Genomic DNA, 57,671 nt, shown 5'->3' with positions numbered 1-57,671 from the left:
AGGTGCGGACAGCTACCCGGATTGCCTATAATGCGGTGTCGGTCAGCTATGCCGCCGTCGAACTGGCCAAGAAGGTGCTGGGGGACTTGTCAGCCTCTAATGTATTAGTGCTTGGGGCGGGTGAGATGAGTGAATTGACGGCTCGCCATTTGGTCGCGAGCGGTGTTAAAACTGTGTTTGTATCCAACCGCAATTTTGAACGGGCGTTGGCATTGGCCGATAAATTTCGCGGTGTCGCCGTGCCCTTTGAGGACTTCTTAAAATGTGCGGTTGATGCGGATATTGTTATTACTTCCACAGGTGCGCCGCACTACATTATTCAAACCTGGGACGTAGCTCACCTCATGCCCAAACGGCAGGGGCGGCCGATCTTTTTTATTGATATCGCCGTACCGCGGGATATCGAACCCGAGGTTGGCGCCATTGCGGGCGTAACCCTGTATAATATTGACGATTTAGAAGCTGTTGTTGAATCCAATATGCGGGAACGGCAGCAGGAGGCCGCTGAAGCCGAACGGCTGGTGGATGAAGAAATGGCCGGAATTATCGAACGGTTCCGCTATTTATCTTACCGGCCGACACTGGCCAGGCTGACAGACAAAGCGGAACGGATTCGCCAGCGGGAAATCAAGCGGGCTTTAACCAAACTGCCGGATATTACGCCTGATGAACGGCGGATTTTAGAGAACATGTCCAAGATGATTATCAGAAAACTGCTGCGTGATCCGATTATCCGCCTGCACGAAGCTGCAGGGACGGACAAGGAGTATTACTACCAGGACGCTATTCGTAAATTATTCAAACTGGACATTGCGTTGGAAGTGGACCGGGAAGATCAGCGAGGAGAGGAACGAGACCGTGAAACAAAAACTTGTCATCGGTACGCGCGGCAGTAAGCTGGCTTTGTGGCAGGCCAATCACGTGGCTGCCCGCCTGCGGGAGCACTGCCCTGAGGTAACGATAGAACTCAAGCATATGGTAACAACCGGCGATAAAATTCTGGATGTGCCGCTGGCTAAAATCGGCGGCAAAGGACTGTTTACCAAGGAATTGGAAGTCTCCATGCTACAGGGGGATATTGATCTGGCTGTACATAGTTTAAAGGATATGCCTACCGAATTGCCAAGCGGCCTGATACTGGCTGCGGTGACGGAACGGGTTGATCCGGGCGATGCGCTAATAAGTCCCGCGTATAAAACACTGGCAAATTTACCGCGTAACGCCAGAGTAGGCACGTCCAGCCTCCGGCGCAAGGCGCAGCTGCTGAATGCCCGTCCTGATCTTACCATTGTTGATTTGCGCGGCAATTTGGATACCAGACTGAAAAAGCTGACAACGGAAAAATTAGATGCCATTCTTTTGGCGGTTGCCGGCCTAAAACGGTTAGGCTGGGATCAACAGATTACCGAAATATTGCCGCACACCGTCTGTCTGCCCGCTGTCGGACAAGGGGCTTTAGCCATTGAGGCAAGGGAAAATGACAAAGAGACGCTGGCTATGCTGGCGTTTTTAAACCACGAGGCAACCCGCCAGGCTACACTGGCAGAACGTGCTTTTCTGGCGGAAGTGGAAGGCGGTTGTCAAATCCCGATAGGTGTTTATGGTCAGTTTGAGGCCAAGAATGAACTTACCTTAAACGCTGTTATTATGTCTCCTGACGGCAAAGAGGCTGTCCGGGACAGGATTGGGGGAAATCCTGTCGAAGCGGCGAGCCTGGGCCACACCCTGGCTGTACGTATGCTGGATAAGGGTGGACGCGAGATCCTGGCAAAGTTGTTTGCCGACTGACTTGCGGACAGGCTGCCCACCGGCAGCTAAACCTACTTTTATTATGCATAGTTTTGTTAAACAAGGGAGGATTCTATGAAGCAGGGAATTGTCTACTTAGTTGGCGCCGGTCCTGGCGATTACGGGCTAATTAGTCTAAAAGCGATAGAGTGTATTAGAGAGGCGGATACCATTGTGTATGACCGGTTGGCTGATGACCGGCTATTAGATCATGCCCGGCCGGATGTGGAACTTGTTTATGTAGGGAAAGCTGCCAGTGCTCACACGATGCGCCAGGAGGATATTAACCAGTTGCTGGTGGATAAGGCACTAGCCAATAAGGTGGTTGTCCGGCTTAAGGGCGGCGATCCGTTTGTATTCGGGCGCGGCGGCGAAGAAGCGTTAAAACTGCTGGAACATGGTATTCCATTCGAGGTTGTCCCCGGGATTACCTCGGCCATAGCTGTGCCGGCTTATGCCGGTATTCCGGTAACCCACCGGGGCATTGCGACTTCTTTTGCCGTGATAACCGGACATGAGGACCCTGCCAAGGCAGAATCTACCATTCAATGGGATAAGCTGGCCACGGCCGTGGATACCCTGGTATTTCTCATGGGGGTAGAGAATCTTTCCCATATTACCGGCAAGTTACTGGAAAACGGACGCCCGGGAGATACGCCGGCAGCCGTTATTCGCTGGGGAACCAAGCCGGAACAGGAAGTGCTGGTGACAACGGTTGCCCGGGCGGCCCAGGCGGCCAGAGGATTAAAGCCGCCCGCGATTTTTATTGTCGGCCAGGTTGTCGCGCTGCGTAAGCAACTGGCATGGTTTGATAATAGGTTGCTTTTTGGCAAAAAAGTACTGGTTACACGGGCACGGGAACAGGCCAGCGTGCTTACGGACGGCCTGGCAAGATTAGGTGCCGATTGTATCGAGGCGCCGGCGATCAAAATTGTGCCGCCCGCAAGCTATGAGGAACTGGACAAGGCCATCACCAGGCTGGATGATTACCAATGGTTGATCTTTACCAGTGTCAATGGTGTAGAGCATTTCTTTTCCCGGATGAGGGCCGCGGGGCTTGATACCAGAGCCATTGCCGCGAAGGTGGCCGCCATTGGTTCGCCGACAGCAGCCAGACTGAAAAACTATGGTATTGTTGCCGACATTATTCCTGCTGAGTTCCGGGCCGAAGGGGTTGCGGAGGCACTGGAACCACATCTCCAGCCGGGCATGAAGGTATTAATCCCCCGGGCTTTGGTGGCCCGCGATGTTTTGCCGGAAAAATTGGCGGCATTGGGAGCAGACGTGAAAGTTGTACCCGCATACCGTACGGTTGCCGCTGATACCAACGGGAGAGAACTGGCGGAAAAATTAGCGCAAGGCACGATTGAGCTTGTTACTTTTACCAGTTCGTCAACCGTGACGAATTTGTTGCAGTTATTAGGAGAAAATGGCGCACGGCTTATTGCCAAAGCCAAGGTTGCCTGTATTGGACCGATTACGGCCGAAACCTGTTTGGCCCATGGCATTCAGCCGGATGTTATTGCCGAAGAATATACCATAAAGGGATTAATTGAAGCTATTACCGCATTGTATAAGGGGGAATAACCATGTCGATGATTTATCGCCCGCGACGGCTTAGAGTTAGTGAGGGCATACGCAGTTTGGTAAGGGAGACCCGGCTGACAGCCAGCGACTTGGTCTATCCTATATTTGTCGTGCCTGGAACAAATATAAAAAAAGAAATTGCCGCCTTGCCGGGAAACTTCCATTTATCGCCTGATAAGGCGGTTGAACTGGCACGGGAAACATACGCCGCAGGCATCCCGGCAGTGCTGGTGTTTGGCTTGCCTGAGTACAAGGATGAATGCGGCAGTAGTGCCTGGGACATGAAGAGTCCGGTGCAACTGGCGATTGCCGCTATTAAGCAGGCTGTGCCGGAACTGGTTGTCATTAGTGATGTCTGTCTCTGTGAGTATACCAGCCATGGTCATTGTGGCCTTATCCACGACCAAAAAGTGGATAATGATGCTACATTGCCGCTTATTGCTAAAGTTGCGCTAAGCCATGCGCAAGCCGGAGCGGATATGGTGGCTCCGTCCGATATGATGGACGGCAGAGTGGCCGCTATCCGGTCATTGTTGGACGATTCGGGTTACAGTGATATCAGTATTATGGCTTACTCAGCCAAATATGCTTCCGCTTATTATGGCCCTTTCCGCGAAGCGGCTGATTCGACTCCGCAATTTGGTGATCGAAAGTCTTATCAGATGGATCCGGCCAATGCCCGGGAAGCACTTAAAGAGGTTGCATTTGATATTGAAGAAGGGGCGGACATTGTCATGGTTAAGCCGGCTTTGGCGTATTTGGATATTGTCCGTCAGGTCAAGGATGAGTTTATGCTGCCATTAGCCGTGTATAATGTGAGCGGGGAATACGCTATGGTTAAGGCGGCTGCTGCGCAGGGGCTGATTGATGAGCCGCGCTTGGTTATTGAAACATTGACAGGCATGAAACGTGCCGGTGCTGACATTATTATTACCTATCATGCACTTGATGCGGTAAAATGGTTATAGGGTAAACGTTCCAGAAAGGAGAATACAATGGCATTTTCACTAAATAAGTCAGCGACAGCTTTTAAAGAGGCAAAGCAATATATTCCCGGCGGGGTTAACAGTCCTGTCCGTTCCTTTCGGGGAGTTGGCGGTACGCCGCCGTTTATTGCCAAGGCAAGCGGCAGTCGGGTTTATGATATTGACGGTAATGAATATATTGACTATGTGGGTTCATGGGGCCCGATGATTCTGGGACATGCCCATCCGGAGGTAACCGCTGAGCTTCGTGAAGCCATAGAACGCGGTACCAGTTACGGGGCTCCCACTCTCATTGAGACAGAACTTGCCAGGTTGATTACCGAAGTTGTTCCTTCCATTGAGCTTGTTCGTTTTGTTAATTCCGGTACAGAAGCCACAATGAGTGTTCTCAGACTGGCAAGAGCCTATACAAAACGCAATAAAATTGTCAAATTTGCCGGCTGTTATCATGGTCATCATGACAGTCTGCTGGTTAAGGCCGGATCAGGGGCAACCACGCTGGGAGTTCCCGATAGTCCGGGTGTTCCGGAGGCGATTGCCAGTAATACCCTGACGGTTGACTATAATGACGCGGAAGGACTAAGCCACCTGTTCGCAAAGCAGGGAGAGGAAATCGCCGCTGTCATTATCGAACCGGTTCCCGGTAATATGGGATTGGTTTTACCGAAACCCGGTTATTTGGAAAAAGTACGGGCGATTACCGAACACTATGGCGCACTACTGATTTTTGACGAGGTCATGTCCGGTTTCCGGGTTGCTTTTGGCGGCGCGCAGGAGGTCTATAATATTTCACCGGATCTTACTTGTCTGGGTAAGGTTATTGGCGGGGGACTGCCTGTCGGCGCTTACGGCGGACGGAAAGATATTATGGAACTGATTGCGCCGGCCGGACCGGTTTATCAGGCAGGTACGCTGAGTGGTAACCCCTTGGCGATGACGGCTGGACTGGCAACATTGCGGTTACTGGCACATACCGATGGCTTCTATGAAAAGATCACGGCCAATACGTCAGCGCTGTGTGCCGGCATGCGGGCCAAAGCTAAGGAATGCGGCTTTAATTTCCGGTTCCACCAAGCCGGTTCATTGTTTGGTCTCTTTTTTAATGAACAGGCTGTTTATGATTATAACAGTGCTAAACGTTCAGACGTAACTGCTTTCAATATTTACTTCCATGCGATGTTAGAGCAGGGAATATATTTTGCACCGTCGCAATTTGAGGCAGCATTCATGTCCGGTGCTCATACTCAGGAAGATATTGAAGCCACGATTGCCGCCAGCGGCAATGCCTTTAAGAAAGTTGCGGAGTATTACGCAAAAAGATAACAGCGGATGTAAAATAATCCCCCTGTGTACGTATATGTCGTATACAGGGGGATTCTCTATGTGACGTAAATCCAGAGCCAGAAAAATGGATGTAATTTACTGAATTGTTAAATAACGGTACTTTACTTTTTGCTCCAAAACGAGGATAATAAAAGATATATAGAATTGGTACATGCTCCTAAAGTGACCCAATAACAGAACGTTTTTTTAGAGTCAAGGGTTTCAAAAAGGCTCGGCGCAAGCTTAAGGAGTTTGAGAAAAAATGAGTGCAACCAAACACGAGTATGCGGTGTGGGGTGACCCCGCTTTACAACTGCAAATTTTTATTCGCAAAGTAAGTGGTATTTCGGTTTTGTTTTCCTTGGCGGTTGCCGTATTCAATCAAGAATCGCACTGGTGGATGATAACCGGACTGGCTATTGTGTATATATTTTATAACGCAAGCTTGTGTTTGCGGCAGGTTAAACCACACTTGCAGGAATTTTTCGTTAATTTGGCATTGTGTGCCGGCTTTACAGTAAGCGGTGCAATGTACAGCAGTGTTTTATATCATTTGTTGTTAGTGCGGATGGTGCTGAAAGTGGGGGGCCGGCGGGCTGTGCGCATGATGCTAGTCATTGCGCTTGTTTATGTCACTGCTCAGGTTTTCGCCAGCAGCCGCTTGTCTACAGGCTTATGGTTTGAGATAATCTATAATACGATAGGATTTGTCATGTTAACCTTGACGGCCGTTTATATGCGCAATGTGGTAGAAGTTCAATCAAAAAATGAAGGACAAATTGCCGAACTTATGCGGGAGAATGCCCATCACTATGAGTTGGCACATACGGACCAATTAACAGGTTTGTTAAATCATCGGGCTTATTTGGAGAAAACTGCCGATTTGCAGCAGTATATATTAGTGATTATTGACATTGACTACTTTAAAAAATTGAATGATACGCATGGGCATTTATTCGGCGATCAGGTGCTGGAGACAATCGGCAGAATGATAAAGCAGAGTATCCGGAGCAAGGATATGGCTTTTCGCTATGGGGGCGAAGAGTTTGCGTTAGTACTGCCGGGGACCTCGCTTGACCTAGGGCTTAAGATTGCCGAAAGGCTACGCTTTCAGGTAGCCAACTCAGATTTTATTCATCATGGGGAGCGCGTTAACATTACGATTAGTATTGGCGTGGCGCGCAAGAGCCCCAGCGTGGCTTGCCAGGATGCCTTCCGCGAGGCCGATAGTGCCTTATACCGGGCAAAACGGCAAGGCCGCAATCAATGTGCGGTATTTTAACAGGACCGGCTACATACAGCATCGGCTTGCGCGAGCCTTTTGGCAAAGCGCAAGCCGATGTGTTGTTTTTAACCTAATATTGCTTTTAAATCTTCATCCGGTGTTGTAATTGGCTGAAGACCAAAGTTATCACTAAGCACCTTGAATACTCCCGGTGTTACAAAGGCCGGAGCCGATGGGCCAAGGCGAATGTTTTTCACGCCAAGATGCAGCAGGGTGAGCAGGATAGCAACCGCCTTTTGCTCAAACCAGGATAAGATAAAGGAGAGCGGCAGGTCGTTTACACCGCAGTTAAATACTTTGGCCAGGGCAATGGCGACCTGGATACCCGAGTAGGCATTATTGCATTGACCAAGATCGATCAGGCGGGGAATACCGTCAATTGTGCCGAAGTCAAGATGATTGAAACGGTATTTACCGCAGGCCACTGTTAGAATTACGCAATCCTGGGGTATCTTTTCGGCTAATTCTGTATAGTAATTACGGCCAGGTTTGGCTCCGTCGCAGCCGCCGATCAGGAAGAAGCGCTTAATTTTACCGTTTTTGACGGCTTCCACAATTTTGTCGGCCAGACCAAGAATGGCATTGTGATGGAACCCGGTTGTCAGGGTATAGGCACCGGCTTTAGCCGGCAAAGACGGCAGGCTTTGGGCTTTGGCAATCAGGTCGGAGAAGTTGCGATCAGCAATATGGTTGCCGCCCTGGAGGCCGGTTACACTGCGGGTAAAGATGCGGTCACCATAGGTTTGGTTGGCCGTTAACGGCATTACGCAGTTCGTCGTTACCAGTATGGCGCCAGGAAAGGCTTCGAATTCTGTGCGCTGGTTCTGCCAGGCGGTACCGTAATTGCCGACAAGGTGTTTGTATTTTTTGAGCTCAGGATAGGCGTGGGCCGGCAGCATTTCACCGTGCGTATAGATATTGATGCCGGTACCTTCGGTTTGTTTGAGGAGTTCTTCCAGGTCTAACAGATCATGGCCGGTAACCAGAATGCCAAACCCCTCTTTAAAGCCGGTAAATACCTCGGTAGGTACGGGTGAGCCAAAGTGCGCGACATGGGCTTTGTCTAATAACTCCATGACTTTGAGATTGATCTCGCCACATTTGAGCACCATTTCGATATGTTTTTCCAGACTGAAGTTTACGTTCGTCAGGGTGAAGAAGAGGGCATCGTGAACGAAAGCGTCAACTTCCTCGCTACGGGCACCCAACTCCCGCGCGTGATGGGCATAGGCGGCAATTCCTTTAAGACCGAAAAGCAGCGTGTCCTGCAAGCTGGCAATATCCTCGTTTTTGCCGCAGACACCAACCTTGGTGCAGCCGATACCGCCTGCGGTCTGCTCACATTGGTAGCAAAACATACTCATTTTTATATCCCCCTTGTTGTTGAACTTATGGTCTTATTATAGGGGATAAAAAGTCGTGAGAATGTGATATGCATCACGTCCTTACGACAAATTTTTCAGCCTATTAAGCTTATTGCGACCGGATAGGGAACTCTCTTATATATCCGCATTCAAGAAGTTTGCGGACACAGGCGTTATATAGAAGCATAATATAAACCAAGTTTCCTATTTGGTTTCAATTTTAATTTCAACGCTGTCGCCGTTTTTAACAATCGCAGTGTATTCTGTGGGCATGCCGTTCAGCAGGATATTTACCCTGGCAGTAATCGGCAGGCTGCGGGGATCAAAATCAGCAGCCAGCAGTACATCGCTGATTAGGGGTTGCAGTTCGGGCGAGGTGGTAAAATCAATATGACTGCCGGAAGCAGCCGGCTGATTGATGTCGGCCGGTTTTCCGTTTACCAAAATCGTATGACGCTGGAGGGGGATAATGCAGGGAGAACCATTAAACGAAACTGTGATGGAAGAATCGACTTCACTGTCAATTCCCAGCATTTCCGCCAATGTAGGCGGTGGTGGTTTCAGAATTTCAATTACGCTGCCAGCAGTTAAGGGCGTGTCAGGCGATGCCTGGGTGCCGTCAATAGAAAATTGAGGCCAAATCTTATAAGAGCGTTCCGTGTTGTTTATTTGATACGTATATTCGGCGGGAACAGGCTCATGCGCCAGCTGACCAAGGGCGTCTTTTAGCGTGAGCGTAGGTTTGGCACAAATTTGATCACGGTCATGCAGTACGGTATCCGGCGTGGCTAATACTCCGTTTATGGTAACTTGTCGCGCTAATTGATATTCTTTTCCGTCAAGCGTAATCATTAACGGCTCGGTGGCCGGGGCAATATCTTGTAAGAGTGGTGCCGGTGTTGCTCCATCCGTACCAAGAGTTACGACAAGGCTATCCCGGTCCTCTAGTATATCAGTCAATTTGGCCGGTTGACCGTTCCTTGCAATTTCACCGGGACTGCCATGGCCACCGGCAATAAACATGGTTTCATCATTAACGGTAATGGTCAGGCCCATGCCGGGGCGTCCGCGCAAAGCCCGAATGTCAATACCGGCAGCCAATAAAGCATCGGCTATTGTCAGCCGGCTTAGGTTGAATAAACGGATGGCCCGTTCATTAACGGTAATGTTAATAAAGTTTAAAGTGCGCCCGCCGGCCAGTTTCAGGATACCTAGCGGTGTTACGGAATCAGGTGTGCATAGTTTAGCCGGTATACCGGTAATTCCTTCAATGGAATCAGGCCGGCGAATCGCTACCCGGGTGGCCGGAATATCCAGTGCTTCGGCCAAAACTTCCGGCAAGAGCGGTGTCAGTGCACCACCGCCGACTAATAGCACGGCCTGCGGACGTTCGTTGTTAAGCGCGATAATTTCTGCGGCAATGGCCTGCGCGAGTTCGCCTACCTTCGGCGCCATGGCTTCAATAATTTCCTTGGCGGCAACTTTTTGGGCCATGCCGAGCACATCGGTGAAGGAAATCTTTTTATTTTTACCATTCAATTGACGTTTGACTGTTTCGGCGACATTGAAATCAAGCAAATATTTTTGGGAGATAGCTTCGGTTATTTCATCGCCGGCGAAAGGAACCATACCGTAGGCAATGACCGAACCGTCACGGGTAATGGCTACGTCGGAGGTACCGGCGCCAACGTCAATCAGTACTAAATTGAGGTGGCGCATGGTAGTGGGAATCAGTACGTTAATGGCGGCAATCGGCTCGAGGGTAAGGGTGGCCATTTCCAGCCCGACAGTTTCAATGGCTGATTGCAGGGAGTCAATAACCTGGCGCGGCAAAAAGGTGGCAATAGCCTCAATGGCCGAATGTTTGCCCCGCTGGCCGACAAGGCTTTTAATCCGGGTACCGTCTAAGCTGAAGTTCACCACACTATAGCCGACACAATAATAATCGGCAGGTTCGGGGACGGTTCTTGAAGTAGCCAGCTCAGCCTGGGCTGTCTGAATAGCAGCCAGCTCAAGCGAACGTTCGTCCTCCGGGGTCAGAGTTCCCCGGGTGCTGACATCAAGTTCGGCTGAAATCCTCAGGGTACACAGTGCCCGGCCGGCAGCCGCTACAGCGACTCTGGTCAGTTTGCCGGTTTTGGCTTCCAGCCGTGTTTTGACAGAGTTTAGTACTTCAGCTACCTCCCGGACATCGTGAATCTGTCCGTCAAGCATGGCGCGGGTATGGTGTTCTTCCCGGTCCGACGCAATTAATTTTACTGTGCCGTTTTCGTCTTCCCCGACAAGGCCGATAACGCTGCGGGTTCCAATATCCAAGGCAAAGAGGAGTTGTTTGTCCATGAGGTTACTCCTTATTCAGTGTTATATACTTAAAATAAGTAAATACGTTTAAGCCGTTTGTAGATAATTTCTCCGGGCAATATCCTATTTCCTGTCAACCTTAATAAGATTTAGGGATTTGTTTAGGATTTTTGTCGGGAAATCATAACAATATATTTGTGTATTTGCCGGCGATTATTTGGTAAAATATAGTTTAAGGGATTAGGAGAGGGGACTATTTGCATTGTTACCTATACATATTGTAATTGACAGTACAGCGAATGTACCTGGAAAGATGCTCAGCGAGCATCCCAATCTTCATGTGGTACCACTTAAGCTTATTCTTGGGGAAGACGAATGGAGTGAACCCGAATTAACTACGGCAGAACTGTTCCGGCTGACCAGGGAAAAGGGAGTGCATCCCCGGACCTCGCAGCCCTCACCGGGCGAATTCATTCAGGCTTTTGCACCGGCAGCGGCAGGTGAGCCGGTTATTATGATTTGTCTGACTGCCGGGTTAAGCGGCACTTTTAATGGGGCCAGGACGGCCGCCAGAGATTTTAAGGAGCGGGAGATTTATGTAATTGATTCCTGTACCGGCGCTCTTGGCAGTTTAAAAATGGCGGAACAGGCCCTGGCAATGGCGTCCGCGGGTAACCCGGCGCAGGTAATTGCCGGACATTTGCGGCAGATGGCTGCTGCTACCCGCACGCTATTTATTGTTGATTCTCTGGATTATTTGCATAAAGGCGGCCGCATCGGCGGGGCAGCGGCTCTATTTGGCTCGATTTTGCAAATTAAGCCGATTCTTACCTTGCGCGCAGCGAGCATCCAGGTTTTGGATAAAGTTCGCACCAGATCACGGGCTATTGCCCGTATGCTGGAAGAGCTTGACAGTGTGGATACTTTGGAGTATATTGGCGTAGTATACGGGGATGCACCTGCTGCCATTGAAGATATGGTTGCTGCCATTCGTCAGCGTTACCCCGGTGTGCCGGTCTCAACGGCGGCACTTGGTTCAGTAATCGCTGCCCACTTGGGGCCAGGCGTGATTGGACTTATTTTTCAAAGCAGGGTTTAGAGATACTGTGGCAGAGGGGGAAACTTTATGAAGCCGAGTATTGATGTCATTAACGGTAAGGATTTTCGCCGCATGATTGCCGGAGCTTATGGTGCTTTTATGCGGGAGCACGAATATATCAACAGTTTAAATGTTTTTCCCGTTCCCGACGGTGATACCGGAACCAACATGCTGTTGACGCTGGGAGCGGTAGCCAAGGCTGTAGCTGAGGCTCCTGATGAGGGAATCGGTTCTCTGGCCCGCCGGGGGGCCGATAGTGCGATCATGGGCGCCAGAGGTAACTCCGGTGTTATTCTGTCTCAGTTTTTCCGCGGTATCGCCAGAGGCCTGTCGGGAAAGGATACGGCGACTTCCGCTGAGGTTGGCAAAGCCTTTCAATACGGGATTCTGTATGCGTATCGGGCTGTCGCCAGGCCGGTAGAAGGCACTATACTAACGGTGGCGAAAGCGACGGCCAAAGGGACTCACCGGGCGGTGCGGGAGCATGCCGCTTTTGCCGATATTTTGAAAGAAGCCATTGCCACCGGCCAGGCGGAATTGCGTAAGACCCCGGACATGCTGCCGGCCCTTAAGGCTGCCGGTGTTGTCGATGCGGGCGGCCAGGGGCTGATTTGTTTTCTGAATGGCTGTCTGGAAGGGCTGGAAGGCAGGGATTGCGGGCCGGAGGCTAACTTTGGCCATACATTGACCGTGCCGGGGATAACAGCCGATACAACGATTGCCCATCCTTATTGCACCGAGTTTATTGTAAAAAGGTTTGCCGTCGGCTTGGCTGAGGTTAAACGGCAATTAGAACAATTAGGCGAATCTTTGGTACTTGCGCCCGGTGAAAGTATGTTGAAAGTACATATTCACACGGCGCATCCGGGGGACGTCTTAGAATCGGCCATTGCCTGGGGAACGCTTCATGATATCAAGATTGACAATATGGCGGATCAACACCGGAAAATCATGGAGGCCGAAGAGGTGCCGGCGGCACCGGTCGTAAAGAATCACGCCAAGGCCAAGCTGGCTGTCATCAGCGTGGCCGCGGGAGCCGGCTTAACTGCCATTATGCAGCAAATAGGCGCTGACATGATTATTTCCGGCGGGCAGACCATGAATCCGCCGGTAGAAGAATTTGTAGCGGCTGTGCACAATGGGGCGGCCGAGCAATACATTATTTTGCCAAACAATAAAAATATTGTGCTGGCGGCGGCACAGGTCAAAAAGTTATTGGGAGACAGGGTAGCTATTTTGCCGACAACAAATGTGCCGCAGGGGCTGGCTGCTATCCTGGCTTTTAACCCTGAGAACAATTTGGAAGATAATCTACAACGGATGACAGCGGCTCAGGCAGCCGTTAAGGCAGGCAGTCTGACAATGGCTGTCCGTGATTCGACGGTAGAAGGCCGGAATGTACCGGAAGGTTCCTATATCGGCGTAGTTAACGGCAGTGTGGCAGTGTGGTCCGGGCAACTGGATATTGCCTTGAAAAAACTTATTTTGTATTTGGCGGGAACAGACAGCAGCATGGTCAGCTTGTATTATGGGGCTGAGCTCAGCGACCGGGAAGCAGCGGAACTGGTTAAAGAAGTTGGCAAAGAACTGCAAGGTTTGGAAGTAGAACTGTATTTTGGCGGACAGCCGCACTATCAGTTTCTTGTCAGTGTGGATTGAAAAACAGGCAATAGTCAGGCCTGAACGACGATAAGCCGCAAGAGAAAGGGAGTATCCATGATGTTGAGTTCATTAAGTATCAGTGACTTTGCTGCCAAACTGGCTTCTGACGAGGTACCGCCGGGCGGGGGAAGCACGGCAGCCATATACGGGCTTATGGCGGCGGCACTCTTAGAAATGGCGATAGCCTATTCCCTAAAAGATCGAAAGCCTGCGGAAGGTAATGAAATCCTTGTCGCTAAGCAGGCTGATCTGGCCAGGCTGCATATCGAGCTGACCATACTAATTGACCGCGATGCCCTGGCATTGCGGGGGTTACTGGCTGCCGCCGGTTTACCGGCAACAACGGTGGAGAAACAACAGGTACGGAACCTGGCTCTGCAAAAAGCCCTTAAGCAAGCGGCTGAAATACCGGTGGAAACGGCCCGTTCCTGTCTGGAGGTAATGGAGATTGGCAAAACAATTGTCGGTATGGTCGATAAGCTGGTAGTCAGTGATCTGATGGCAGGTGTGGCGGCCGCACATGCCGGTATTACGGCCAGTCTTTTAAGCACAGCTATAAACTTAAATGAGATTCAGGAAGATTCTCTTGTCAGTGCACTTAAAGGCCAGATTTATTTATTGCGAACGACCGGCGATGAGTTGAGAGCCGCTATTGAAAAAATAGTTTACCGCAACGCTCCGTTTGACGTACTGCAGGGCGGTGAGTAGCCAAGAAGCCTTGTATCCCTAATAACATCGCGGGATACAAGGCTTCTTTTTATCCTGAGATTTAGCTTCAGATGGGGCTGAAACCCTACCTGAAGCTAAGTCTACTTTATTACGACTCTTTGGGCACTTGCTTGAGACTGAGTCCGATCCGTTTTCGCTCTTCGTCAACGCTGATAACAACGACGTCAATGATATCGCCTACCGCTACGATGTCGGTTGGATGCCGGAAACGTTTATAGCTGAGCTCTGAACGGTGGATAAGACCGTTGATTTTTATACCAATGTCAACGAACACGCCGAAATCGGTTACATTGTGGACAGTGCCTTTTACCAGGGTGCCAGGAGTAATATCCGATAATTTTACAATATTTTTCCGGGTTTGGGGCGGTGGCACGTCTTCACGTGGGTCACGGCCCGGTTTGGCTAAGGCGGCAAGAATGTCCCGGACTGTCGGCTCGCCGGCTTTAAGTTCATCTGCCAGCTTGGCGGCGTCGGCAGCTGGAGCTGCTTGTTGGAGGGCGGCTAATCTGGTCTTGTCGGACAAATCATGTAACGTAAATCCGAGTTTATCCAAAATGGACTCCGCCAATTCATAGGATTCCGGATGGACCGGAGTGTTGTCAAGGGGATTGCCTGCCTGGGCAATTCGTAAGAAACCGGCGCATTGGGTGAAGGCTGCTTTACCCAGCCGGGTGACTTTTAGCAGTTCTTTACGGCTTTTAAACTGACCGTTTTCCGTGCGGTAGGCCACAATATTTTTAGCGACGCCGGCATTAATGCCGGCTACATAGGTGAGCAGCGCGGGGGAAGCGGTATTAAGCTCTACACCAACATGGTTAACACAGGATTCGACGACATTGGTCAGGGTCTCACTTAATTCCTTTTGGTTTACATCATGTTGATACTGGCCAACACCAATCGATTTAGGGTCAATTTTGACCAGCTCTGCGAGCGGGTCCTGAATGCGGCGGGCAATAGAGACCGCGCCACGGATGGACACATCTAAATCAGGTAATTCTTCTTTTGCCAGTTTTGAGGCGGAGTAAACCGATGCGCCGGCCTCATTGGTGATAATATAGTGAACATCCAGGTTGTTGGTACTAATAAGATTAGCGGCAAATTCTTCGGTTTCATAGGAGGCGGTGCCATTGCCGATAGAAATGAGCGTAACACCATGCGTACGGATGAGTGCAAGTGCTTTGGTTTCCGCTTCCTGACGCTGACGGTCACTCATCGTGAGATAAAGAGTAGTGGTTGCCAAAACGGCACCGGTTGGGCCGACTACTGCCAATTTACAGCCGGTGCGGTAACCGGGATCAAGTCCCATAACCGTGTGGCCGGCGAGCGGGGCTTGCAATAATAAGGGACGTAAATTAAGGCCAAATACCCGAATGGCCTGTTTTTCGGCATTTTCCGTCAGCAAGGCGCGAATTTCCCGCTCCAGTGCCGGAAACAACAGTCGCTTATAGCCGTCGGCAATAGCGTCGGTAATGGCTTGTTTGCAGATAGAGTCGGCCGTAATAATTTTGCCCGCAATCAAACGAATATTAGCCTCATGGTCAATGGCAAGTTCTACTTTCAGTGCTCCCTTGGTTTCGCCGCGGTTTACGGCCAGGATCCGGTGGGACGGCATATGTCTGACCGGTTCGCGGTATTCCTTATAGGTCAGGAATTCCTTAGCTTCCGCCTCGTCTACGCTTAATTGGGTGGCGATTTCCGCCTTTTGCCACAATTCTTTGCGAAGCAACGCACGAATAGCGGCCTCTTCGCTGACCGTTTCGGCAATAATATCCTGAGCACCGCTTAGTGCCAGTTCCGCAGTTGTTATTTCTTGTTCTTCGCTGATATATTCGGCCGCAATCACCAGTAAGTCGCCTGTGGTGAGCTGCTGGGACAGCATAATTTCCGCCAAAGGTTCCAAGCCTTTTTCCCTGGCGATTTGTGCCCGGGTTCGTTTTTTCGGCCGGTAAGGCAGATAAAGGTCTTCCAATTCCTGCAATTTAGTGGCAGACTGAATAGCCTGTGTTAATTCCGGGGTTAATTTGTCCTGGGCTTCAATACTTGCGAGAATTTCTTCCTGACGCTTAATAAAATTCCTGAGATATTGGGTACGCTCTTCAATCGTACGGATATGTTCCTCGTTGAGCTCGCCTGTGGCTTCTTTGCGGTAACGGGCAATAAACGGTACGGTATTGCCGTCATCCAAAAGATTTATGGTGGCCGTTACCTGCTGGGGTTTAACGGCCAGCTCATGAGCAATAATGACAGGGATATCGGTAATTTGCATCTGTTCACCATCTTTACTTAGTTTAGCTTTTCTTATTATAATCAGTTTGTACGGTTAGTACAATATAAGAAAACCGGATATTCCATAAAATTCCTTGTAGGGGGAAGCTTCCATAGTGATTGTTTCGATAAAAGCATATATGCGGCGGCAAATTATAAAGCTTGCCTGGCCGGTGATTTTTGAAGGGGTGGCCGTTATGGCGGTTAATGCGCTGGTCACTGCCATGGTAGGCAGATTGGGGGCCGTGCCTTTGGCTGCCGTTGGCCTGGCCACCATGATGCAATTTTCGGCGGCAATGGTATTTGCCGCGGCCGGTACGGGGGCAGCGGCCATTGTGGCCCGCGAAACGGGAGCAGGCAACTGGCGGGAAGTACGGAATATTGTGGGTCAAGCCATTATGCTTGGGGCAATGTTAGGCATAGTATTGGCTGTTGTTGGCTGGTTTTTAGCTGCGCCTGCACTGGGGTTAACAGCGGCAGAGCCCGCAGTGACCGAATTGGCCGCCGGCTTAGTTAGAGTAACGCTGCTGTTTACACCTTGGTTTTTAGTCATGTCGATCGGCAATGCCGCTTTGCGCGGCATGGGCAAAACAGAGACGGCCTTTTATATTACTTTTTTCAGTAATAGTTCCGCCATACTGATTTCCTACATACTGATTTTCGGGCACGGCCTGCCGGCCATGGGCCCGTATGGTGCCGCCTGGGGTCTTGGGTTATCTCAAATGGCAGGCGCCCTGGCAGTTTTGGCTGTGCTTAACAGACTTAAAAATATCCGGTTAGCCTGGCGGCATATTCTGGTTATCCGTAATAAGGTGATTGAACGCATTGTCGAGATTAGTGCACCGGCTGCTTTAGAACAATTAGCGATGCAAAGCGGCCGGATGGCATTTGCGTTTATGCTGGCCGGCGTAGGCGCCTTACAATTTGCCGCCCATCAGATTGCTATTCAGATTGAGTCCATGTCATTTATGCCGGGTTTTGGCTTTTCGGTAGCGTCGATGACGCTTGTCGGCCAGTATTTGGGTAAAGGCATGCCTCACCGGGCCGTACAATTTGCCAGACTCACCAATCGAATTGCCTGCCTGGGAATGTCGGTGGTCGGAGTGGTCATTTTTGTATTGGCTAAACCGTTGACTGGTTTATTTATCGCCGATCCGCATGTTATTTATTGGGGTACCTTATGTGTTATGATTTCCGTTCTGGAGCAGCCTACTTTGGCCGTCTGCTTTGTTCTTGCCGGAGCTCTTAGAGGGGCGGGGGATACACGCTGGCCCATGTATATTACTACTTTTGGGGTATGGCTGATACGCCTGCCGCTGGTGTATTTATTTATTCGTGTCTGGGGCTATGACGTAACAGCCGCCTGGTATATTACCGCCGGCGACTATTTGATTCGGAGTGCTATGTTGTGGTGGCGTTTTAATGCAAAAAAGTGGGGTAAATAATGATCGTCACGCAGCCAGCGTGACGATCATTATTTACTCGGCAATTACATTTATAATAAAAAGCTGGGGTTTTATAGCCAAATCGACGATTTGGTTAATAGCCGGACAGTCTCTGCGCGGGCCTTTTGTGGTAACGTGTACAGTCGGGGTTGCTGCAAAATGAACTCTGTTTTTTATGACATAAGCTTTTTGGTTGGTATTTAGCCTGACAAAGCAGCCAACAGAATAGAGCGGTGTTGTATGAAAAAAAGCCCGCAGCAAATACATATCAAACATAGTATTGCCATTGGCCAGCATAGTTTCCATAACCGTATTGCGGGAACCGCCACTTTTGGATATACAAGCAATGTTGTTGTCAAAGTAGTTGGCAATAGTCACTAAACGGGACAAAGGATGAATTTCTCTGCCGGCCAAGCCGGCAGGATAGCCTTCGCCATCATAACGTTCATGATGCTCAGCGGCAATCCGGGCCACGAGGGTACCCAACTTATTCTTAAGTAAAAGTTGCTGTCCGTAAATTGGGTGCAAGTGCTCCGGATAAGCTGCCGGTCCGTCGGGAGCCGGTAAAACCAGTTTACCCAGGTCAGGAAAAAGAGCCCCCTGCGCTAAATCCATAAGTACCGGTCGTGGCAGTCGCATATAAAGCCCTGTCGCTACCACCATAAGGCAGACGTTAACAGCGTGAGCGACTTCGTCTTGACCTGGTTGGCGTACCTGAATATTCACAATTTCTCCCAGGTTCTTTTCCGTCTCATCAATAACCTGTCCAATGGTGTAGCGGATTTTTTGGATCGCTAAGGAATGCAGGCCGGCATGTATTATACTTTGGGTTTTTTTATCATACAGTGACCGAAAGCAGTTGGTTAAATCACTGCGAAGTTCCGGCATAATAACTGTGTGGTTTTTTAAGCTGACTGCGCAAGAATCAAAAACAGGAATATTGGTTATTCCCAGTTGCTTAAGGCGGCTTATGTATTGTTCAGTAAGGGCAATCCCCTGTTCCAGGAGCAAATTGCCATTGTCATCAACAATATCCTGTGTCAGTACCATACCGGCAGTTATCTCGCTGATAAGCATAAAATGGCCTCCTTTTTTGTGCCTACCATTATTATACAAAACTGATAATAGAAAAGGAATGCATCTTAGTCCTAGTTATCTAGGACTTTCGTCTGACATTTTATGTTAGGAACACCCAACTTAGTTGCGGCATATTATGTTAGTAGCATAGGTATTATGTGTGCTCTTCTTGGGAGGGGGGATAAAGGTGTCGCTGTTGGTGAATCACATGCGCTCTAGTGTCCAGTTAGCAGTTCTTGCTTCCGTATTATGTGGTATCCTGGGGCTATTTTCCTGGGTGCCTAAAGTTTTTTATATTGTTTATGTCAATGAGAATTATCTGATTTTCCATTCTGCTTGTGAGATTATTTGTATAAGCATAGCACTCGCTATGTTTATTGTTGTTTGGTATGGTTGGCCGCAAACCAAAAACAGCCGCGATTTGGTGATAGCTATGTTTTTTTTGGCGGTAGGCCTGCTGGATTTGGCACATTTGTTGTCCTATAAAGGCATGCCCGATTTTATAACCGCAAATAATGGAAATAAGGCGGCGCTGTTTTGGATTATCAGCCGGCTTTTGGCCGGTGCCGGCCTGCTGGCAGCTGTTTATATCCCACGCCGCAGCAAGAATCCGGCTTTTCACCGGTTGTATCTTCTATCAGTAACATTGGTAACGGCGTTTGTCTCCATAGCCTTGGTCATAGCATTTGAACAATCCCTGCCACCAATGTTTATACCAGGACAAGGAATAACCTTGGGAAAAGTTGTCCTGGAATATCTGACCGTGCTGCTGAATCTTCTGGCTGTATATCTGTACGGCCACCGGAATTCTGCCCATAAAGCAGTATATTTGCTGCGGGTCGGCCTGATTTTCAGTATGGTGGCCGGAGTGGCCTTTACTTTATATAGCGATGTTTATGACAGTATCAACTTGCTGGGACATATCTACAAAATTGCAGCCTATTATTGTGTACTAAGAGCTTTACTGCAAACATCTTTCTTATGTCCCTATATTCGAATTGCGCGCCTTAATCGCGCGCTTAGGGCCATGGTTTCTAAGAATATGACGTTATACAAAGACACCAAAGACAGTGAACGCATCCTAAAGCAAGCCTTCATCCAGTTAGGGGCTACGCTAGCGAGTAAACACGATCTGGATGGGATGTTGCAGCAGGTCGTTTCGGCAACGGGAACAGTATTTCAGTGTGAGCATGTATATCTGGCGCTGGTCAAAGATAAAATACTGGAAATTGTAGCCTATATCAGCAGTTTTAAACCTCCGGATAAAATCAGTCCGGAAAATAGTTTTATGGGGAAAGTATATCTTGAGAAAAAGCCGCTTGTGGTTGACCGGCTTAGTCTTTATCCGGACTGGATGATCGACGCTGTGAGGCGGGCCGGGTTAAAATCCATGGTTGGCGCACCGATCAGGCATAACGGTGATGTAATTGGCGTGCTGGAGATTTTTTCCCGTAAAGAAAAAAATTTTACTACTCATGACGCCCAATTTTTAAGTGTCTTTTCCCATCAAGCGGGTGAAGCCATTAAAAATGCCAGGGCCTATGAAACTACGGTTGAAAGCTTTGAAGAACTTAGCTTACTGTATGACATTGTTAAGGAACTGGCGATGCAGAAATCACCGGCAGCCATTTTGACCGGCATAGCGGATAAATTGTATAATCTGTTTGCTGCAAATGGTGTTGTAGCATTTATCATGCACCACCGGGACGACGGCATCCATACTGAACCGGTGTTTGCCAACGGTTTAGAACAAAAGGAAATTAACCATTTGCAGCATATTTTTTCTGATAGCAAGATGACCTGGCCCTGGAGCGGGCTTAGTAATATCGATGCAGATACCGCCTATGAGAGTGAGCGGGGACTGATTACCATGTCGGTGCTTTTATCGCGGCGCCTGAATATTCTGCCGCTCCTGGCGAGCGGTAAACTGCAGGGGCTGATCGTTCTTGCCTGGAATGACCCGCTGCAAGAAATTCCACCAGGAAAAGAACTTGTGCTAATCACCATTGCCAGCCAGACGGCAATTGGACTTGAACGGGCTTATTTATACGATCATTTCCAGGCTATGGCGCTTACCGATCCCTTAACCCGGCTGGCCAATCGCCGTCAATTTGAAATTGTCCTTGGACGCGAGATTAGCCGTACCATCAATTATCATCGGCCGTTAAGCCTGGTCATGTTTGATATCGACTTTTTCAAGAAAGTGAATGATACCTGGGGCCATCTGGCAGGTGATGCGATTTTACAGAGGATGGGAGTATTAATAAAAGAAAATTTCCGTCAGACCGATATGACTGCCCGCTACGGCGGCGAAGAATTTGCGGCAGTCCTGCCGGAGACCTGCCTGGCTGAGGCGGTGCAATTGGCTGAAACCTTTAGGAAGATTATTGAAAATGCCAAGTTTGAAGTGGATCAGACAGTTATCGAAATTACGATTAGTTTAGGGGTAGCCACCTTTGAGAGTTCCAGTACCTGGAGTGATCCAAAAACAGAATTGATTGATGCTGCCGATCAGGCACTTTACCATGCAAAACAACAAGGACGCAACCGCGTGGAATGTCATAAGCCACAGGATGGTAAAATAGGGTAAAACTGAATAGAAACTGCGTTTACTACACATGCTATTTCCAATAAATCGCAAAGGAGGGAATACATGTGTTATCATCCAAAGAATTGATGCATCTTGAAGATTTTTTGGGCATGGAGCAAAATTGTGCCAAAACGATGAGTTACTTTGCCAGCAATGTGCAAGATGCTCAGGCTAAGCAACTTTTCCAACAGCTCGGTCAAAAGAGTCAGCAGCATGTTCAAACCATGAGCAAACATCTAAATGCAGGTCAGAATTTACAATAATTGAGGTGATAACGTGGCACAAATGGGTCAACAATCCGGGCAGCAAATGCAAAGCGGCATGAGTGGCCAAGGCAGTAATCTTTCCGAACGTGAACTTTTGCAGCTTGCGCTCAACGAAGCCAAGTATACAGCGGCGGCTGTTAATACTTTTGCACTGGAGTCCACCAACGATACACTTCGCCGGGACTATCTGACCATTCTGGGGGATGTTCACAGTCAGGAAAAACAAATTTTCGACTTAATGCAGCAAAAAGGTTACTATAATGTGAAAAACGCCAGCCCGCAGGAAATTTCCCAGGTTCAATCTAAATTTAGCCAAGGGCAGTAGCCATATAGGCAGATAATGAGACAACAAGCCGGGAATTTTGCATACTAATGCAGAATTCCCGGCTTATTTTTGCATAAAAATTCTTTGCGTAAAATTCCTTGACATTGCCAATTAGTAAGATGTAAAATAGAAAAAGAACTATTCAATAACAATTTTCCGGTGGTAATTTGTAGTAAGGGTAGGGGAGATCTGTGGATATTTGTGTAACGTCATTGTTACGAGACAAAGGGTTCAAAGTTACGCCGCAGCGATTGGCGATCTATAATGCTTTAGTTGCCACGAAAGCGCATCCCAGTGCGGAAATGATTTACAACGAGCTTCAGCCGGTATATCCGACCATGAGTTTGGCGACCGTGTATAAAACAATTGAGATTTTAAAAACCTTGAAGCTGGTACAGGTGCTTAACGTTGGCGAAGATAGTTTTCGCTATGACGCTGACACCACAAATCATCCGCATATTCGTTGCATGTGCTGCGGCCGGGTTGATGACTTGCATGGGGTGGATTCTACTGAGTTTACCGATCAGGTTGCTGCAACGACTAAGTATACCATCCAGGGCCAACAATTTTATTTTTATGGTGTGTGTCCCAAATGTCAGGCGGCCGCTTCGGCAGCAAGTTAGCCGTCCAGTGAAAATAACGAAAAGATTGCCGCATGTCGGCAGTCTTTTCGTTATTTCATTGTCTTAACCAGAATCAGAAACCTTAAAACGGCTGCGCAGACAAAAAAAGGCGGATTAGCCGGAAATGTGCCACAGCCTGGTTTTTTGCACTAAGGGAGGTTATGAATAATGAATTTGGCAGGCTACATTGATCATACCCTGCTTAAGCCGGAAGCTAGGGTAGAGGATATTATCAAACTATGTGAGGAAGCGGAACAGTTTAAGTTTGCCGCTGTTTGTGTTCAGCCTATTTATGTTGATTTGGCTGCTCATTGTTTGGCCGGTACGGGAGTAAAAACCGCCACTGTTATTGGCTTTCCCTTTGGGGTAACCTTTACCGGCAGCAAGGTAGCGGAGGCGAAAGAAGCCGTATTCCGTAAGGCCGGTGAACTGGACATGGTTATGAATATTGGGGCCGCCAAGGCGGGGCGTTGGGAAGTCGTGACGGATGACATTAAGCAAGTGGTTGAGATTGCGGATGGCGTTCTTGTTAAGGTTATTATTGAAACCTGTTTATTAACCGAGGAAGAAAAGCGCCGCGCCTGTCACGCCGTGATAGAAGCAGGCACCCAGTTTGTTAAGACCTCCACAGGCTTTGGCACAGGCGGTGCGACTGTGGCTGATATTCAACTAATCAAACGGGTCGTTGGCGATAAAATTGGCATTAAGGCTTCAGGTGGGATTCGTACTTTGGAACAGGCCAAGGAACTGATTGCCGCCGGCGCCACGCGCCTGGGGACAAGTAGCGGAGTTGCTATTGTTGGCGGTACGGTTCCAAAAGGTTAGCAGGATGTTATTCTATTCGATACTTTATATTTACATAAAAAACCTGTAGAAGTAAACTTGTACGCATGATATAATGTCCTTTACTTGCTCGAAAGGAGGGCAGCAAATCATGCGTACTTTTATGCAAACAATTCCCGGCGGTGTGCCGTTAATCATTGGTTTGGCGCTGATCTGTCTCATTGTCAGCATGGTGCCGATCCGGCCGCAAATGTGGCTGTACCCTCTGGTACGGCAGGCAGTTGTTCTAAAGATTAATTTTCAGACAAGAGATATGCTGGCCAGGGAGACGCCGCATTTTTTTATTCGTTATACGGAGCGTGACGCTGACAGCGTCGATATGGTGGCAACCGCCGCCGAGGCGGCTTATGAGCCGGTGACGGCAACGCTTAACTATGCTCCGGAGAAAAAGACTTTGATCTTGATCTATCCTGACCGTCAAGCCATGAAAGGGGCTTATGGCTGGGTAGGGGAATCAAATGCCATGGGATTTTACTGGGGTGGAGTCATTCAGATTTTGTCGCCTAAGGCCTGGATGAAAAACAGCCAATCGGTCGAGGAGTTTATTACTACCGGCCCGCTGGCTCATGAATATACCCATCTGGTATTGGACCATCTGGCCAGGGGCAATTATACCCGCTGGTTTACCGAAGGGTTGGCTCAATATGTTGAATATAAGGTTAACGGCTATGAATGGTTAACCGCAGAGAATGGCTTGTCAGGCGGGGGATATTCGTTTAAGGAACTTGACCACGATTTTGACGGGTTGCCCAATCAAGCACTGGCCTATCGTCAGTCACTGGCAGCCGTTCGCTATATTGCGGAAGTCCAAGGGGATGCGAAATTGACGCAGGTCCTTGCATTTCTAAAATCGGGTGTACCGGTAAATAAGGCAATTGAAAGATCACTGGGTATGGATTATGCCAGCTATGAGACAATGGTGAATCTGTGGGCCCAAAACAATATGAAGCAATATAGTAAAATTGCAAATTAAGGGATACGCTTGCCGGCGTGCCCTTTTTTACATAGATTGACCAATCTTGGGAAAATTAACATTGCGGTAATATTGCCTATAAGGGGGGAGTCAATGCTCACCCGGCGAGAATTTCTCAAACTATGTACTGCCACAATAGCGAGCGTTAGTTTAACCGACTGCCTCATACCCATAATGCGTGAGGTTTTTGCTGAAGGCAAACTGACTAAACCGCCGGTTATTTGGCTGGAGCTTGGATCTTGCACCGGCAATTCCATTTCTTTTGAAAATGCGGTGAATCCCAACTTTCATCAGGTGCTTACCGATATGATCGATATGCGGTATAACTGGCTGCTTAATGTTGCACAAGGTTCGGAAGCTGTGCAGGCGTTAATGGATACTGTGGAAAAGGAAGCCGGCAAGTTCTGGCTGGTTATTGAGGGGTCTGTTATGACTGCCGATAACGGACGCTATAATCATATTTTTGAGCGGGACAATCAAATGGTGACAGGACTGGCAGCGCTGCAGGAGTTTGCTCCTAAAGCCAAACAGATTATTGCTGTCGGAACCTGTGCCTGCTTTGGCGGTCCCGCGGCGGCCTATCCCAACCCGGGAGGAGCCAAGGGAGTATGGGAAGTGATCAAACAGCCTGTCATTAATATTCCCGGTTGTCCTGCCAACCCGGACTGGATGACAGGTACATTCAGTCATCTCATTATGTACGGCTTACCGGAGCTTGATAGTTATAACCGGCCTAAAATGTTCTTTGGTCAAACCATCCATGATTTATGCCAGCGCCGCCAGCAGTTTGAAGATGGAATTTTTGCCTCGTTTCCCGGTGAAAGCGGTTGCTTGTTTCGGGTTGGCTGTAAAGGACCAATTACCCATGCCGATTGCCCTAAACGACAGTGGAATCATTATGTTAACTGGCCGGTAAGAGCCGGCGCGCCGTGTATCGGCTGTGCCAATCCGGGGTTCCCTGATAATACGATGCCGTTTTATCAGCATTTACCTGATCTGCAAACGCCATTGGGCGCCGTCAATATTAAAAAATTCGGTGCGGCTGCGGCTGGTTTGGGAACGGCGGCAGTCGGCGCGTATCTTGCTACCAGTGTTGTTGCCAAGCGGGTGGGGAAACACTGGCTCGACGGTACGAAGCCCACTGAGCCTGATCCCCCGGAAAATCTGGAACAGCTTAAACAGGAACTGGATGACCTTATTCGGCAGCAAAATGCACTGATTAGCGAAAGTAAAAGCCTGGAACGCAGTAAGGTTAAACGCAGGCTGCCCAGAACACTGCGCCAGAAAGTCGTTGACTTTTTTCGCCCGGGGCAAAAACACAGGAGGTGATCAGCATGGCCAGGCAGACCGTTTTTCCCGTAACACGTGTCCATGAGCCGCTTAAAGTTGAGGTTGAGGTGCAAAACGGCAGGATTGTAGATGCTTGGCTGGGCGGGCATTTGTTCCGGGGATTTGAAAATATGTTAGTCGGTCGCGACCCGAAAGATGCTGCGCTGTTTACTCAGCGGATCTGCGGAATTTGCTCAGGTGCTCATGCCGTCGCCGCCGCTATGGCGCAGCAGCAAGCCTTTGGTGTTGCACCAACTCCAACCGGCCAGCAGTTAACGAACTTAATCTTTGCCGCGGATATCATTCAAAATCATTTGCGGCATTTTTATCTGCTTGTATTGTATGACTATGTCAAAGGGCCGGACATGCCTCCTTACTTGCCCGGAATGCAGGCGGATTTCCGCCTGCCGCCTAAACTAAACGCCGAACTTTTGCAGCATGCCAAGGAAGGTACAGTAATGGCTATGCGGGCGCATGAGGCTATGGCTGTATTTGGCGCCAAGGCGCCGCATCAGCAGACTATTATGCCTACCGGCGTTACCGAGCAGGCGTCAAGCGAGCGGCTAATGGCCTATAGCGCCATTCTGCAGGAATTGGCGGAGTGGGTAGAAAACTTTTTTCTATATGATATCCGGGTTATTGCTGATTACTATAAAGATTACTACTCCATAGGGGGCGGCTACGGCAATTTTATGTCCTATGGCATGTTTCCCGCACCGGTAACAGGCGAACGCGCTTTCAAAGCCGGCTTGATCATGAAGCAGGGATTGGAGGCACTTGACGCCAATTTGATTACGGAGGAAATTCGCTATAGCTGGTATACTGATGATCAGGAAAGCCGAATCCCCCAGGAAGGACGCACTATCCCCGACCGGGACAAGGCGGAGGCTTATTCGTGGGTCAAGGCGCCTAGGTATCATGATATGCCGGTGGAGAGCGGGCCGTTGGCGCGGGGGTTTATTAATGGCGGTTATCGCCGGGGAATTTCGGTTATGGACCGTCTGGCTGCCAGGGCAGAAGAAACATTAAAGATATGCCGCCTGACTCAAGGCTGGCTGAATGAAATTGTGCCCAATTCACCCACCTGCCAGCCGTTTACACCGCTTGACAGCGGAAGTGGCGTGGGCTTGACTGACGCTATGCGGGGGGCATTGGGGCACTGGTTGGAATACCGGCATAATAAAGTGACTCATTACCAGATTATTACGCCGACAACCTGGAATTTTTCGCCGCGTGACAGCAAGGGAATGCGCGGGCCGGTCGAACAGGCGCTTATCGGCACGCCGGTAGCGGATGGCGCCAATTTGGTTGAAGCCGGACGGGTGATCCGGTCTTTTGACCCCTGCTTTACCTGCGCTGTGCACCTGGTGGAGTGTCCGGTAATACAATAGCCATAAAATGAATTATTATTTTTCGCGGCGAACAGAGAACGGTTGAAGCCGGCCTACGGGAGTGATACAATAATGACTAGTACTAAAAGACTTGGCTATAGCCAAGTCTTTTAGTTAGTCAAACAGAACTTATTATTGACTTCTGTTAACATAAGTGCAACCGTCGGCTGGCACTGTGCTAAAGGTTCAGCGGGTAGCCGGGTTTTCTAAGCCAGAGAGGAGAAAGGCATGAGCATTTTCAAAGCGTGTGATATTCGCGGTGTGGCAGGCAGGGACTTAACCGACGATTTGGTCAGGCGAATTGCGTTGGCCATCGGGGTTATCCTTACCGGACAACAGGTCGTGGTAGGCGGGGATGTACGCTTATCTACGCCGGCCTTGCAAAAAATGATGATTGACGGGCTAGTGGAGTCCGGCTGCCAGGTACTTGATATCGGGACAGTAGCTACTCCCGTATTTTACTATGCGTTACAGACTGCCGGTGCAACCGGCGGAGTTATGGTAACCGCTTCGCATAATCCTGCCCAGTATAACGGTTTTAAGCTTGTGCTTGGTTCTAAACCGGTCAGCGAAGAACAAATTGCTCATATTGGGCTATTGGTTGAACAAAATGCCCGGACTCACGGTGACGGCAAGCTCACGCAGTTGCCGGTTATCGAGAAGTATCTGGAGTATACGGCCGGCAAAGCCAATACAGGGAATTTGAAAATTGTGCTTGATGCCGGCAGCGGTGCAACCGCCACCATTGCGCCCCCATTGTTCAAGCGGCTGGGTTATGAAGTTGTCGAACTGAATTGTACGCCGGATGGACGTTTTCCGCAGCGGCCCCCCAATCCTGCTTTGCCGGAAAACCTCGCTGCGCTCGGTGCTGTGGTGCGGGCAGAAGGGGCGGCGCTGGGAATTGGCTTTGACGGTGACGGTGACAGGGTGGGCGTTGTTGACGAAGCAGGGCGTCCACTTGATAACGATGATATCATGGTGTTAATCGCCAGGCAGTATCTTGCCGCCGGGCCGGGTACGATTATCTATGATGCCAAGTGTTCCATGGTTGTACCGGAAGAGGTGGCAAAAGCAGGCGGACGTCCCATTATGGCCCGCGCCGGCCACACTTTTAGCAAAACTGCCTTTATTCAGGAACAGGCATTGTTTGCCGGTGAAATCAGCGGCCACTTTTTTTTCCGCGAACTGGGATATGACGATGGTATGTTTTCCGGGCTTAAAATATGTGAATTAGTAGCTAAACAAGGCAGTCTGGCCGCGCAGGTAGACGCCATTCCCAACTATTTGCTGACACCGGACATCCGCGTTACCTATACAGGTTCTGATAAGGAATCCATTCTTCATCAGGTGGCGGCGAAACTGGCCGCTTATAAGCCTAACCGGATCGATGGAGTACGCATTGAGTTTGATGATGGCTGGGGGATGATTCGTGCCTCGGTGACGGAACCCTTGTTTACCTTGCGGTTTGAAGCGAAAACCAGTATAAGGCTAAGGGAGATTACCGCAACTTTATTGGCGGCACTGCCGGCGGCACTGCGGGAAGCGGTCACAGCCAAACTGCCGGCAGAGTGCAGCTAACGGACATGGACATATTAATTGATAACTTCGATTAATTACCGGGCAAAGTAGATTTTTTCGGAGTAAGTTCATAATTTATTTAGGGAAAAAGGATTTGTTGGCTGCCGGGTCGAATATATTGCTAATTTCAATAAGATAGTTAATCAAAGAGGTAATTATGCAAATTCATGTTTTAGCCAGTGGCAGTACCGGAAATGCTATATTTGTGGAAATGGAAAACACCAAATTATTGGTGGATGCCGGTATTAGTACACGACGCATCAAGCAGTCCCTTGCTAAACTCGGAACCAATATTGAAGATCTTGACGGTGTACTCATCACCCATGAACATCGCGATCATGTCAGCGGGCTGACGACACTGCTCAAAAAATATCATCTGCCCGCATACGCCCGGCCGGATACCTGGCAATCCATGTATTGCCGCCATGTATTGCCGGATGAATGCTGCCTGACGCTTGTCGACAGTCTGGATATCGGCAAGGTAAAAATTGAACCCTTCGGTATTTCCCATGACGCGGCCGATCCTGTCGGGTTTCGTCTATATGCAGGCAGTACCAAAGTAGGGATAGCGACCGACCTCGGGTTTGTAACGCCGACAGTCAAAGAAGCATTAGCCTTTTCCGACGTGTTGGTGTTAGAGTCAAATCATGACGTTGATATGCTGAAAAACGGCAGTTACCCCTGGCCTCTGAAAAAACGAATTATGAGCAACCGCGGGCATTTGGCGAATACCGATGCCGGCTGGACACTGGCGCGACTGAACCGCAAGCAGCACACCGATGTATTTCTGGCACATATGAGCCAGGAAAATAACCGGCCCGAACTGGCGGAAAAAACGGTTGCCGATATTATAACCCAAGAAGGCTGTAAGGTGAATCAAGACATTACCTTGCATCTTACCTATCCTGAGCAAATATCAGGAATTTGCAAACACCAATAGGAGGCGATCATATGAAATGGTTCAAAAAGCTGACACCCTATATTGTTATATCATTAATTAGTATGATTGTTGGCGCTACCCTGGTGCTGGGATGTGCCGGCAAAGTTATGGATAAATCTCAGAAGCCAAACACAGAATCGCCCTTTAAAGCGCTGCAGCCGCCTACTGTTCAGGCACAGGTTTCGGAAGCCCGCAATACAGCCATTGTCCGGGCGGCACAGTCGGTTGGACCGGCTGTTGTCGGGATTACCAACAAAGGACTGGCCCGCGACTTTTTTAGCAACCGCAAAGTACTGGTCGAACAAGGAACAGGCTCAGGCGTTATCTTTGACGCGCAAGGATACATAGCGACTAATTATCATGTTGTGCAGGATGCGCAGGAAATATCCGTATCCTTGTCGGATGGCCGTACCGTGGACGGTAAAGTGATTGGTGTCGACCAGGCTACAGATTTAGCTGTTGTAAAAGTGGAGGCCGATAATCTGCCGGTAGCTACGCTCGGCGATTCGGATTCGCTTATGGTGGGAGAACCGGCTATTGCGATCGGTAACCCGCTTGGCCTTGAATTCAAAGGCAGTGTCACCGCCGGTGTAATCAGTGCTTTAAACCGGTCGCTTGATATCGGCGAGCGTCGTTTCAAACTCATCCAGACCGATGCTGCCATTAACCCCGGCAATTCCGGCGGGGCCCTTGTTAATGCCGACGGGGTGGTTGTCGGGATTAACAGCGCGAAAATTTCCCTGTCAGGTGTAGAAGGAATCGGTTTTGCCATTCCTATCAACAGTGCCCGCCCGATACTGCAATCCCTGATTGATAAAGGCCGGGTGGTCAGGGCCTATCTGGGAGTAGGCGCTTTAGACCAGGCCTCCGCCGCGAAATACGGCTATGAACTTAAACTGGACAAGGGGGTTTATGTGGCTAAAGTATCTCCTTCCGGTCCGGCCAGCAAGGCCGGCATTAGTGAAGGGGATGTCATTCTCAAAGTCGCCGGTGCTGAAACCAATAGCGTGGCTGAACTTAGAGCCGTACTTGACAGCCAGCAGGTAGGCAGCAAAGTAGAAGTGGTCATAAAACGCAATGGGCAAAACTCGACCATCACAGTATTGCTGGAAGAAATGCCTGAACAATAACGATGAAAATAACAATTGTTGCCATAGGGAAAATTAAAGAAAAGTATTTAGCTGCCGGTATTCAGGAATTTTTAAAGAGGCTTACGCCTTACTGCAAGCTGGACATTAGCGAACTTGCGGAAGAACGTATGCCGGACAATCCGTCACCGGCAGAAAAAGCACAAGCGCTCACCCGTGAGGGTGAGCGCCTTTTAAAAGCCGTGCGGACGGGAAGCTATCTCATTGTGCTCGATGTCGCCGGCCAGGCGCTATCTTCGGAACAATTGGCCGCCAAGTTTGACAGTCTGGCCCTCAGCGGCCAAAGCGATATAACCTTTATCATCGGCGGGGCTTTCGGACTGTCCGCTGAAGTAGTGAGGGCAGCTAAGGAAAGACTTTCCTTCTCAAAAATGACGTTCACCCATCAGATGATACGGCTGCTTTTGGTAGAGCAGGTGTACCGCGCATTTAAGATTAGCCGGGGAGAACCGTACCACTGGTAACGGTGCTGGTTTTTGCCCTCAAGTCCTGTTTCTGCAGGGCTTGAGGGCTTTTTTTGTGCGTTTTTAGTGAAAAAGGTGAACTGCCCTGATTGCCCTCGAAATTGATTCAGTAAGCGGTTACCTTTTTGGAGAGAAAATAGCACGGTGAAATGGTGCAGGGCTTGAAAATCGGAAGGGATTTATACGCTTTGAGGGAAACATATGGTTTAGAGAACATTACCGACTTATCTTAATATGAACGAGGAGTTAAAAATAATGGCTAACAGAACCTTGGAGGAAGTTTCTAAATATGTTGAATGGCAAAGTCAAAATAAATGTAAGGTTGTGAGTGCAAAACCGGAGCATGAATTTAACGATTTAGGCGTAGAAGTACGAGTTTGGAATGTTAAAACTGATACAGAAGGAGCTTGGTGGGTCGTCGAAGGAGACTCTGTTCCAATGAATTTATACCCTCAAGAAGCCTATTATTTTTCTGCTGATGAGGTTTACTCTTTTCATATGGGATTAATGGATAGGATGAATGCTTCTTCTGAATACAAACCGGAGGAATTTATAGAGGCAATAACTTTAGGCTGTGATATTGCTCCGCAATTATTTAGGAAACTCAAGATTATTGCCTCATCAATAGATACTGCAGTAGAAATTGAAGATTTTCAAGCAATTGGGGTGCAGTGTAGAGAAATACTAATTGAGTTAGGAAATTCTGTCTATTTTGAAGAAATGGCAAGTGATAAAGAGCAGCCGCAAGCATCAAATTTTAAGAAAAAGGCAGAGCTGTTTCTTCAATTCTGCTTGGATGGATCAGATAATGGAGACTATAGAAGTATCATAAAGAAAGTTACGGAAGCTACCTGGGATTATGCATGTAAAATCACCCATTCGAGCAATTCAACATTCTATGAAGCATCAACATGTGTTACTCTTTGTACATCGTTAGTAGGTATCTACGAAAACATAAGACAGAAAGTTTCCGACCCAATTGCTCAGTGTAAGTGTAGGGTCTGTAAAAGCAAAAAACTGAAGATTATTAATGATGACTTGGGTGAAGATGGGTATGTGAAAAAATTAATTTTAAAATGTGAAGAATGTGGAGAGAATACAGAGATTGTTTTTGAAGAGGTAGTTCCTCCTTTAGAATGATTTGAGTAGTACAGTTTGACTTTTTTTATAAGAATTTTGACGTTGCTTTTCTTTTTTCAATCATAGAGCTTTTTTAGTTTTCCTCCAAAACAAAAAAATAAGTAGACGTAGCCGTAGGCTCTACGGCTACGTCTACATTTTTGTATTTTTGGAGGAAGGTCTATGAAAATAATCAGCATAGCCAACCGCAAGGGCGGCGTAGGAAAGACGGTAATTTCGGCTAATTTGACCTATGAACTGTCGAAGATGGGATATTTGGTTCTGATGGTGGACCTGGACTCCCAATGCGACCTCAGCAAAATCTATGTGCAGGGAGACTACGAAGGCGGCAGCATCTTTCACCTGCTTCGCCAGCAATGCAGCTTGGATAACGCTTGCTTAGAGGTCGGTGAGAACCTGTACCTCATTCCGGGCAGCAGGGATATTGTGCATTTCGACTTTCGCGGCAGCGAGGGAATCCTGCTGCATTATCTCAGAAATGAACGATTGGAAGAAGTCGATTTTGTCATCATTGATCATCCGCCAGCATTAAGCGAATCCGCATTGGCAGGCTTTGTGGCCAGTGACGAGGTAGTGGTTGTCAGCGATGCGGAGGCGTTCAGCGTAGCCAACCTGGGCCAGCTACTGGACGATTTGGCGCATATCCAGAAGGTCATGAACAGGGATTTGCACATCCTCGGCATTCTGGTTAACAAAATTGACCACCGCCGCAAGCTGACTAAAGTAATGGTTGAAGAGGTATACAATAGCTTTGGTAACTCGGTATTTCGCGCATCTGTTGGCTACGATTCGGCTATTCCAACTGCGATACGCAAGGGAGTGCCCGTGCGAAAGCTGGCATGGCATAGCCGCGTCCTGGGCCAGATTCGACATCTGACGAAGGAAGTCATTGAAAGGCTGGGGATGGCAAATGGGAATGGATAAGCTGTGGGAGAGTAAGCAGAAGCTGGACCAAATCAATCAATTTACTGTAATTCCAGCCGAGAGTACTTTGTCTAGTGTAAAATTTGAAGACCGACATAAGCGGATTACGATCTATCTGGAACGGGATGTTTACGTACAATTACAGATTATGCGTAGCCGGGGCTATAGCCAGACTAGAGTCATAAATAACGCATTAAGGCTGTTCTGGGAAGAGTTTGGCGAGGATGCGATATAATTCCCAAAAAAGATAGAACCTGAACTTTTGCAAAATGCAAGAGTTCAGGCTGTCTTTTTGTTGTTTTTAAGAAAGAACATGAAAGTGCATTCATTGTACTTTAGATGTAAAGATGATTAGTGTAGAATAGTGGTTATTGGATACAATGTCTACTCAGGAGGTAAACAATGGCTAATAAGACAGAAAGAAGCTTCAAACGTCCTATTGCTGGTAGAACTACTGTATCGGCAATAATTAAGCACTTAGCAAATGATCGAAAATTAAAGGGAGCAACCCGTAACCTAGAACGAAGGTTTGCTGCTTTAGTAGATCGCTTCGGCGGAATTGGAGCAGAGTGGAAGGATGAAAATAGCCACTACTCTATTGAAGAGAGAAATAAATCAATTTTTGAGGCAATCGTGCTAGAACTAGATCAGAGGGATAATTATACAGACAAACTTTTGGAGGATAAGCGAGAGAACGTAAATCCAGAAGACGTAATCCGCTTCTTCAACAATGTCGCCGATTATACTAAAGATAAGCTGGATGAAGAAACCTGGCATCATTATCTGGCAGGACTGGATGAGGACATACAATATAGCTTCTGGGCGGCATGCTGGGAAATATTTGGGGCAATCAATACCACCATATTGAACATTCGAGACCTACCATATCCGCACCAAATATCAATAATGGAGGAATTGCGGCAGGAAATTGTTTTGAAATGGGCAGGAGCCATACACCAGGAACTGAAGAAACTATTAAAACAAAGCTAGCATTGCTAGAGTTTGAGAGAGAATTGAATGAAGAAAAGGCCGATAGCTAATTGCTATCGGTTCTTTTTTTTTAACTTCAATGACGACAAAACTTGCTTTGGAATGTCGTCGATAGCAATTCTTCATTTTTTGTACAATGAAACTGCGCTTAGGGAACATCCCTAGTGACTATAGCAAAGTCAGGTGTAATCTTCACGTAACAGGGAATTAGGTGATGATAGCACCGATGTAACAAGGAGGATTTAGCATGAAACAAGAGGGTAACCCAATAATTTACAAAGCCGCTGAAAGGTTTATAGAGGGGGCGGATGAGGATGAGATCATAGCGGCATTATCTGAAGGGATATCTCAGAAAAATGCAAGTATGGTCATGAGAATGTTAAGAACCTCAAGGTGGCAGAAAGAGGATTGGGGATACGTCGAATTTCTAAGTGCTGTTAATACAGTACTTGGGCAACCAGTTTATGAGGTTTTTAGTCCAAGTGATAGCTCAGACGTGACACAAAACAGTCACTATGAGGATATACATGAAAGTCTGCGAGTAGTTATTAAAGCAATTGATAGTGTTAACGGTCAAAACATGAAGATCATAGTTGACGTACTTGTAAATTATCTAAATGATTACTGCGATAAGGTTGAGGATTCCTATGAGTTATTATCATGGGCAGGAGACGAATTAGCTGGATTAATGCATGAGAGCGATAATTTGAGCGATATAAAAATTCTAGATAGGTTACATCTAATTCAAGAGCAGGTCAAAACAGCAGCATATAACTTAGCATAAGAGTTTTGTTTTTAGGGTTTGTTTTTTAGACTTTAGATTTATATGAGGGCAATCAGGGCGGAAAATATCCGCTCGCATAGCCCTCAAGACCATGGAGGGTGAGAATTTTGCCAGAACAGTTTGACAACAAAACACAGACACAGAAAATCAGAGAGTCCCTGTTCCGGTATCAAAAGATGGGGCTGCCAGTCATTCCTTGTGAAGGCAAGAAGCCGCTCATTTCCGAGTGGGCTAAGCGTAGTGCCGTGCCAACTACTGAGGAAATCGAGGAGTGGCTGGTAAAATGGCCTAATATGAACATCGGTTTAGTACTGGGGGCGGCTTCAGGCATTGTAGGCATTGATGTTGACGGGCCGCAGGCTTGGGAAAGTCTCCAGGAAATCAGCGGGGGAGACATTCCCGCAACCTGGATGTATAAGACGCCCGGCAGTGAAGCGGGGCGTAGGCTGCTCTACCGTCTGCCCGAAGGGATTGGCAAAGCCTCGAAGTGGGTTGACAAGCTCGAAGGTGAACATAGTGAGCTGGCTTTTCTAGGAGATGGGCAGCAGACGATAGTCCCGCCTTCGCAGAACGGCAAGCCTTACACCTGGATTAAAGGCCATACCCCCAAAGATGTTGAGTTGGCCGACGCCCCCGAGTGGATGCTTAGCCGCATGGCGGGCAAGGTGAAAGAGGCTAAACGCAAGGATAAGACGGAAACCAAGCCGCAGCCGGATGTAGCCGATGTGTTCGAGCGTATGCAGCGTTGCGGAAAGTTTGCGCAGGCGTTGACTACCCAAAGCGCGGAGGGCCTTTCGGAGGATGCGTGGTTTCAATGGGTAAGCCTGCTTGTAAACGCCGGTCATGCCGAAGCGGCCTTTGCCTTTTCCAGACTGAGCGCCAAGCATGATGCAAGAAGCGAGCAGCGTATCCACCTACTTGTCGATAAGGCAGGAGATGCTGGCGGTCCGATGGTACGGTGCACGACGATAGGCTGCACACGGGGCGGAGTTGAACGCTGCTTCCATGTAGCGAATGAGAATGAAACCGGCGAAGTGACCAACAGTCCGGGCGCTTTCATTAAAGACATGCAGAAGCCGCTGCCGCCTAATGATCCAGCCTATACGCCGTATGTAGCGGCACTCCAGGACAATCCCGATTATACGCTTGACCCAAGAGGAAACCTGCTGGGGTTTGACCGCAAAGAAAATCCATTCAAGATTGCTAACTTTGTGGCCAGGCCCACGCAAGAAGTTATTCGCGATGACGGCGTTTCGCAGGAACGGACCTTCCGTCTGGAAGGCCTACAGGCTGGCGGCAAGAAACTTGCGCCGGTCGACGTTTCAGCCGCTGAGTTTAAGCGGATGGGCTGGGTAACCGAAGCCTGGGGCCTCGGCGTGTCCATTAAACCTGGATTCGGTACGCAGGATCTGTGCCGTGACGCCATTCAAAACATGGGCTTAGAGGTGGATACACACTATATCTATACGCACCTGGGCTGGCGCAGGCTGCCTGACGGGACGTGGTGCTTCCTGCACGCAAACGGTTCCATAGGCGCTGACAACATTGCGGTTGAATTGGAGCGGGGGCTAGAGAAATATCGCCTCGATCAGGCTGTCGAAGAATTGAAGAGAGCCGCGCAAGCAAGTCTCAGACTGCTCATGGTGGCCCCCTTGGAAGTCACCATCCCGCTGCTGGCGTTGGTATATCTGTGCGCTCTCTGCGAAGCTCTGCGTAGGGCTGGCATAGAACCAACCTTCGTATTATGGCTGTTTGGCGGCACTGGCACCAGGAAAACCTCGCTGGGGATGAGCTTTCTTTCGCATTTCGGCGATTTCGGGCTCAAGAGTCCGCCTGCCTCCTTTAAAGATACCGCGAACGCCCTCGAAAGAAAGGCGTTTGCAACCAAGGATACCCTGCTGCTCATTGATGACTTCCATCCCGAAGCCTCCAGCTACGAAGCGCAAAAAATGGCCCAAACCGCCCAGCGGATATTAAGAATGTACGGTGACCGTATTGGGCGGGGCAGGCTGACTGCCAGCATAAAGTTTCAAAAGGAGTTTCCGCCCAGGGGTATGGCACTGGTAACGGGGGAAGACCTGCCGTCCGGCGAATCCTCTGTAGCCCACTTTCTCGGGGTGGAACTGCTGCAGGGCGCAGTAGACCTGAAGGCATTGACCAAGGCGCAGCAGGAAGCGCCGCTTCTTGCGCAAGCCATGAGAGGGTATATCGAATGGCTCCTGCCGCAGATGGACGCCTTGCCTGAAATGCTCTATGCCGAGTTTATCGACAAAAGGGCCGCTTTTCAGGAAAAAGCGGCACATGGCAGGTCGGGCGAGGCAGCAGCTTGGCTGTACATCGGCTTTCACAGGATGCTCCTGTACATGCAATATGCAGGGGCTTGCACCGCTGAAAATGCCGCGCAGCTTTTAAACGACGCCGAAACTGTTTTTGCGCATCTTATCGGCGACCAGAATGCCCTTGTTGCGCAGGAGCGTCCCGCCGAAATATTCCTGGAGGTTCTGCAGGAACTGTTTGTTACCAGCAAGGTACGCGTGGATGCACTGTCGGCAGGTATGGAGGAGGACCCCTATAGTACCTCCTTTGGCGAGCGCATCGGTTGGCAGGATGAGCAATACTTCTACCTGCTGCCCGAGGCAACCTATAGTGCTGTCAATCGCTTTCTGTCAGGACGCAGCCAGAACATTTCCGTATCGCCCCGCATACTCTGGAAGCATTTGGATGAGGCGAAGCTTATCTATACCGAGAAAAGCAGTGACGGAAGGGTTCAGCGTTGTCCCAAGCGCACCATCCCAACCAGGAAACGCGGCAGCAAGGATAAGGAGTGCCGCCCCAGGCTGCTGCATCTGTACAAAAGCGCCTTAGACACCGAAGCGCTCAGCGCCTAGCGGTTCTTAGTGACTAAAAAAATGCACCAGCGGCTTTAGCTCAGCCGTCTGGTGCCATATATAAACTACTACCATCATTATACACCAATACAGGGAGGAAACCATCATGCTAAAAAACCTGAAAAACAAAAACCTGTCTGCTAACCTGGCCAGCAACAAAGCCTTACAGGCTATGCTGGGAGAAGAAGAGGAAGCTTTCGAGCAAGAAACCGACTTCGATTTGACTGCGGATACTTATGGCGACAATGCCGACACCGATAACGCAGATACCTTTGGGGATGAGTTCGAAGCGGAGGATACACCTGACGCAGCGGACAACGAGTTCGAGTCAGATGCTGGCGATGACGACTGGGAGTCCGAGGAAGATGACCTGCTGGTCCTTAAGGTCATTAAGCGGGAGGCCAGGCTGAGTAAGGGAGACTACCCGGCGCAGATTGGTACCGTCGCCGCCGAGAAAATGAGCGGTAAGGATGGCTCGAATTGGGTTAAGGTAACATTGCCTTTCGAAATTAAAACTACTGGCGGAATGGTTACCGTTCCCTTCATTGCCAGCATGAGCCTCAGCCCTAAAGGCAGATTCTACCCGGTTATCAAGGGCATTCTCGGTCACGAACCCCAGGCAGGTATCAATCTCCGTGAATTGCAGGGCATACAGGTCAGGGTGCAGATTGACCATCGTATCGATGACCAGGGTAGTGTCTGGGAGGAAGTGAAGCGGGTTAAAAGAGTAAGCTAATCAAGGAGTACGTATAGGGCGATGAGGGCGGAATAACGCCGCCCTGATTTCCCTCTACCATATTGAATAATATAAAAGGGGATAGAAACATGACAAACAATAAGCCAAATACGCAAATGACCTTAGAATTTCTCAATAACTTGTATCAAAAGGTTGATGATCGTTATTATAAAATAGTTGATGCTGATAAAACTTTGGGTGATGAGAAAGGTTACCGTAATTTCCCAGAGTTTGTGGAAGCCTTAGCCCAAGAAAACTATTTACATGGAAAGAATATCGTAAATTATATAGGTAATGGTCGTAAGATGAATTATCACAATCCTTTTGAAAATTGCAGGTTGGCTATGATTGATTCAAGCAATATTTTATACCTGAGTGCCGGTATCAAATATCGGGATGTAGCTGGAAAGGATACGGCAGCGGCCAGGCAAGATGTGCTTAAGGTAGCGGTGTCGTTACCGCTTAAACCTACCGCTATTGTTGATAGCGGTGTAAGTATACAGCTTTACTGGAAAATGGACGGATATCATTGCCTGAGTTATTCGTATGAAGATTTAGATGAATACGGAAGTAGTTTCTTTATTTCTAATCGTGAAACTTGCGTACTGGTCGATGCTTTTTGGCTAATGGTGAATGAGTATGCTTATGAGGCTGGATTCCAGTTGGACAATACGGCAGTGGATATAGATTGGTATGAGGATGTTTGCTCAATAGACTTCTATGCCTTACTACCGGGCTTTGTGCATCGTTTTTTCAATAAAGAAACTCATAAGGTTGAAGAGTTTATGGTACAGACTATTGAAATGAACGACAACTGCTACAGCGACGACGAATTAGTAAGTTGCATTGAAAACTGGATATGTTCCATTAGTGCTTATTCTGAAGCTAATATTGAGGAAGAACTCCTTAGAAAATTCATTCAAGGATATATTGACGGAGGAATTTTGTATTATACATTAGTTGAGGCATTACCTAAAACATGGGCGATTCCCTACAAACGGCGCGGTATCGAGTTGAGCGTTTATGCTGAAGAAGCCGAGGAATGGCTGCGCCAGGCAGAAGCGGATGATCTTGTCGACAAGGAAGACTTTTATTTCCTCTATAGCAAGGAAGAGCAAGCCAGCATGAGAATGGCAGATGCTGACGATTGGGAATAAAGGGAGCTTACAAATATATATTATTCTCCTGAAATATTGGCTGGCAGGCTTCTTGCCTGTCAGCCTTCAAAACAGGAGGAATGACACAATGCACATTATCAAAACCATGGCCGATATCAGGCGGCTGAAACTCGCTGGCAGTATCACGCAGGCACTGGCCGAACAATTTGCCCGAAAAATGCATCGCTTGCAGGAGGAACTGGCTCCCGAACTGGACCTGGAAGACTTCAATCTGGAAATGCACGGTGTATTCGGGGTAGTGGAAACAACCGACCAGGACCTGAGCGCCATCGGCTTGCCGCCCTCTTTCGCTCTGCTCATGCCCGAATGGGTGAGCCGTCTTGAACTGGCGGGCGAAGTGTATTATGTACTTTATTTTATGCCTGACAATGATATGGTCGATCAAATCTATGTTCCCGAACCTAACATGCCTGAAAACCTTCGCCTATGGCTGGCGGAGCAGTCCATCGAACCGGAGAGCGGGGAGGAGGAGCCTGCCGATGCTGTTCATCCGTTTTAAGGTAGCAGTCTTGAAAAGAAGCAGGTTTTGGCAAGTTGTTGTAAGGGGTGTGAGACCATGCACATCCTGAAAACCATGGCGGATTTACGCAATCTATTACAAACAAGCAAGATTCATCCGCTGCTGGTCCGTCACCTTGCCTGGAAGCTGAAACGTCTGCAGGCGGCGGTAGCGCCGGATGGTGATTTCAACACCTTTAGCCTGGAAGCCTATGGCGTGTTCGGGATACTGGAAGCGGGAGACAAAGACCTGGCCGCTCTTGACCGAACGGTATCTGTAGAAACAATGAGGCCGGACTGGATGCATTGTTTGCATCTAAGCGGCGACAGCTATTATGTATGTTATTTCCTTACAGTAAGCGGCTATATGGACCAACTCTATGTGGCAAATCATTTGACCAGCAAAAGTCTGCGCCTGCGGTTAGCGGCGGAAGCAGTAAGGACGGAAAGGAGCGGTGAAGATGACCCTGCCTTTTACCAGCCTTTCTAACGTGGCCGACGAGGAGCTTTTGGAAGTTGTTCTGCCTAAGCCTGCAGTGCGGGAACTGCTGACCGAGTATGGCAGCGTCCAGCAGGCGCTTTTGCGGAGCTATCCCCAGGAATTAGAGCGCATCAGAGGCATTGGTCCCGTTAAGGCCAGGCAGCTTCAGTATCTGTGTGAGCTGGCTAAGCGCATTTACCGCGTGAACGCCAAACTGCCGCCCGTCATCCGTGCGCCGCAGGACGTATTTGAACGGGTAGTGGATATGCAGCACCTGCCTGTCGAACAGTTTCGCGTGCTCTATCTCAACACCAAAAACGGCATTTTAGCCGAAGAAACCGTATCGCAAGGGACAATAAGCGCGGCGCTGGTCGACCCTCGCATGGTGTTTGGCCGGGCCGTGCGTCTCCTGGCGGCGACCGTTATTCTCATTCATAACCATCCCAGCGGTGACCCGAGTCCCAGTCCCGAAGACATTGCATTAACCCGAAAGCTGGTAGAGGCGGGAAAAATTTTGGATGTGCAGGTGGTTGACCATCTCATAGTCGGACAAGGGCGTTACGTCAGCTTCAAGGAAAAGGGGCTGATCGGCTGATGCCTTGGTTGGAAATTGTCGTGATTATCTTAAAAGTCATTCTAGACCGTAATAAAAACTAAGCGTTTTCATTCCTTTCCTTAACGGAAAGGTTTCAATAGAAGGAGGAACTTGGCAATGGAGGTATCGGAAAGTGTAGCGTATCAATATGAAATGGTAGCCAATCTGGTGGCCGAAATGATAGTTGATTATCTGAAAACCAATCCCCCGAGTGATGCGGCGGCAAAGGCAGACGGGCAGAAAACTAAGCAGGCAAACAGCCGTGCGGTTAACTCCGCACCGGCTGAAAACGCCGCCTAGAAAGGGGCTATGGTATGTATAAGGAACAACAGGTTGCTCTCTATGTAAGAGTCAGCCGCGAAGAGCAGGTGGACGGTTTCAGCCTGGAAGCACAGGAGGCGGCGCTGCGAGCCGAGGTCAAGCTGCGGAACAAGCTTGTATATGACATCTATAGAGATGAAGGCCATTTCGGGCGTTCGGGGGGACCGTGAAGGCCTGAATGCCCTCCCTGCGGGATGCCCGGCGCGGCTGTTTCGGGGCGGTGCTGGTCTGGACCATTAGCCGCCTCAGTCGCAAGCTTGATTACCTATTGGAAGTTTTCTCGGAACTGCAAGGTTTGGGCGTTGCTGTCCGCAGTCTGAATGAAGCGTTTGACATGTCGACGCCTGGGGGCAACTTTGCTCTTACGATGTTGGGAGCCGTTGCCCAGATGCAGCGGGAGGCCTGGATGGAAGCCTCCCTCATCGGCATGGAAAGACGGGCCAAGTCGGGACGGTGGGGCGGCGGCATGATGCTGGGCTACCGCATGGTGGCTGATGAGGAAGACTTGCGCGGCGGCGGTAAGCTGGAAATCATAGCGGAAGAGGCCGAAACGGTCATGGAGATATTTACCCTGTATGCGGCAGGACTGGGATATAAGGCCATCGTCAACCGTTTAAACGGGGAAAACAAGACAGGCAAGACGGGCAAGGCATTTACCCTCAATACGGTTAAAGGAATCCTGACAAATGCGGCCTACGTCGGTAAAACGCGCTTTGGCGAGGTATATTACGACGGCCTGCATGAGCCGATTGTCAGCAAGGAACTGTGGGAAGCTGTTCAGTTGAGGCTTTGCGAACAGACTAAACCTGTTCAGAAAGTAATAGACCATGAATACCTATTGTCGGGCTTGCTCAAATGTCCCGCCTGCGGCAGCGGCATGTTGCCGTCCCATACCAAAAGCAAGCGCAAGGATGGCAGCTATCGCATCAATCATTATTACGCCTGCGGAGCCTATCTCAACAAAGGCAGTACGGTTTGTAAGCCTAATAGCGTTCGCGCCGTCGAGGCTGATGCCAAAGTGCTGACCTGGCTGCAGGAATTTCTCACCAGCCCCTTTTGGCTGCGCCGCGTGACCGAGGTCCTCCGTCAACAGTACGAACAGGCTGTTCTGCCGCAAATTGAGCAGCGCGAGCAGGCAGAGCGGAAGCTTACTGAGCTTGGCAGGCAGTCTAAGGAACTATTGCGCCGTTATGAGGAAGGATTTTTGGACAAGCCAGCCTTCCTGACTGCTATGGGGGATATTGCGGCGGAAAGGAAAAGCTGGCAAGCGGTTTTAGTGGAAAGCGTGCCAATGGCAGAGCAACCTGACTGTTGGTCTGAAGCGGACATACGGGCGGCCTTTTGCGTTTTTCAGCAGGTGCTTTCGCAAGCGAAGCCCGAACAGAGGAGCAAACTCATACGGCAGCTTGCTCATAAAATTTATGTCAACGAAGAGCGGCAGGTAGTGGGTATTGATTTGCAACTGCCGTCCACTCTCGCTACCGAGCAAGGCGAAGGACTGCCGCTGCGTGTAGCTATCTAGTTTCTGCAATGAGGGCATGGAGGGCGGCTATTCTGCCCTCAAAAATGCAATAAGTTTAACTAAGGAGGTGCTCTGCGATGCAAGCAGCAGAGAAACTGGAAAAGGCAAGCAGGGTTGCCCTCTACGTCCGGGTGTCGACCGAGGAACAGGCCGAGCATGGCTACTCCATCGAAGCCCAACTAGACATCCTGCGGCAACATTGCAAGAGTAACAATAAGGAAATCGTGGCGGAGTATGTCGATCCAGGGGTTAGCGGCAAGGAAATGACCAAACGGGCCAAGCTGCAGAAGCTGCTGCGGGATGCCGAGCTGGGCCGGTTTGATGAGGTCATGGTTTGGAAGTTTAACCGCATGTCCAGAAAAATGTATGACTTAATGAAAATTGTTTCTCATCTGGACAAGCATAAGGTCTCCTTTCGTTCCTGCTCTGAGAACTTCGATACGGCTACGCCGATGGGACGGTTCTCCTTGCATATGATGGGGGCGGTCGGTGAATTCGAGCGCAATACCATTGTTGATAATGTGAAGCTCGGCATGAAGCAGCGTGCGCGGATGGGGTTTCGCAACGGCGGGGCCTGTTTGGGTTACTGCAGCGTGGAGGACTCTGGCGGCACAGGCAAGAAACGGAAAACCCGCCTGGTCGTTGTGCCGGAGGAGGCAGTCATTATCAAAAAGATTTTTGACCTGTACGCTGCGGGTAAGGGGTTCCGGGCCATTGCCACGCAACTCAACCGGGAGGGCGCGAAGACTAAGAAAGGTAATTTCTTTGCTCCCGATTCCGTAAGGGAAATCCTGAAAAATCCAATCTATGCAGGTACGGTCCGCTATAACCGCTACGAGGGCTGGAGCGAAACCCGGCGGCGCGGTAAAAATGATAAGCCCATTCTAACGGAAGGCAGGCATGAAGCCATTATCAGCCGCGAACAGTGGGAACAGGTGCAAGAGATGTTTGCCAAGCGCTCCAAGGCGTCGCCCCGTGTGCATGACAGTGAAAATCTTCTGACAGGTCTGATTCGCTGTCCTGAATGCGGTACGCCGATGGTCATCAGCCGTTCCCATTACCGCTTAAAGGATGGCAGTAAAGTGGCGCTGCGTTATTATTCCTGCGGTCAGTTCAAGGGCAAGGGCAGTACCGTCTGTCATGCCAACTCGGTACGGGCCGACTATGCCGAAGCCTATGTTCTGGAGCGTATTCCTCTAGTATTGCACCAGCCAAAACTGCTGACCGCCATTGTAAAGGCGGTGAACCAAAAGCGGCGGGGCAGCGGCGACGCATTACTGGAGGAACGGGCCGCCATTGAGGAAAACCTGGCGCAAATTGAAACGAAAAAGCGCCGCATCCTGGAAGTGTACGAGATGGACGGCTTGGACCGGGAGGCACTAGCCCTTCGCCTGGACACGCTGGCGGCGGAAGCCAGAAACCTGTGCACCCGCAGAGCCGAGATTGACAGTGAAATGGAGGAGGATACGGGCCAGGAAGTAACGGTAGCGATGGTCAGGCAGTTTCTGGGGCAATTCAACCGGGTGCTGCAAGCCGCGTCACCAGAGCAGAAAAAGACACTCCTGCATCTGGTCATCAGGGAAATTACCCTGAATGCAGACAAAACTATTGACCGGATTATTTTACACTTTGACCCCGACTCAGGGGTGGGAAAAGACCCATCAGCCGAAGTACAGGCTGATGGGTCTTTGTTACATTTTGGGGCAAATAGAAAGAAGCGTCCCAAATGGAGGATTGCGATTTGAGTTTGCTGATGGGAAGGTGTAACGAATGCTTACAATTGCACATGTCAGAGAGTGCGAGGACTTGAATCTGCCCCAGGAAGTGGCTGCTGCTGTAAAAGAAGCCGTGACTATTTTGGACAGGGACTATGGCGAGGACCGGGACATTGACAGCGGCTATGGCGGCTATGTGCTGGTGCTGGAAACAGAGACGGACGTAAAAGATCTGCCCGAACAGCTTCGGACGGCTCTGCCCGAATATGTGGAAGTCCTGGCGACTGACCAGACTTCATATGTTAGTGCGCTTATTTTGTTGGGAAATGATTTCGGCGTGGTTGTCATTTTGCCCATAGCGCTTCTGCCGCTTACTGGCTGGCAGCTAACGGGGGAGGTGAGCTAGATGGATAAGCAGATCATCCTTGTTATTAAACTAGGGCGTAACGATGTGCTGGAAGCCTTGCGACTGCAAGGAATTGAACCCACGGAACAGAAAATCCAGGCCGCTTTGTACAGCCAGGAATTAGCCGAGGGCCTTTCCCGTGCTGTTCTCCCCTACTGCCAGCAAGCCCTGGATGTACTGATTACCGAGTATCTGGAGGACGATTGAAGTTTAAAAAAACGCACTTACCAAACCGGTAACCGCGTTTTTTACTCAATTTTATTGTCGGTATTTTGCAGGTCAATAGGACGAAAGAACACGCCAATGCTGATATTGAGTGCCTCGGCAATCTGGAACAGTACCTCCAGCGAAAAGGTCATCGTCGAATTGGGGGCCTCTATTTTGCTCAGATAGCTGGTGCTGATGTCAATTTTGTCGGCCAGAGCTTCCTGCGAAAGCCCTCTTAGCGTACGGTAATAGGCAATTTTGCGTCCGATTTCCCGGAATTCGGGCAGGTATTTTGATGGCAAAAAGCTCCACCTCCATTACCTTTCATTATAGAGAGGGAGAGTCGGACAAGCACGACAGTATAATTGTTTTTTACTTGCAGTTTATATGCAAGAAGTGCTATAATTTGTAACAAAGTGGTACAAGACACGGTAAAAAATGCAGAGTTTGAACCAAAGGAGGAGTAGGATGACAATGAAATATGTGGCAATAATTATCATTTTAGCGATAGTCGGGGTTGGCTTCCAGGGTAATTGGGTAGTTACGCCATCAACTGACCTTACGGATATATCGGTATTTGGTCTAAAATCTCAATTAAAAATATTTCGGACCCACTTAACAACTCAAGATCAGCTTGCATTTATAGATGGGGTAAAAAATGGACTTAGAACATGCAGCTTTTTTCTTATTGGTGCTTTAGGTGGTACATATACGTTATATGTTGAGAGCTTCCCTGATGCAATGCTGTGGAAAATAGTATGGGGCATTTTGGGGATACCGTTAGCTATACTCGGCGGTGTTGGTTTTATTTTATTCGGAGCCATTCCAGCCATTATAAAGCGATTGCTGCTTGTACCTGCTGATTGGTCATACTATTGCGGTTTTATTAGTACATGCCTTGTTTTTATAGGAGCAATTGCTGTTGTCAGCAAGGAGAAAATCCAGTCCAGGAGGATTCAGGCATGAGTTTTACATTGATTGCGATTGTGCTGGCTATAGCAGGATATATCATGGGACTAGCTCCCCTTGTTGCAATTGTGATACCTATTGGTCTGGTCATATGGCTGACAACAGCATTATTGCCGTTTACGTTGGCTATCATTTTGAGCGTTTGTTTTGCTTTATATTGGCTTACTCGAAACACTTAGTCAGGAATGGTGAGTTGACCGTTCTGAAGAGACGAATAAGGAGCGCGCATATTAGTGAAAAGCAAAAAACTATGTGGAGTAATAATTATTGGGATTCTGCTTGTTTTGCAATCCGTAGCGGTATTTGCTGAGCCTGCTGTCAGTGAGTGGGTTTACAAAAACGAACAGCAGGGCAGCGGATTTTCTATGACCCTCTGGCGTGAGGGCAACAAGGTATGGGGCCAGCATACAGGCTGGGCAAGGAATGGAAGTCGCATTGATGATTCCAGGGACAAGATTTCGATTGAGGGGGCCAGTGAGGACAAAACGAACGAGTATATCGTACGCTGGCAAAGCGGGTACAGCAATGCCCAAGGGTGGGCATACCTGATTTTTAGTGATGATGGTACGCTGCTGTGGCAGGTTTTCAGAGTCCAAGTAGAAGGTGAAAGATACATACCGGCCAAGGCGATATTGCAGCCGGTAACCGATTAATGGTATGTAACAGAATAGCATTACAAAAGGAAGACCTATCAGCCAATAAAGGAAGCTGATAGGTCTTCTCTGTTTTTACTCTACTATTACTAAGAAAGGAAGATAAGAAATGCTAAAAATAGCTCATGTGAGAGAGGGACAAATCCTAAATGCTTTTCAGCTAGGTCAGTCTGGTGGAGACGGGGTGATGAGTGTCGATGGAAAAAAGTAAGAAACGCATTCGCATTCGAATTATCAGGGCGTCTTCGCCGGACTTTTGGTACGCCAAGAAGATCGGTCAGGAATTTCAGGTGCTGTCGGAAACAAAGGATTCTTATCGGGTAAACGTGGGTGACCCGGCGGCTCATTACGTGGCCAAGCGGGATTGTGAAACCGTCAGTACGGATCAGCGGACGTATTTCGGTGATATGGACAGCGTTCCCGATGACGAGTGGATTGATGCTGCTATGGACGGTGATGATGAATATTTGCTACAGTATGCCATCCTAGGTGAAACCATTTACTATCGGCTGCTTGGGGATAACGATGATGTAATTGAACATGGAATGATTTCAAAAACAGCCTTTATGAAGCTTTTTCGCGAGGATTTACCTGGATTAATAGCTCTAACGAGAGGGATTGAAGATGCTAACGGATAAGAGTGTGGTTAAAACGGAAGCGGTATTTTCCGAAGACCGAAAGCACCGCTATCTGCTACGGAAGGAATGGGACAAAAACAAGAAAAAGGCGATGGTGCTGATGGTCAGTCCGAGCTATGCTGATGGCATGCTGGTTGACCCTACGACCATGTATGTATTGAATAATCTGTATCGCATGGATTTTGGCACTGTGGAAATCGTCAATCTCTTTTCGGCTGTTGACGGCAGAAAGAGCATGAAGGATGAAGTCGAACAGGAGAATTTGGAGCAGATTTTAGCCTCGGCAGCGCGTGTCGACGCAATCATTATTGCCTGGGGCAAAGCGGGAGATACCAGTAAGACTGTACAGAAACGCCAGAAATATTTTCTGGAGAAGCTAGGAGAGTTTTCGGACAAAATGCAGATGATCAGTTTTCATCCTTTGTTTCCGCGAATGCGCTTGAGTTGGAAACTGGAAAGGTTCTCAGTGAAGTCTGTAACAGAATTTGATACGAATCCGTGATAGTAAAAATTTTACAAACAACAAAATGGTATCATTTGATACTATTTTGTTGTTTTTTTATAATGATTTGTATATAATAGTATTAAAGAATAGCAGCATTGGCGGTGATCTATTTGCAGCGGGGATGGACGGAAAGTGAGGAAGATGTTGGGGAATTTCTGCAGAAAGTTAGGGATTTACTTACTGATCCGAATAACTTATCTATAGTTCAGAAAACAGGAATTAGAGATAAAACACGAGAGTTTAGAGAAAAATATGGAATTAATCACCAGATGGTTTGTGACGAAATATTGCGGTTAGATGTTAGCAATTATTCTTATACAGACGATGACAATAATAAAGAGATAGGCGGGGATTTTCTGATCTTTGGTCAATTTATATTACCGCCTATTGTAGATAAACCTGTACAAGTATATATTAAACTGAAAATTAGAGGGAGAGTGGTTTGTATGTCATTCCATGAAGCAGAGTTCCCTTTAAATTATCCTTATAACTGAGTTTTACACTAAAGAAGAAACGGTTACATCTTGATGTAACCAGGAGGGATGCAAAATGAAAACATACTGCCCTGAATGCGACACTGATAGAGAAGTAGAACTTCTGGAGAGAGAAGTAGAATCTACAATTGATAATTTAACCTTCAAATATCTTGCAAAAATACCTTATTGCAAGTCATGCGGTAATGAAGTCTATATTGCTGAAATTAGTGACCAAAACTTAAAACTAGCTAATGATCAATACCGTGAGTTAGCGGGGCTAATTAAAGTCGCTGAAATTGAAGAATTACTGGAAACCTATGAGATAGGTAAAAAACCGCTAGCTTCTTTGCTGGGGTGGGGGGAAGCGACTATTATAAGATATCTAGATGGTTTTACTCCCCGTAAGATTTATAGCGATCAACTAAAGGAACTCAAAGATCCGAATAAGATGTTAGAGTTATTTGAAAGAAATAAAAGTAGTCTTTCTGAAGTTGCTCAAAGAAAATTATTTAATCGGATTAGTCAACTAATAGATGATTTTAGAGAAGTTGAAGATCATGGTGTAGTCCGTGTTGCTAAATATTTCCTATCCAAGATAGATACTGAAGCTGAAGAGGTTATTACTCCGCTTAAACTTCAAAAAATTATCTATTATGCTCAAGCCTGGCTCTTAGCTCTAAAGGATAGAACATTCTTTCAAGAAGATTTTCAAGCATGGGTACATGGTCCGGTTATTCCCAATCTATATTATCAATATAAAAAACATGGTTATAGCTCTATACCAAAAGTTGAGAACTTTGATGAAAGTATCTTTGATGAAGATCAATTAGATGTTTTAGAAATGGTTAAATTTGCATATGTACGATATGATGCAAAATATCTAGAGGAATTAACACATAGAGAACATCCCTGGAGAGAAGCACGAGGAGAATGCAAAGCGGACGAGATATGTAGCCGTATTATCGAAAAGGAGTCTATAAGAAGCTATTTTAAAGAAATTAAGGATAACTTTAATATTCAAAATAAGCATGATCTTAAGAGGTATATAGCTAATCTATAAAAAATCAAATTTCTATATTCGATTATTAGAATTTCCCTTGCTAGTACCTTGTTACAGATAAAATAAATGATATTACAAAACGATTTAACGACATTTTACTGCCACTAATGTGTGTATTAACTCAAACAATTTATATTAGTGACAAGGTACTAGTATAGTTCGTTTAAATGAGGACGTACTTATATGGAAACCGAATAATAAGATTTGCGATGGCTCAAGTTGTTAGCTTAGTTTAAAGCAAGGAGATTATAATTGCTTGGAGGAATTAAGTGGTAGAATATGAGGAAGAGATAGAGAAAAAGGCTAAGAAAAAATCACGAATTAATTTGTTGTATGCTGTAGATCCTTTGTTCTTAACTGAAATGATAATCATATTAGGAACAATATTTTTTTTGTATAACGTTTATAATGAAGACGTTCTTAACGTAAGGGATTATCTAATTAGGCAAGAGTGGCTGTTATGCTCATTTCCGATGTTTAGGTTACTTATTATATTATCAAATTGGCTATTTTGGAGTAGTTTAATATTATGGGTTTTATGGGAATTGCAGGAGAGAAGATATACTTTTGTACAGAATATTTTTAAATATATGCTACAACGACTCCTTGTTGTTGTTTGTTGGGTAGTATTAATTGCAGTGATACATGTTTTGCTAATTGATGATAGGACAAGCCTTAATGCAATTTTACCAATAGAAGATCATTTGATTATTTGGTCGCCTGTAATTTTATGTATTGTTTTACGTGTAACTTCCGATTGAGCGATGATTAGATATTTATAATCACACATATAAACGAAATTGAGAAAGTATCTCCAAATATGATGTGTAAATTGGGACGTAGTATATAGTATCATGCTGTTATAAACAAATAAGCATACTTATATTAGAGATTAGGGGTGAATAAATTGGATTTGAACTCAATGGAGGCTATGTTTTTAAATGATTGGGTTCAACATGATTTTTCGACGTGGAATGAATCTGACATAAGAGAAGAATTTATTGCCCCTTTATTAAGAATGCTTGGCTATAGTAAGGGGACAATAAATGAAATAATTCGAGAACCACATCTAAAGTTAAGTAAACCGTTTCACCGAGTGGGAAGAAAACATATTTCTATAGATTATGTACCTACTATACGACTAAAATCTTTTTGGATAATTGAGGCCAAGCCGGGAAATAGGAAAGACATGGATTATGGAGATTTATTACAGGCTCATCTTTATGCAATCCACCCTGAAATACAGGCTCGTGTTATTGTATTAATTAATGGCTGGGAAATTAGGGTTTATGATGCTTTAAGCATTGAGGATTGGAATCAGCCATTACTAATTTGCACACAGGAAAACTGCAAAGAAAAATTTGAGGAATTGAAAAAGATTATAAGCGCCCCCAACATGCTTAGTTATCAAAGATCACGCTTGTTAGAAATCGCACGAAACACTTTTTCAGTAGAGATAGATGAGCAGCAAATAAAAACCTTCCAATCAGATGTGAATAAGTTAGTTGCGGAATGTGCGCCAATAGTGCGCGAAAATGCTAAACAATTACAGATTATGGCCTGGAAACAAGCCGAGAAAGAAGAAATAGAACAGCTAAGAAACACAAAAGAAAAATTGTTACTCGTTCATATGGATATTCCTACAGATGCACGTCTTGTATCCGCACAAGAGTATCTTCGACGGATTATTGAAGGAAATGATAGTGAGAGAATAAGACTGATTGATTTATTAGCGATGAATTTTCGAGCAAGACCACATGCAATATTTCGGGTAAATTGTGTCTATATTTTACTTGTATTGATATCTAGGAATATTGAAATTGGACCATCACTATATTCACGTAGTGTAAAAGAGAGTTTTGAAGAATTGGTATTAGCTAATGTATCATATTGGATCTTTAGTGATTTGAGTAATTCGTTATGCCATTTAGATAATATATCATTCCGATTGGCAAAAAAAATAGGAATGAAAATTGCTATGGATCATTTAGCAAAGCGTGTAGGTGACCTGAAAAGTACGCTGTCTGTCGAAGATTTATTAAGACAGAGGCCAACAGTAGCAAGGCACATGAGCGGCTTTATTGGTCTATTAGGTGAAAATTTCTGGCGGGAATTTTGTTCATTATCTAAGGCGGAAGAAATTTGGAATGGGATTTGGTTGTATGAAAAAATAGAAAACTTCATTGATCAGTTACCAGATAAGAAATATCCAGACGGAGACTCTGATCTGTTATGGTTTAATTACTATGGTAGAGGTTTTGATATGTTATTATTGGGTACATGGGATGTACTACATAATTCTGTTAATGCAATGGCGGAAAAAAATATAAGACAAGAAATTTTAGATTTTGCAAAGTTAGAGAGAGAGCAGGTTCTTAGTATTATCCCAAGAGCGAAAGAATGTCCAGACGACTGGCATCCTGATTCAGAGCAACTGCGTAATATTATGGACCGATACCTAAATCTCAGATAATAGTTGCATCATTGTCTTGGAAAAAGTTTTAGGTGACAGTTTCCCCCGTCTATTGCTGGACAAAATGCGGCAGCAGCAACACTTAACCCTTCGATTTCGAGGTTTTTGGAGTTTTAAAAAGCCCTCTTCGCGAAAGGTGGATTTGTGACATGAGTAAAAAGAAACATAAGCAAAGATTAGTTAAAGCTGATGATTATTATAATGATGGGCTATTTGAACTTGCTCGATGTGGTAAGGTTGTGTCTATACGCAATCTAAGTACACCCGAACAGCATGTCCAATTGCAAGCGTTTTATAAAGACGAATACCCGAAAGTTAAAGAACGCATAGATGAGAAGGTCAAAAAAATAAAAGAAAAAATATCTGTATGTGATCCTTTAATGATACTTAAATTCACTAAAGACATGGCTATGCTGTCCCATTTGAATAAGTTTTCTGAGCTTGATTATACGAGCGAAGAAAATATGGTTATCAGGGCTCAGGAATATATCCAAAGCATTTTGGTCTCAACAGAAAACCATTTTGATGATACTGAATCGAAAGAAGAACAGGAGAAACGATGGCATTCAATTCACGCGGACATAGAAGATTTGTATAAGGAGTTCGTGTATTTTTATCATTATTGGTCGGTATATAAAGAAGATTCCGGCGAGATTTCTAATGAGATGATGTGCTACATCGTAGAATCTCAGATGCTCTATTTTGTCAGGGGGAAGCGCTATCAAGCATTTGAACTTGAGCCACTCAAAAAACTTTTGCCTCTGCATAATGATGTACTTGTGGAATTGTTTGGTGTTACAACTGAGCAAATAATTGAAGGACTTGAAAAACTTGAATATTCTATGTCACAGGGTTTAGCGGATGCTTGGATGGACATGGGGAAGAAGTTCAATGAGCTATTTGAAGCAGTTGATTTGGAATTAGCCTCCGAAGCAGCAAGTGATGAGGCGCGAAATGTAATGAATCCCATAGTCGAAAAAATATTCGGCGAAGCTTTAAATAACATTTCTCACGTTACCGGATGGGATGCAAGACTGATTGATGCTTTGTCTTTTGGCATTGGAGAATGTAAAACCTTCTTTGACGACTCAGAGTTTTCGGGCTGGCCGATCATGGAACTGCCGACCAAGAAGAAACCGTTTATAAAGATAGATGGCATCTCATACGGATTTGATTATTATTCTTTATTTGATAATTTTTATCGAGCATTACAGAAGGCAATCTTCCGATTGAAACCTGAGTATGTTGATAAGTGGAGTAAGCGCCAGAACATAGCCAGCGAAGACATGGTTAAGGCGCTATTTTTGAATTTGCTGCCTGGAGCAACGGCTTTTACAGGAAATTACTATCCTGCAGGTAGTTCTTTAAAGCAGATGAACGAAAATGACTTGCTTATTACATATGAAAATTACCTGTTTATCATCGAAGTAAAAGCGGGCTCCTTCCCCCAGACGCCACCGATTAATGACTTCGGCGCCCATATCAAAGCATATACAAAGCTCGCCCAAGAAGCTGATGCTCAATGCAGCCGAACTATAAGGTACATAAATGAGCACCAGCCTGCTCCATTCTACGACGCTGAAAAACACAAGAAATTTGAAATCAGTAGACTCTCGGATTATAAGGAAGTCTATTCATTTTCTATAACCGTAGATAATTTTAACGAATTTGCAGCAAGAGCGGAAAAACTGAACTTTATCACGCTTTCGAGTAAAACAATTGTAATTTCGTATGATGATTTATTGTTGTACGCAAACTATTTTGACTCGCCCATATATTTTCTGCATTTTTTGAAACAGCGGAAGATTGCTATAGATATTCCTCAAATTGCAATGAGAGATGAACTTGATCACTTAGGCATGTACATTAAACACAATATATACTCGATTACAGCATCTAAATTCCCCGCAGAGCACATGGTAAATTGGCATGGCTATAGAGAAGATTTGGATAACTATTTCTGCAGATTATATCTGCCAGAGCTAAAGCCAACAAAGCCTAAACAGGGCATGCCTAATGAAATAACAGAAATAATCCTGCTGTTAGAACGAGGCACAGACGAAAATAGGATTGATACGGCACATTTCCTCTTAAACTTGTCCTCAGAAGCTAAAGACGATTTTTGCAAAGCAATTCATCATGCGTTGCGAAGGCAGCCTGAAATCGGCAGAATGCTTGTAATGTCTGCCTTCGGGGAAATTAAGTATTGCCTATTCGTTGCTTCCCCTGGAATCAAAGTCATGAGTACATTAGAACGCCAGGATTATGTATTGTCTACAATTTTTAGCGATGAATCAATGCCAATTATGTGGATTGACCTTGACTATGATAAGGATGGTAAGCTGCTTGGTGCGAAGGGAAAACAATGCAGTTATAATGACATTCCGGCTGGTGATATTGACCGCTTAAAAGTACTGAGTGTCAAATATGCCAAAAGCAGGATAGAAAGCTTTCAGCGCCAATATCATAGAAAAGTTGACAGAAATGATCCTTGCCCTTGCGGGAGTGGCAAAAAATATAAGAAATGTTGTATACAATACGAATAATTGAGGAAGTGGTATGAGATGAAAAAAGAGACTGTATTAAATGAAATAATAAAGTACTATATAAAATCTCATGATTTCAATGGCTTGCCGGTTTATAATATGAAATCTTATGATTATAACATTTTGTGCGAATTGATTGATGAAGGACTTATCGAAGTACTCTCGGAAAAAGAAGTCATAAATCCGCATATAAAAGGTTTTGATTTTACTATACCGGTAGATCGACAGAAAGAAAACATATCTAAGGATACGAATTATTCGGTTCTGTACCCAACGAGAAAGGCACTTGAATCTGTCCCATTAGATTATACTAAGCCATATTCCGTATTGATGCAGAAGGGCGAAAAACAATTTAAAATCATCTATTTTAATATTGAGATATTAGAGAGATATGTTAACAACCCAAAGTTCGTGATAATGGATAATGGGTACCGTGGAAATATCTGTGTGAAGGATGAATATATAGATGACAAAACGATTGAGGATGAATATATCAAAAACTATGGGATGGCTTATATAGATGGTAAGCATTTGGAACGTGCTGTGGGTGTTTTCGTTTGTGATTTGGCAAAGCTATCTTCTCAAAAACAGATGCTATGGAAAGGGTTTGAACTTACGAATCAGAGAAAATGCAAGATAAATGCTGGATTTGTTGATAATTTAATAAAAGGTAAATGGGTCATGGAAACATGGATTTTTCATGACCTGCTTGAAGAAATAAAAGTTATAAATGAACAGTGTGAACACATGGGAATCCCTAAACTATTTAACAAAACTTTTGGAACTCACTATTCTGAGATGCCAGAGGGATTTCGGAATATACTTTTGCCAACTCTAAAAAATTATTATGATTTTGTTCTCGTGTTTGAAAAAATCATCGTTCATAATATTTCTTATAAAACATTTCAAAAAGATACTCTACATATACAGGGCATTGATCGCAAGGACGAATTAGGTAAAGATAAGGGGAGCCTCGTGATGCTTGAAGAATGGCTAGGTAAAAACATCCGAACCCAAGAAAATATCACAGATTTAATCATTAAGCCATTAAAAACCATAAGAAATATTCGTCAAAAGCCAGCGCATGAATTAACTTCCAATCAATATGATGTCACACTATATCAGAAGCAGTTTGATTTAATGAATGATACATACACAGCAATCAGAGCTATAAGGTTGTTTTTTGCCAATCACCCTTTAACGAAAGATGTAAAAGTTCCAGAACACTTGGTTTCTGGAAAGGGCATTGTGAATTATTAGAGATTTATAACTGGTCTGACCTTACCTCGGCTCAGTAGACACGACAAACGCACAATATCTCAGAAATGCTTAGTATGACACATTATTTCATGAATTCATACTATATTGACTAAGCTGCTTTCATAAACTCCATAGGAACTTTATAATTATTGCTCGAATGCTTTCGCCGCCTGTTATAAAAGACTTCAATATATTCAAAGATAGCTGCTTTTGCTTCGTCCCTGGTTTTAAACCGATGTCCATATAGCCATTCTTGTTTCAGCTTGCCCCAGAAAGACTCCATGGGGGCATTATCCCAACAGTTGCCGCGACGGCTCATGCTACATTTAAAACCATTCTTTTTCAACACGTCTTGGTAGGCGTGGCTGGCATATTGAATGCCCCTGTCTGAATGGACTAGCAGCCCTTTTCCGGCTTTAGTTCTGCCAACCGCTTGGTTTAAAGCAGCGATTACCAGTGATTTTCTCATGTGGTCAGCCATTGAAAAACCAACAATGGTTCGTCCACATAAGTCCATAATCCCAGCCAGGTATAGCCAGCCTTCATCAGTCCATATATACGTGATATCGCTAACCCACTTCTGATTAGGTTTCTTTGCTGTAAATTCGCGATTGAGCAGGTTTTCAGCGACAGGAAGGTCATGATTGGAGTTAGTTGTTGCTTTATATTTTTTAACGGTTTTAGCCCTGATTCCGGCATCCCTCATCAATCGATAAACACGGTTTTTGCTTGGCGCAGGAGCTCCGGCAGCTTGATCTTTGAGCTCATCAGCTATGCGTGGGTAGCCGTAAGTACCCTTCGATCTTCGGTGTATTTCTTTAATTTTTTGTAGTAATAATTCATTTTCTTGCTGACGTTCACTAACCGGTCTTGTTAAATATGCATAAAATCCGCTCCTGGAAACATTCAATACCTCGGCCATCTTCGTCACCCGAAACTTGGAGCGATGCGCTTCCATAAACCGAAAACGCTCTATTTCTGGTTTTTCGCGAAGTAGGCGGCCGCCTTTTTTAGTATTGCGTTTTCCTCTTTTAATTCCAGGACTTCTTTGCGCAACTTGCGCAATTCTTCATCAGCACTATGCAGATTACCACTGCCAGGGAAAGCATTTTCACCGTGTTTACCGAATTTGCTCATCCAGCCATGCAGTGTATTGGGGCTCAAATCTAGCTCTCGCGCCACTTCGGCTACCGGTTTTCCGCTTTCTTTAACCCGCTTAACAGCCATTAACTTATATTCTTTATCAAATGTTTTCACTCGTGAATCCCTCCCGCGTTTATATTATACTACACGTTCTCGGTGTCCATAAAATCGCGGTAGGGTCA

56 protein-coding genes (1 of these 56 running past the window's edge) are annotated in these 57,671 nt (G+C 46.9%); 50 read left to right on the top strand and 6 right to left on the bottom strand.

What is annotated here, in order from left to right:
• The 6 genes from hemA to BLR65_RS17655 all read left to right on the top strand — a co-directional run.
• A protein-coding gene (gene hemA / locus BLR65_RS17680; protein WP_093795509.1) for a glutamyl-tRNA reductase crosses the window boundary here: on the top strand, nt 1-896 show its 3' portion. It extends 454 nt beyond the left edge of the window; only the last 896 of its 1,350 coding nucleotides appear in the window; the start codon falls outside the window, past its left edge; it ends in the stop codon at nt 894-896.
• The gene (gene hemC, locus BLR65_RS17675; protein ID WP_093795508.1) at nt 859-1,788 is read left to right on the top strand and encodes a hydroxymethylbilane synthase; all 930 of its coding nucleotides are present in this window, start codon (nt 859-861) and stop codon (nt 1,786-1,788) included. The genes hemA and hemC overlap by 38 nt, the downstream gene beginning before the upstream one ends.
• 75 nt (nt 1,789-1,863) lie before the next feature.
• Nucleotides 1,864-3,375, top strand: a complete 1,512-nt coding sequence (gene cobA / locus BLR65_RS17670) for a uroporphyrinogen-III C-methyltransferase (protein ID WP_093795507.1) — start codon at nt 1,864-1,866, stop codon at nt 3,373-3,375.
• A gap of 2 nt (nt 3,376-3,377) precedes the next feature.
• Nucleotides 3,378-4,343 (top strand): porphobilinogen synthase, encoded by a 966-nt coding sequence (hemB, locus tag BLR65_RS17665; RefSeq protein WP_093795506.1) that lies wholly within the window; start codon nt 3,378-3,380, stop codon nt 4,341-4,343.
• A gap of 27 nt (nt 4,344-4,370) precedes the next feature.
• Nucleotides 4,371-5,684 (top strand): glutamate-1-semialdehyde 2,1-aminomutase, encoded by a 1,314-nt coding sequence (gene hemL, locus BLR65_RS17660; RefSeq protein ID WP_093795505.1) that lies wholly within the window; start codon nt 4,371-4,373, stop codon nt 5,682-5,684.
• Between the two features lie 262 nt (nt 5,685-5,946).
• Complete coding sequence (locus BLR65_RS17655) at nt 5,947-6,966, top strand: GGDEF domain-containing protein (protein WP_093795504.1); 1,020 nt, start codon at nt 5,947-5,949, stop codon at nt 6,964-6,966.
• 68 nt (nt 6,967-7,034) lie between these two features.
• Here the strand turns inward: BLR65_RS17655 and hcp are convergent, their stop codons facing one another.
• Both hcp and BLR65_RS17645 read right to left on the bottom strand, forming a co-directional pair.
• On the bottom strand, nt 7,035-8,333 hold the full coding sequence (gene hcp, locus BLR65_RS17650) for a hydroxylamine reductase (RefSeq protein ID WP_093795503.1): 1,299 nt from the start codon (nt 8,331-8,333) through the stop codon (nt 7,035-7,037).
• Between the two features lie 204 nt (nt 8,334-8,537).
• Nucleotides 8,538-10,673, bottom strand: a complete 2,136-nt coding sequence (locus BLR65_RS17645; RefSeq protein ID WP_093795502.1) for a cell division FtsA domain-containing protein — start codon at nt 10,671-10,673, stop codon at nt 8,538-8,540.
• A gap of 223 nt (nt 10,674-10,896) precedes the next feature.
• Here BLR65_RS17645 and BLR65_RS17640 point away from each other — a divergent pair, with 223 nt between their 5' ends.
• From BLR65_RS17640 to BLR65_RS17630, 3 genes are read left to right on the top strand one after another with little or no spacing between them, the layout of a single operon-like run.
• Nucleotides 10,897-11,733 carry a DegV family protein gene (locus BLR65_RS17640; RefSeq protein WP_245692873.1) on the top strand — a complete coding sequence of 279 codons (837 nt, stop codon included), beginning with the start codon at nt 10,897-10,899 and terminating at the stop codon, nt 11,731-11,733.
• Nucleotides 11,734-11,760: 27 nt separating this feature from the next.
• Nucleotides 11,761-13,392, top strand: coding sequence for a DAK2 domain-containing protein (locus BLR65_RS17635; RefSeq protein WP_093795501.1), 1,632 nt, complete (start codon nt 11,761-11,763; stop codon nt 13,390-13,392).
• A 57-nt stretch (nt 13,393-13,449) separates the two neighbouring features.
• A complete protein-coding gene (locus BLR65_RS17630; RefSeq protein ID WP_093795500.1) occupies nt 13,450-14,103 on the top strand; it encodes a cyclodeaminase/cyclohydrolase family protein in 654 nt (217 codons plus the stop codon).
• 109 nt (nt 14,104-14,212) lie between these two features.
• On the opposite strand, the gene BLR65_RS17625 is transcribed toward BLR65_RS17630, so the two are convergent.
• The gene (locus BLR65_RS17625; RefSeq protein WP_093795499.1) at nt 14,213-16,390 is read right to left on the bottom strand and encodes a Tex family protein; all 2,178 of its coding nucleotides are present in this window, start codon (nt 16,388-16,390) and stop codon (nt 14,213-14,215) included.
• Between the two features lie 115 nt (nt 16,391-16,505).
• Between BLR65_RS17625 and BLR65_RS17620 the strand changes: the two genes are divergently transcribed.
• Nucleotides 16,506-17,834 carry an MATE family efflux transporter gene (locus BLR65_RS17620; RefSeq protein ID WP_245692871.1) on the top strand — a complete coding sequence of 443 codons (1,329 nt, stop codon included), beginning with the start codon at nt 16,506-16,508 and terminating at the stop codon, nt 17,832-17,834.
• Between the two features lie 33 nt (nt 17,835-17,867).
• Here the strand turns inward: BLR65_RS17620 and BLR65_RS17615 are convergent, their stop codons facing one another.
• On the bottom strand, nt 17,868-18,911 hold the full coding sequence (locus tag BLR65_RS17615; protein ID WP_093795498.1) for an HD-GYP domain-containing protein: 1,044 nt from the start codon (nt 18,909-18,911) through the stop codon (nt 17,868-17,870).
• Between the two features lie 187 nt (nt 18,912-19,098).
• On the opposite strand from BLR65_RS17615, the gene BLR65_RS17610 reads away from it, so the two are divergent.
• The 29 genes from BLR65_RS17610 (at nt 19,099) to BLR65_RS17470 (ending at nt 45,766) form a co-directional block, all read left to right on the top strand.
• Nucleotides 19,099-21,501 (top strand): MASE3 domain-containing protein, encoded by a 2,403-nt coding sequence (locus tag BLR65_RS17610; RefSeq protein ID WP_093795497.1) that lies wholly within the window; start codon nt 19,099-19,101, stop codon nt 21,499-21,501.
• Between the two features lie 65 nt (nt 21,502-21,566).
• On the top strand, nt 21,567-21,764 hold the full coding sequence (locus BLR65_RS17605; protein ID WP_093795496.1) for a hypothetical protein: 198 nt from the start codon (nt 21,567-21,569) through the stop codon (nt 21,762-21,764).
• Between the two features lie 22 nt (nt 21,765-21,786).
• Nucleotides 21,787-22,092 carry a spore coat protein gene (locus tag BLR65_RS17600; protein ID WP_245692877.1) on the top strand — a complete coding sequence of 102 codons (306 nt, stop codon included), beginning with the start codon at nt 21,787-21,789 and terminating at the stop codon, nt 22,090-22,092.
• Nucleotides 22,093-22,283: 191 nt separating this feature from the next.
• Entirely contained in the window at nt 22,284-22,715 is a 432-nt protein-coding gene (gene perR, locus BLR65_RS17595; RefSeq protein WP_093795494.1) for a transcriptional regulator PerR, read from the top strand.
• A gap of 168 nt (nt 22,716-22,883) precedes the next feature.
• Nucleotides 22,884-23,540: a deoxyribose-phosphate aldolase gene (gene deoC / locus BLR65_RS17590; RefSeq protein ID WP_093795493.1), complete on the top strand. Its 657-nt coding sequence runs from the start codon at nt 22,884-22,886 to the stop codon at nt 23,538-23,540.
• Between the two features lie 109 nt (nt 23,541-23,649).
• The gene (locus BLR65_RS17585; RefSeq protein WP_093795492.1) at nt 23,650-24,531 is read left to right on the top strand and encodes a peptidase MA family metallohydrolase; all 882 of its coding nucleotides are present in this window, start codon (nt 23,650-23,652) and stop codon (nt 24,529-24,531) included.
• Nucleotides 24,532-24,624: 93 nt separating this feature from the next.
• Complete coding sequence (locus BLR65_RS17580) at nt 24,625-25,860, top strand: hydrogenase small subunit (RefSeq protein ID WP_093795491.1); 1,236 nt, start codon at nt 24,625-24,627, stop codon at nt 25,858-25,860.
• Between the two features lie 5 nt (nt 25,861-25,865).
• Entirely contained in the window at nt 25,866-27,251 is a 1,386-nt protein-coding gene (locus BLR65_RS17575; RefSeq protein WP_093795490.1) for a nickel-dependent hydrogenase large subunit, read from the top strand.
• 228 nt (nt 27,252-27,479) lie between these two features.
• Complete coding sequence (locus tag BLR65_RS17570; protein ID WP_093795489.1) at nt 27,480-28,829, top strand: phosphomannomutase/phosphoglucomutase; 1,350 nt, start codon at nt 27,480-27,482, stop codon at nt 28,827-28,829.
• A 157-nt stretch (nt 28,830-28,986) separates the two neighbouring features.
• Nucleotides 28,987-29,769 (top strand): MBL fold metallo-hydrolase, encoded by a 783-nt coding sequence (locus tag BLR65_RS17565; protein WP_093795488.1) that lies wholly within the window; start codon nt 28,987-28,989, stop codon nt 29,767-29,769.
• A gap of 11 nt (nt 29,770-29,780) precedes the next feature.
• Nucleotides 29,781-30,899, top strand: coding sequence for a S1C family serine protease (locus tag BLR65_RS17560; protein WP_093795487.1), 1,119 nt, complete (start codon nt 29,781-29,783; stop codon nt 30,897-30,899).
• A gap of 2 nt (nt 30,900-30,901) precedes the next feature.
• Nucleotides 30,902-31,381, top strand: coding sequence for a 23S rRNA (pseudouridine(1915)-N(3))-methyltransferase RlmH (gene rlmH, locus BLR65_RS17555; protein WP_093795486.1), 480 nt, complete (start codon nt 30,902-30,904; stop codon nt 31,379-31,381).
• Nucleotides 31,382-31,636: 255 nt separating this feature from the next.
• Nucleotides 31,637-32,521 (top strand): hypothetical protein, encoded by an 885-nt coding sequence (locus BLR65_RS17550; protein WP_075758071.1) that lies wholly within the window; start codon nt 31,637-31,639, stop codon nt 32,519-32,521.
• A gap of 162 nt (nt 32,522-32,683) precedes the next feature.
• Entirely contained in the window at nt 32,684-33,445 is a 762-nt protein-coding gene (locus tag BLR65_RS17545; protein WP_093795485.1) for a ParA family protein, read from the top strand.
• On the top strand, nt 33,438-33,680 hold the full coding sequence (locus BLR65_RS17540) for a hypothetical protein (RefSeq protein ID WP_143122606.1): 243 nt from the start codon (nt 33,438-33,440) through the stop codon (nt 33,678-33,680). Before BLR65_RS17545 ends, BLR65_RS17540 begins: the two co-directional genes overlap by 8 nt.
• 167 nt (nt 33,681-33,847) lie before the next feature.
• The gene (locus tag BLR65_RS17535) at nt 33,848-34,435 is read left to right on the top strand and encodes a hypothetical protein (RefSeq protein WP_093795483.1); all 588 of its coding nucleotides are present in this window, start codon (nt 33,848-33,850) and stop codon (nt 34,433-34,435) included.
• A 247-nt stretch (nt 34,436-34,682) separates the two neighbouring features.
• Nucleotides 34,683-35,219 carry a hypothetical protein gene (locus tag BLR65_RS17530; RefSeq protein WP_093795482.1) on the top strand — a complete coding sequence of 179 codons (537 nt, stop codon included), beginning with the start codon at nt 34,683-34,685 and terminating at the stop codon, nt 35,217-35,219.
• 98 nt (nt 35,220-35,317) lie between these two features.
• Nucleotides 35,318-38,107 carry a bifunctional DNA primase/polymerase gene (locus BLR65_RS17525; RefSeq protein WP_143122605.1) on the top strand — a complete coding sequence of 930 codons (2,790 nt, stop codon included), beginning with the start codon at nt 35,318-35,320 and terminating at the stop codon, nt 38,105-38,107.
• A gap of 106 nt (nt 38,108-38,213) precedes the next feature.
• A complete protein-coding gene (locus tag BLR65_RS17520; protein WP_093795480.1) occupies nt 38,214-38,843 on the top strand; it encodes a hypothetical protein in 630 nt (209 codons plus the stop codon).
• An 89-nt stretch (nt 38,844-38,932) separates the two neighbouring features.
• Entirely contained in the window at nt 38,933-40,000 is a 1,068-nt protein-coding gene (locus BLR65_RS17515; RefSeq protein WP_075758080.1) for a hypothetical protein, read from the top strand.
• Nucleotides 39,981-40,520 (top strand): hypothetical protein, encoded by a 540-nt coding sequence (locus BLR65_RS17510; RefSeq protein WP_143122604.1) that lies wholly within the window; start codon nt 39,981-39,983, stop codon nt 40,518-40,520. Before BLR65_RS17515 ends, BLR65_RS17510 begins: the two co-directional genes overlap by 20 nt.
• 57 nt (nt 40,521-40,577) lie before the next feature.
• Nucleotides 40,578-41,009: a hypothetical protein gene (locus BLR65_RS17505; RefSeq protein WP_093795478.1), complete on the top strand. Its 432-nt coding sequence runs from the start codon at nt 40,578-40,580 to the stop codon at nt 41,007-41,009.
• Nucleotides 40,981-41,595, top strand: a complete 615-nt coding sequence (radC, locus tag BLR65_RS17500) for a RadC family protein (RefSeq protein WP_075758083.1) — start codon at nt 40,981-40,983, stop codon at nt 41,593-41,595. Before BLR65_RS17505 ends, radC begins: the two co-directional genes overlap by 29 nt.
• A 117-nt stretch (nt 41,596-41,712) precedes the next feature.
• The gene (locus tag BLR65_RS17495) at nt 41,713-41,895 is read left to right on the top strand and encodes a hypothetical protein (protein ID WP_093795477.1); all 183 of its coding nucleotides are present in this window, start codon (nt 41,713-41,715) and stop codon (nt 41,893-41,895) included.
• A 14-nt stretch (nt 41,896-41,909) separates the two neighbouring features.
• A complete protein-coding gene (locus tag BLR65_RS31465; RefSeq protein WP_093795476.1) occupies nt 41,910-42,086 on the top strand; it encodes a recombinase family protein in 177 nt (58 codons plus the stop codon).
• An 8-nt stretch (nt 42,087-42,094) separates the two neighbouring features.
• A complete protein-coding gene (locus tag BLR65_RS17485; protein WP_093795475.1) occupies nt 42,095-43,438 on the top strand; it encodes a recombinase family protein in 1,344 nt (447 codons plus the stop codon).
• A 77-nt stretch (nt 43,439-43,515) separates the two neighbouring features.
• Nucleotides 43,516-45,183 (top strand): recombinase family protein, encoded by a 1,668-nt coding sequence (locus BLR65_RS17480; protein ID WP_093795474.1) that lies wholly within the window; start codon nt 43,516-43,518, stop codon nt 45,181-45,183.
• 25 nt (nt 45,184-45,208) lie between these two features.
• Nucleotides 45,209-45,559: a hypothetical protein gene (locus BLR65_RS17475; RefSeq protein ID WP_093795473.1), complete on the top strand. Its 351-nt coding sequence runs from the start codon at nt 45,209-45,211 to the stop codon at nt 45,557-45,559.
• Complete coding sequence (locus BLR65_RS17470) at nt 45,560-45,766, top strand: hypothetical protein (RefSeq protein WP_093795472.1); 207 nt, start codon at nt 45,560-45,562, stop codon at nt 45,764-45,766. It begins immediately after the preceding gene.
• Between the two features lie 41 nt (nt 45,767-45,807).
• On the opposite strand, the gene BLR65_RS17465 is transcribed toward BLR65_RS17470, so the two are convergent.
• On the bottom strand, nt 45,808-46,068 hold the full coding sequence (locus tag BLR65_RS17465; protein ID WP_093795471.1) for a helix-turn-helix domain-containing protein: 261 nt from the start codon (nt 46,066-46,068) through the stop codon (nt 45,808-45,810).
• A gap of 166 nt (nt 46,069-46,234) precedes the next feature.
• On the opposite strand from BLR65_RS17465, the gene BLR65_RS17460 reads away from it, so the two are divergent.
• From BLR65_RS17460 to BLR65_RS17410, 11 genes are all read left to right on the top strand, one after another.
• The gene (locus BLR65_RS17460; RefSeq protein WP_093795470.1) at nt 46,235-46,732 is read left to right on the top strand and encodes a hypothetical protein; all 498 of its coding nucleotides are present in this window, start codon (nt 46,235-46,237) and stop codon (nt 46,730-46,732) included.
• On the top strand, nt 46,729-46,914 hold the full coding sequence (locus BLR65_RS17455; RefSeq protein WP_093795469.1) for a hypothetical protein: 186 nt from the start codon (nt 46,729-46,731) through the stop codon (nt 46,912-46,914). The genes BLR65_RS17460 and BLR65_RS17455 overlap by 4 nt, the downstream gene beginning before the upstream one ends.
• Nucleotides 46,915-46,968: 54 nt before the next feature.
• Nucleotides 46,969-47,388, top strand: a complete 420-nt coding sequence (locus tag BLR65_RS17450) for a hypothetical protein (protein ID WP_093795468.1) — start codon at nt 46,969-46,971, stop codon at nt 47,386-47,388.
• A 197-nt stretch (nt 47,389-47,585) separates the two neighbouring features.
• Nucleotides 47,586-48,026: a hypothetical protein gene (locus BLR65_RS17445; protein WP_093795467.1), complete on the top strand. Its 441-nt coding sequence runs from the start codon at nt 47,586-47,588 to the stop codon at nt 48,024-48,026.
• Nucleotides 48,013-48,528: a DUF1643 domain-containing protein gene (locus BLR65_RS17440; RefSeq protein WP_093795466.1), complete on the top strand. Its 516-nt coding sequence runs from the start codon at nt 48,013-48,015 to the stop codon at nt 48,526-48,528. Before BLR65_RS17445 ends, BLR65_RS17440 begins: the two co-directional genes overlap by 14 nt.
• Nucleotides 48,529-48,632: 104 nt before the next feature.
• Entirely contained in the window at nt 48,633-49,025 is a 393-nt protein-coding gene (locus BLR65_RS17435) for a hypothetical protein (RefSeq protein WP_093795465.1), read from the top strand.
• Between the two features lie 55 nt (nt 49,026-49,080).
• A complete protein-coding gene (locus tag BLR65_RS17430; protein ID WP_093795464.1) occupies nt 49,081-50,067 on the top strand; it encodes a type II toxin-antitoxin system antitoxin SocA domain-containing protein in 987 nt (328 codons plus the stop codon).
• Nucleotides 50,068-50,336: 269 nt separating this feature from the next.
• Complete coding sequence (locus BLR65_RS17425) at nt 50,337-50,828, top strand: hypothetical protein (protein ID WP_093795463.1); 492 nt, start codon at nt 50,337-50,339, stop codon at nt 50,826-50,828.
• 146 nt (nt 50,829-50,974) lie between these two features.
• Nucleotides 50,975-52,540: a hypothetical protein gene (locus tag BLR65_RS17420; protein ID WP_093795462.1), complete on the top strand. Its 1,566-nt coding sequence runs from the start codon at nt 50,975-50,977 to the stop codon at nt 52,538-52,540.
• Between the two features lie 149 nt (nt 52,541-52,689).
• On the top strand, nt 52,690-55,086 hold the full coding sequence (locus BLR65_RS30965; protein WP_169716748.1) for a YecA family protein: 2,397 nt from the start codon (nt 52,690-52,692) through the stop codon (nt 55,084-55,086).
• A gap of 18 nt (nt 55,087-55,104) precedes the next feature.
• Nucleotides 55,105-56,346 (top strand): AAA family ATPase, encoded by a 1,242-nt coding sequence (locus BLR65_RS17410; protein ID WP_093795461.1) that lies wholly within the window; start codon nt 55,105-55,107, stop codon nt 56,344-56,346.
• Nucleotides 56,347-56,455: 109 nt separating this feature from the next.
• Here the strand turns inward: BLR65_RS17410 and BLR65_RS17405 are convergent.
• A protein-coding gene (locus BLR65_RS17405; protein ID WP_093795460.1) for an IS3 family transposase occupies nt 56,456-57,603 on the bottom strand; the annotation gives its coding sequence in 2 pieces (ribosomal slippage) (nt 56,456-57,342 and nt 57,342-57,603; 1,149 coding nt in all).
• Nucleotides 57,604-57,671: the final 68 nt, after the last annotated feature.

The sequence above is a fragment of the Sporomusa acidovorans genome (assembly GCF_900101845.1).
Lineage (GTDB): Bacteria > Bacillota > Negativicutes > Sporomusales > Sporomusaceae > Sporomusa > Sporomusa acidovorans.
This window is presented reverse-complemented; position numbering and strand designations above follow the sequence as displayed.

Coding starts and splice junctions, on each gene's coding strand:
- cobA (WP_093795507.1), top strand. CDS start 1,864: ATGAAGCAGGGAATTGTCTACTTAGTTGGCGCCGGTCCTGGCGATTAC.
- hemB (WP_093795506.1), top strand. CDS start 3,378: ATGTCGATGATTTATCGCCCGCGACGGCTTAGAGTTAGTGAGGGCATA.
- hemL (WP_093795505.1), top strand. CDS start 4,371: ATGGCATTTTCACTAAATAAGTCAGCGACAGCTTTTAAAGAGGCAAAG.
- BLR65_RS17655 (WP_093795504.1), top strand. CDS start 5,947: ATGAGTGCAACCAAACACGAGTATGCGGTGTGGGGTGACCCCGCTTTA.
- hcp (WP_093795503.1), bottom strand. CDS start 8,333: ATGAGTATGTTTTGCTACCAATGTGAGCAGACCGCAGGCGGTATCGGC.
- BLR65_RS17645 (WP_093795502.1), bottom strand. CDS start 10,673: ATGGACAAACAACTCCTCTTTGCCTTGGATATTGGAACCCGCAGCGTT.
- BLR65_RS17635 (WP_093795501.1), top strand. CDS start 11,761: ATGAAGCCGAGTATTGATGTCATTAACGGTAAGGATTTTCGCCGCATG.
- BLR65_RS17630 (WP_093795500.1), top strand. CDS start 13,450: ATGATGTTGAGTTCATTAAGTATCAGTGACTTTGCTGCCAAACTGGCT.
- BLR65_RS17625 (WP_093795499.1), bottom strand. CDS start 16,390: ATGCAAATTACCGATATCCCTGTCATTATTGCTCATGAGCTGGCCGTT.
- BLR65_RS17615 (WP_093795498.1), bottom strand. CDS start 18,911: ATGCTTATCAGCGAGATAACTGCCGGTATGGTACTGACACAGGATATT.
- BLR65_RS17600 (WP_245692877.1), top strand. CDS start 21,787: ATGGGTCAACAATCCGGGCAGCAAATGCAAAGCGGCATGAGTGGCCAA.
- deoC (WP_093795493.1), top strand. CDS start 22,884: ATGAATTTGGCAGGCTACATTGATCATACCCTGCTTAAGCCGGAAGCT.
- BLR65_RS17585 (WP_093795492.1), top strand. CDS start 23,650: ATGCGTACTTTTATGCAAACAATTCCCGGCGGTGTGCCGTTAATCATT.
- BLR65_RS17580 (WP_093795491.1), top strand. CDS start 24,625: ATGCTCACCCGGCGAGAATTTCTCAAACTATGTACTGCCACAATAGCG.
- BLR65_RS17575 (WP_093795490.1), top strand. CDS start 25,866: ATGGCCAGGCAGACCGTTTTTCCCGTAACACGTGTCCATGAGCCGCTT.
- BLR65_RS17570 (WP_093795489.1), top strand. CDS start 27,480: ATGAGCATTTTCAAAGCGTGTGATATTCGCGGTGTGGCAGGCAGGGAC.
- BLR65_RS17565 (WP_093795488.1), top strand. CDS start 28,987: ATGCAAATTCATGTTTTAGCCAGTGGCAGTACCGGAAATGCTATATTT.
- BLR65_RS17560 (WP_093795487.1), top strand. CDS start 29,781: ATGAAATGGTTCAAAAAGCTGACACCCTATATTGTTATATCATTAATT.
- rlmH (WP_093795486.1), top strand. CDS start 30,902: ATGAAAATAACAATTGTTGCCATAGGGAAAATTAAAGAAAAGTATTTA.
- BLR65_RS17550 (WP_075758071.1), top strand. CDS start 31,637: ATGGCTAACAGAACCTTGGAGGAAGTTTCTAAATATGTTGAATGGCAA.
- BLR65_RS17545 (WP_093795485.1), top strand. CDS start 32,684: ATGAAAATAATCAGCATAGCCAACCGCAAGGGCGGCGTAGGAAAGACG.
- BLR65_RS17540 (WP_143122606.1), top strand. CDS start 33,438: ATGGATAAGCTGTGGGAGAGTAAGCAGAAGCTGGACCAAATCAATCAA.
- BLR65_RS17535 (WP_093795483.1), top strand. CDS start 33,848: ATGGCTAATAAGACAGAAAGAAGCTTCAAACGTCCTATTGCTGGTAGA.
- BLR65_RS17530 (WP_093795482.1), top strand. CDS start 34,683: ATGAAACAAGAGGGTAACCCAATAATTTACAAAGCCGCTGAAAGGTTT.
- BLR65_RS17520 (WP_093795480.1), top strand. CDS start 38,214: ATGCTAAAAAACCTGAAAAACAAAAACCTGTCTGCTAACCTGGCCAGC.
- BLR65_RS17515 (WP_075758080.1), top strand. CDS start 38,933: ATGACAAACAATAAGCCAAATACGCAAATGACCTTAGAATTTCTCAAT.
- BLR65_RS17510 (WP_143122604.1), top strand. CDS start 39,981: ATGCTGACGATTGGGAATAAAGGGAGCTTACAAATATATATTATTCTC.
- BLR65_RS17505 (WP_093795478.1), top strand. CDS start 40,578: ATGCACATCCTGAAAACCATGGCGGATTTACGCAATCTATTACAAACA.
- radC (WP_075758083.1), top strand. CDS start 40,981: ATGACCCTGCCTTTTACCAGCCTTTCTAACGTGGCCGACGAGGAGCTT.
- BLR65_RS17495 (WP_093795477.1), top strand. CDS start 41,713: ATGGAGGTATCGGAAAGTGTAGCGTATCAATATGAAATGGTAGCCAAT.
- BLR65_RS31465 (WP_093795476.1), top strand. CDS start 41,910: ATGTATAAGGAACAACAGGTTGCTCTCTATGTAAGAGTCAGCCGCGAA.
- BLR65_RS17485 (WP_093795475.1), top strand. CDS start 42,095: ATGCCCTCCCTGCGGGATGCCCGGCGCGGCTGTTTCGGGGCGGTGCTG.
- BLR65_RS17480 (WP_093795474.1), top strand. CDS start 43,516: ATGCAAGCAGCAGAGAAACTGGAAAAGGCAAGCAGGGTTGCCCTCTAC.
- BLR65_RS17475 (WP_093795473.1), top strand. CDS start 45,209: ATGCTTACAATTGCACATGTCAGAGAGTGCGAGGACTTGAATCTGCCC.
- BLR65_RS17470 (WP_093795472.1), top strand. CDS start 45,560: ATGGATAAGCAGATCATCCTTGTTATTAAACTAGGGCGTAACGATGTG.
- BLR65_RS17460 (WP_093795470.1), top strand. CDS start 46,235: ATGACAATGAAATATGTGGCAATAATTATCATTTTAGCGATAGTCGGG.
- BLR65_RS17455 (WP_093795469.1), top strand. CDS start 46,729: ATGAGTTTTACATTGATTGCGATTGTGCTGGCTATAGCAGGATATATC.
- BLR65_RS17445 (WP_093795467.1), top strand. CDS start 47,586: ATGGAAAAAAGTAAGAAACGCATTCGCATTCGAATTATCAGGGCGTCT.
- BLR65_RS17440 (WP_093795466.1), top strand. CDS start 48,013: ATGCTAACGGATAAGAGTGTGGTTAAAACGGAAGCGGTATTTTCCGAA.
- BLR65_RS17430 (WP_093795464.1), top strand. CDS start 49,081: ATGAAAACATACTGCCCTGAATGCGACACTGATAGAGAAGTAGAACTT.
- BLR65_RS30965 (WP_169716748.1), top strand. CDS start 52,690: ATGAGTAAAAAGAAACATAAGCAAAGATTAGTTAAAGCTGATGATTAT.
- BLR65_RS17410 (WP_093795461.1), top strand. CDS start 55,105: ATGAAAAAAGAGACTGTATTAAATGAAATAATAAAGTACTATATAAAA.